The organism is Stenotrophomonas sp. SMYL11 (assembly GCF_036320005.1).
Lineage (GTDB): Bacteria > Pseudomonadota > Gammaproteobacteria > Xanthomonadales > Xanthomonadaceae > Stenotrophomonas > Stenotrophomonas maltophilia_A.
Window position 1 is genome coordinate 1 of record NZ_JAWIRS010000025.1, and the last position, 40561, is coordinate 40561.

Below are 40561 nucleotides of genomic sequence, written 5' to 3' on the forward strand. Positions count from 1 at the left end.
CCCCCCCCCCCCCCCCCCAGCCGCCCCCCCCCCCCCCCCCCCCCCCCCCCCCCCCCCCCCCCCCCCCCCCCCCCCCCCCCCCCCCCCCCCCCCCCGACCCGTTCCATGACACGCTCTACGCTGCCAACCGCAACGCCTTTGCAGACACCCGGACTCCGCGCATGCCGCCCCTGCTGAAGATCCGCTCCGAGCGCGGGCAGATGTCGGCCATCGAACGCCGCATCGCCGACTTCATCCTCGACAACGCCCACCTGCTGCGCGACTACTCGTCGCAGCAGCTGGCCAGCGCGCTGGGGATCAGCCAGTCCAGCGTGGTGAAGTTCAGCCAGAAGCTCGGCTTCAAGGGCTACCCGGACCTGAAGTACTCGATCGGCCAGGATGTGGCTCGCGCCGGTGCCGATCCACAACAGGCGCCCAGCGAACCCGACAGCGGCGACGACTACCTGCGGTTGGGCGACGCCCTGCGCCGCAGCAAGGCCCTGGCCGAGGAGGAAACCCGACAGGCCAACCAGCGCGAGGAGATCGAGCGCATCGTGCAGCTGCTCGACGGGGCACCGAAACTGTTCGTGTACGGCCTGGGGGATGACGGCCTGTACGCGCGGGAGTTCGCCATGCGGCTGTCGCTGCTCGGGCTGCTGGTGGTGCCGCATACCGACCCGATCCTGATGCTGGCCAACCTGTCGGCCGCGCGCCCCGGCGATGCGCTGCTGGTGTTCTCCGAGTTCGGCAACCTGCCGCAGCTTTCGCAGCTGTCGCGCCAGTTCCAGGACATGGGTGGCAAGGTGATTTCCATCACCCGCCACACTGCCAACCCACTGCGCGCGCATGCTGATGCAACACTGGTGGTGTGTGCGCACGACCGCACGCCGCAGGTCGCGCAGCTGCTGTACCGTAGCGCCATGCACGCGCTGCTCGATTTCCTGTTCGTTCTGCTCTGCCACACCAATCCGGATCGCCAGCAGCAGCTCGCGGTGAACCTGGAGCGGATCGACCACCTGCTGGATTCCTGACCGGAGCGCACGTTGATGAAATCGCTGGTCCGCCTCGCTACCGCTGCGCTGCTGCTTGCTGCAGCGCTGTCCGTCCACGCTGCGCCGCTGGATGGTGCGCGCCAGCTGATCGTGGTCACCAGCGAAAGCTGGGACAGCACCGAGGGGCAACTGCAGGCCTATGTGCGCGATGGCAAGGGCTGGCATGCACATGGGCAGGTATTCCCGGTGGCGCTCGGCCGTACCGGCAGTGCCTGGGGCCTGGGCCTGCATCCTGCACAGGGTGATGGCCCGCAGAAACAGGAAGGCGATGGCCGCAGCCCGGCCGGCGTGTTCGCGCTGGGCAGCGCGTTCGGCTATGCCGTTACACGTCCCGGCACCGCCATGCCCTACCAGCCGATGCTGGACAGCAGTTACTGCATGGATGTGCCCGGCTCTCCGTTCTACAACCGCATCGTGGATGAAAAGAAGGTCGGCAGTGCAGCGGTCAAGGGCTCCACCGAGCCGATGCGGCTGGACCTGCACAACAAGGGCGACGTGCGTTACCAGGAAGGCTTTGTGATCGCCCACAACCCGGACAACCAACCCGGCAAGGGCAGCTGCATCTTCGCCCACCTTTGGCGCCAGCCGGGTGAGGCCACCGCAGGCTGCACCGCCATGCCACAGGCGCGCATGCAGGCCCTGCTGGACTGGTTGCGCCCGCAGGACACCCCGCGCTTCGTGCTGCTGCCGCGCACCGAATACAAGCGCCTGCAGGCCCAGTGGCAGCTCCCCGCACTGAGCGGAGACGCCCGTTGAGCGCGCAGGACGAACCGCAGCTGCAGCGCGCGGTCAGCCGCTGGCAGATCGTCGGCCTGTCGATCAACGACGTGATCGGCAGCGGCATCTACCTGCTGCCGGCCGCCACCGTCGCCCTGCTCGGCCCCTTCAGCCTGTGGGGCGTGGTCGCCGCCGGCATCGTCGTTGCCCTGCTGGTGCTCTGCTACGCGCAGGCCGCCAGCTATTTCGATGAACCCGGTGGCAGCTACCTGTATGCCCGTGAGGCGTTCGGGCGATTCGCCGGGTTCGAGATCGGCTGGATGATCTGGCTGACCCGCATCAGCTCGGCGGCCGCACTCAGCAATGCGCTGGCCGATGCGGTCGCGCGCTTCTGGCCGTGGGCCGGCGCCGACATGGGCCGCATCGCGGTGATCGTGGTGTCGCTGGGCTTCCTCACCGGCGTCAACATCATCGGCGTGCGCTCGGCCGCGCGCACCGGCGTGGTGCTGGTGATCGGCAAGATGCTGCCGCTGCTGCTGTTCGTGGCCATCGGTGTGTTCTACATCGATCCGCAGCTGGCGTTCTCCGGCCAGCGTCCGGACCCGCATGACCTGCAGCGCATGGGTGAAGCCGCCTTGCTGCTGCTGTACGCCTACGCCGGCTTCGAGAACATCCCGGCTGCTGCGGGCGAGTACCGCAATCCGCGCCGCGATATTCCGTTCGCCCTGATCACCATGATCATCACCGTCACCGTCATCTACGGCGCGGTGCAGGTGGTGGCGCAGGGCACGCTGGGCGGCCTGGCCAGCTCGGCCACGCCGCTGGCCGATGCCGCCGCCGGCTTCGGTGGCGAGGCACTGGCGCTGATCCTGACCGTCGGCGCGACCATCTCCATCCTCGGCACCAACAGCAACACGATGATGATGGGCCCGCGTTTCCTGTTCGCACTGGCACGCGATGGCTACGGGCCGAAGATCCTGGCGCAGGTGCATCCGCGCTTCCACACCCCGGCGGCATCGATCCTGTGCCAGGGCCTGATCGCACTCGGCCTGGCCCTGTCCGGCTCGTTCGTGCAGCTGGCGCTGCTGTCGATGACCACGCGCCTGTTCGCCTACATCGGTACCGCCGCGGCAGTGCTGGTGCTGGCCAAGCGCTACGCCGATCGCCCCGGTGCATTGAAGCTGCCCGGTGGCCCACTGATTCCAGTATTGGCGCTGCTGCTGTGCGTTGCCCTGTTCGCCAGTGCCAGCTGGCAGAACATCGCCGCGGCGCTGGTGGCGTTTGCCATCGGCGCGGTGATCTACAAGCTGCCGCGCAAGGATGCGGACGCCGGGTAACCGGTAACGCCGGGGCATGCCCGGCGGATTGATCTGGCGATCACGCTGCCGGACCGGGCCGTTAACCGCCACGCAGGCACGATCAGGTTTCGTCCACAACGGAGCCCTTCCATGACCGAGTACCAGATCCCCGGCCGCGTACCGGACGACAGCACGCCGCGCGACGCGGTCAGCAACTACTGGCGCGAGCGCTACACGGCCGAGCCGTACTACGACGACCAGCTGTTCTTCGAGGACTACGAGCCGGCCTATCGCATCGGCCACGCCGCGCGTGCGCAGGACATGATCCGTGCCTACGAGGAAGTGGAGCGCGAGCTCGAATCACGCTGGGCCAGTGAACGCGGCCGCAGCCGCCTGGACTGGGCGCAGGCACGCAGTGCCGTGCGCCGTGGCTGGGAGGAAGCGCAGCAGGTGGAACCGCGCCTGGCACGCGGCCCCTGACGGACCCGATATGCGGCAACGCCGGGCATGGCCCGGCGCTACCGTTGCTGCATCATTCCTGTTCCGGCAGCGGCGGCACGGCCGCGCTGCGCTTGCTCTCGCCGCCACCGGCGGCAATCAGGTCGCGCGTGTTCTTCTGCACCGCCACCGCGCCGAACAGCGACAGCGCGAAGGCCATGCCGTAGAAGCCCTTTTCGCTCAACACCAAGGTGGCGTTCCACAGGCCAACCAGAAGCAGCAGCAGCGCAGACAGCAATGCGAACCAGCACAGGGCGTAGTACAGGCCACTGACCGGAATGCCTTCGACGCGGTCGCGCACGCTTTTCTGCAGCGACACCGCTGCGAACAGGCCAAACAGGAGCAGGGTGAGGTAGTAGCCCTTCTCGTTCAGCGGCATCTCCGCATTGAACAGGCCTACCAGGTAGGCCACCGCGCCGAGCAGCAGGGCCACCCAGGAGGCGGCAATGAAGGCCGGCGAGGGTCGATGGATGATCGGTGCGTTCATTGCGGTTCCTTGCAGTCAGGCGGGCACGCTTTGCCCGGGCGTGCCCACCCTAGACGATCCCACGGCCGCCGCACAGGGGGCGCAGGACCTTCGGGCCACGACCGTCACCGGTCCGGTGGTATACAAGGGAGAGCCCGGCCATCCGCATCCCCACGCTGGAGATACCCATGACCCGCACGCCCCTGTTGCTCGCCCTCGGCCTGTTGCCGATCCTTGCCACCACCGCCTGCAGTGCCGCCGGCCCCGATGCTGGCGGGCAGAAGGCCGCTGCGGCCCCTGCAGCCAGCGCCGGGCAGCGGCCCTTCACCGCCACCGAAGTCAGCCGTTTCGACCAGCCGTGGGCGATGACCTTCCTGCCCGATGGCAGCCTGCTGGTCACCGAAAAGCGCGGCAAGCTGCAGCACCTGGACCTGGCCAGCGGCCAGAAACACGAGATCACCGGCGTTCCGAAGGTTGCCTACGGTGGCCAGGGTGGTTTCGGCGATGTGATCCTGCACCCGCAGTTCGCAAGCAACCACGTGATCTATCTCAGCTATGCCGAGGAAGGCACGCTGGATACCCGCGGTGCCGCCGTGGCCCGTGCCACGCTGGAGCTGGACGCCAACGGTGCCGGCCAGCTCAAGGACCTGAAGGTGATCTGGCGACAGAGCCCCAAGGTCAGCGGTGAGGGCCACTACGGGCATCGCCTCGCCTTCGGGCCGGACGGCAAGCTGTGGATCAGTTCCAGCGAGCGCCAGAAATTCGATCCGGCCCAGGATATGGGTGGCAACCTCGGCAAGATCGTCCGCCTCAACGACGATGGCAGCGTGCCGGCGGACAATCCGTTCGCCTCGCAGGGCGGCGTCGCTGCCCAAGTCTGGTCGCTGGGCCATCGCAACGTGCTGGGCATCGCCTTCGACGCCAACGGCAAGCTGTGGGCGCAGGAAATGGGCCCGGCCGGCGGCGACGAGCTGAACCTGATCCAGCGCGGTGCCAACTATGGCTACCCGATCGTTTCCAACGGCGACCATTACGACGGCCGCCCGATTCCCGACCACGACACCCGTCCGGAGTTCGCCGCACCGAAGGTAACCTGGAACCCGGTGATCTCGCCGGCCGGCCTGATGTTCTACAGCGGCAGCCTGTTCCCGCAGTGGAAGGGCAGCGCCTTCATCGGCGGCCTGTCGTCCACCTCGCTGGTGCGTGTGGCCTTCGACGGTGACAGCGCGCGCGAAGCCGAGCGCTTCAACATGGGCGAGCGCATCCGCGAAGTGGAACAGGGCCCGGATGGCGCGCTGTGGCTGCTGGAAGATGGCAGCAAGGCGCGCCTGCTGAAGCTCACCCCGAAGACCTGACAGGATGGTAGTGCCGGCCGCTGGCCGGCACGTTTGCCTGCAACGGCCCCGCACGCGGGGCCGTCTGCGTTCATTGAATGGTGATGACCTTCACCTCGGTCTTCGAGCAGGCCTGGTCCAGGCACTGCCCGTTCAACCACACCTGTCCATCGCCGATCATCACGCCCTGCTGGTTCACGAACACCTTGCCGAAGTCCTGCCCGGACACCGCCTTGACCACCGCCGGGGTGATGATCTTCTCGTAGTTGCGCTGGAACTCACCGGGACCGGTGATCTTCTTTCCGTTAGCGATATTCAGCGGAAAGCGCACTTCCTCCACCACCGCAGCGCGATCACCGCCGACCACCGCGGCCTTGAACGCGTTGAACACCTTCTCGTACTGCGCGGCATCGCCGAGCAGGCTTTCAATGCGCGCACGCGCGTCTTCCGCGGGCGCATCCGCCGGCGCGGCGCCGGCCGGCTCAGCAGCCTTCGCCGGTTCAGCCGCAGGCGTCGCCGCAGCACTGGCCTCCATCGGTGGCGGCGCATCCACCGCAGGCTCGGCCGGCGGCGCCGGCTGCGAACAGGCCGCCAGCAACAGGACGGGAATCAACACAGCGATCGTGCGCATGCGCGGGCATCCATCGGTTCAAGAACACCGATGGTAGCGCCGTGCCAGTGAGGACAACAAAAAAGGGGACGGAGGGGATTACGTCGTTTGTGCCACTTACGACTTAATCCCCTCCGTCCCCTTTTTTGATCAGGCCTTCAGCAGTTCGAACTGCACGGCCTCACCCGCAGCCGAGGACGCGCAGACCCACAGGTCGAACTGTCCCGGTTCGGCACGCAGCACGCCGTCGCGGCCGGTGAACGCCAACTGCTCGCGGCCCAGGGTGAACACCACCTCAGCCGACTCGCCCGGCTGCAGGGCGACCTTGCGGAAGTCCTTCAGCTCACGCACAGGGCGCACGCGGCTGGCCACGCGGTCGTGGATGTACAGCTGCACCACCTCCTCGCCGGCCACGTCGCCGCTGTTGGCCAGCGTGGTGGTGATGGTCAGGGTGTCGTCCCAGCCAAGCTGCGCCGCACTCAGCTGCGGCACGCCGTAAGCGAACGTGGTGTATCCGATGCCGTGGCCGAACGGGTACAACGGCTCATTCGGGATCTCGCGCCAACGGGCCTTGAACTCCGACATCGTCGGCAGTTCCGGGCGGCCGGTACGCGGGTGGTTGTAGAAGTACGGCTGCTGGCCGGACACCTGCGGGAAGCTGACCGGCAGGCGGCCGGACGGGCTGTAATCGCCGAACAGCACATCAGCCACGGCATGGCCGGTCTGCGTGCCCAGGTACCAGGTCACCGCCACGGCCTGTGCATTGCGCACCGCGCCCTGCAGCGCCAGCGCGCGGCCATTGCGCAGCAGCACCACCAGCGGCTTGCCGGTCATCGCCACGGCCTCGGCCAGCGCCTGCTGGGCCGGCGGCAGGGTGATCTCCACGCGCGACTGCGCTTCACCGCTGTAACGCTGCGGTTCGCCCAGCGCCAGCACTACCACGTCGGCGCGCAGCGCAGCGGCCACGGCCGCTTCGGTGCCACCCGGAATCGCGGCTTCCAGCTCGCAGCCCGGCACGATCTCCAGCAGCGTGTCATCACCGATGGCGGCGCGCACGCCGGTTTCCAGGTCCACGTAGCGCTGCTTGTCGCCGAACAGCGTCCAGCAGCCTTCGATGTTCTCGCGGTCCTGCACGAACGGGCCGATCAGCGCGATCTTCTGCCCGCTCTTCTGCAGCGGCAGCACGTTGTCGCGGTTGTTCAGCAGCACGATCGAACGGCGGGCGGCATCGCGCGACAGTTCGTCATGGGCGGCGATGTGCGAGGTATCGGCTTCGCGCGCCGGGTCCAGCGAACGGTACGGGTCGTCGAACAGGCCGATGGTTTCCTTCAGCCACAGGATGCGGCGCACGCCTTCATCCAGCACGTCCATCGGCACTTCGCCGCTCTCGACCAGGCCCGGCAGGTGCTCGGCATAGAAGCCGCTCTGCATGCTCAGGTCCAGGCCGGCAGTAAACGCCTTGGCGGTGGCATCGCGGTCGTCGGCGGCATAGCCGTGGGCGACCAGCTCCATGTCGGCGGTGTAATCGGAGATCACCACACCCGGGAACTTCCACTCACCGCGCAGGATGTCGGTCAGCAGCTCGGCGTTGGCGCTGGCCGGCACGCCGTTGATGTCGTTGAACGAGGACATCACGGTGATCGCGCCGGCATCGAAGGCGGCCTTGAACGGCGGCAGGTGCACATCGCGCAGGGTCTGCGGCGAGATGTCCACCATGTTGTACTCCATGCCCGCCATCACCGCGCCGTAGGCAGCGAAGTGCTTGGGCGTGGCCAGCAGCGAATCGGCGGCGCGCAGGTCATCGCCTTGGAAGCCACGCACGCGGGCTGCGGCGAAGGCACAGCCCAGCACCACGTCCTCGCCGGCCCCCTCGGCACCGCGGCCCCAGCGCTGGTCGCGGGCGATATCCACGGCCGGTGCGTAGGTCCAGTGCAGGCCGGCGGCGGTGGCCTCGATGGCAGTGGCACGCGCGGTGCGCTCGGCCAGGTCCGGCTCGAAGCTGGCGGCCTCGCCCAGCGGAATCGGGAACACGGTGCGCATGCCGTGGATGACGTCGGCGGCCAGGATCACCGGGATGCCCAGGCGGCTTTCCTCGGTGGCGACCTGCTGGATGCGGCGGCCCAGCTCGGCGCCGACACCATTGAACAGGGACCCGACCTTGCCCTCGCGCACCTGCTGCAGCACCTGGTCGGCATTGCGCACGTTGGCTTCCGGGTTCACGTCCGGGGCGAACGGGCGGACCATGTCTGCGAAGACACCCAGCTGGCCGACCTTTTCCTCGACGGTCATCTGGGCAATGAGGGATTCGATGCGATCGGAGGCCACCGGCAGTCCTTGATGAAAACGTTTACAAGCCCGGCATTCTAGCGATCCCGAGCCGTTTGGCGAGAGGTTTCTTCATTCAGTTTCAGCCACCAGCGGGGACCGTATGGACCCGCCGGGGGCACCGCAGCTTACTCCGAGCCGGCCAACTGGCGCTGCCCGGCCATCAACATGGCGTCGCTGGAGGCCTGGAACACGCGCAGGCCGAAGGCCGGCAGGATCGCCAGCAGGTGGTCGAAGATGTCCGACTGCACCGCCTCGTACTCGCCCCAGGCGGTGCTACGGGTGAAGCAGTACAGCTCCAGCGGCAGGCCTTCGGTGGTCGGCTGCAGCTGCCGCACCAGCAGGGTCATGTCGGTGTGGATGCCCGGATGGCTGCGCAGGTAGCGCTCCACATAGGCACGGAAGGTGCCCAGGTTGGTCACCCGGCGGCTGTTGACCTCGGCCACGCCCTGCTCGCGCAGGCGCCCGTTCCACTGCCCCAGCTCCTGTTCCTTGTCCTGCAGGTAGTCGCGCAGCAGCGCGAACTGGCCGAGGAAGGCCAGGTCGCCCTCGTCCAGGAATCCGACGCTGTGCTGGTCCAGGTACAGCGCGCGCTTGATGCGGCGGCCACCGGCCTCCTGCATGCCGCGCCAGTTCTTGAACGACTCGGTCACCAGCTTCTTGGTCGGAATGGTGGTGATGGTCTTGTCGAAGTTCTGCACGGTGATGGTGTGCAACGCGATATCGATGACGTCACCATCGGCGTTCTGGCTGGGCATCTCGATCCAGTCACCGATGCGCACGCGGCCATCGCCACTGATCTGCACGCTGGCCACCAGCGACAGGATGGTGTCCTGGAAGATCAGCATCAGCACCGCCGTGGCCGCGCCCAGGCCGGTGACCAGCGGGCCCAGCTTCACTCCCAGCAGGGTGGCGACGATCGACAGGCCGGCAGCGACGAACACCACGATCTTGACCACCTGCAGGTAGCCCTTGATCGGCTTGTTGCGCGCATCCGGCTTGCGTTCGTACAGGCTGTTGGCCGCGTCCAGCGCGTGCGAGAACGCCATCGATACCGTCAGCACGGCCCACACGATGCACAGCTTGATGACGATGTTGACCAGGCTGGGCGGCAGGTCGGGGATGAGGGTGATGCCCGAGGCGATCACCTGGCTGGGCACCACGTTGGACAGGCGCGAAATGACCCGCATCAGGTGGCTGCCACGCCCGGACTCGGCACCCGGCAGGCGCTGCAGCAGACGCCGCAGGCCACGCACCAGGATGCGCTTGGTTACCCAGTTGGCCAGGCCGGCTGCGATCAGCAGGGCCGAGATCATCAACGCCAGGTAGGCGCCGGGATAGGGTTCCAGTGTGTTCTGCAGCTTTTCCAGCCACTGTACCGCCACCACCGCGTCCACCATCAGTTGTCTCCTTTCTGCATTGCTGTTGAGGTTGCCGGCCAGCGGCCAGCACTACCTGGGTTGCTGGCAAATGGCCGGCGCGACCGGGTCAGTCCCGCGTGCGTTCGATGATCACGCCCACCGCGCGCGCGCCGCGCACCGCGCCGGGCTTGCTCAGCTTCAGGCGCAGCCACTTCACGTCGAATTCGGTCAGTACGATCTGCGCGCAACGCTCGGCCAGGGTCTCGACCAGACCGAATTCCGATTCGCGCACGAACTGCTCCAGGCGCTTGCTCACCGCCTTGTAGTTCAGGGTGTGGGCGATGTCATCGGTAGCCGCAGGGCGACGGTTGTCGAAGCCCATTTCCAGGTCGAACACCAGGTCCTGGCGGATCCGTCGCTCCCAATCGTAGATACCGATCAGGGCGTCGATCGTCAGCCCCTCGATGAAAACCTTGTCCATTGCGCTTACCCGCCCGAATACAGGGGGCCATGGTAACGGCACGGCGGTGACCCTGCCCGGAACGGGTGATGGGTGGCCGGCACGGGGCGGGCCCGGAAAAGACAAAGGGCCCCGCTAGCAGGGCCCTTTGGTACTACCGTTTGTCCCCAGGGGGAGCTGGAATCCAGCCGCGAGTCCCGGTGGCGCAGGCACGCAGATTAGGCAAGGACCAGATCGCCGGTCAAGGCCAATTCCGACAGGGCAGGTCAGGTATTCGCCCGAGGCGAAACGCAGGAAATCAGCCGCGCGGACAACTACGTTCCCTGATGGTGGTCGCCGCCCACTCTCGCGAACATTGAGCCCTCCTTCACCACCGCACATGACGATGGCTCCATACGATGTACTGCGGCGCGCGTTGTCAGCGGAGCGCCTGTCGACTTACGAGAGAATCGCATCGACCTGCAGCCCTGACGTCACTGCCGATTCCCTGTATCTCTGGAACATGCGGATGTGCGGTGCGCTGATGATGCCGGTCCATCTGTGCGAGGTGGTCATTCGCAACGCCGCTGCAGCTGTGCTTACCCGACAGCACGGCCCGCGTTGGCCGTGGAATGATGCCTTCCGACGCAGACTGCCAACTTCATCCAGTACTTCTCCACGCACGGCACTGGAACAACTTGCCAGCCGCGTAACCGATACACCTGAGATCGTCGCCAACCTGCCAATGGTGTTCTGGCAGCAGCTCTTTACATGTCGCTTCGACTCCACCCTGTGGATACCCGCACTTGGTGGGGTTCTACGTCATGCGCCTTCGGCACATCCCAGTGTCATCAGGAAAGCCATCCACGCAGACATTGGACGCATCCGCCACCTGCGCAACCGGATCGCGCACCACGAACCTATCCTGGAACGCGACCTCGGTGCCGACCTGGCCGCGATCGGGCGGCTGATCCACGCCCGCTGCCCGCACACCCTGGGCTGGCTGCAGCGCCATGAGCGGGCGACGACCGTGTTGGCGGCGTCGCCGTTGGCAGGGCGTCGGTAATACGTCCGCCCGGCGTGGCCCGGCGCTGCCGGATCAGACCGCCGGCAGGGTCGCCATGTCCCAGCGCGGGGTCACGTCCACCTTCGGCGGGCTGTGCTGGCCGGCCTGCAGGCGCAGCGCGCCAGCGAAGGCGATCATCGCGCCATTGTCGGTGCACAGCGCAGGCCGCGGGAAACAGGCGCGGCCGCCCAGGCGCTCGGCCATCTGCTGCAGGCGCGCGCGCAGGCGCTTGTTGGCGCCCACGCCGCCAGCCACCACGATCACGTTGGTCCCGGCCGCTTCCAGCGCGCGCTCGCACTTGATCGACAGGGTCTCGACCACCGCATCTTCAAAGCCACGGGCGATGTCGGCGCGGGTCTGCTCGCTCTGGTCGCTGTCGCGCCAGGCCATCAGGACCTGGGTCTTCAGGCCGGAGAAGCTGAAATCCAGCCCCGGGCGGTCGGTCATCGGCCGCGCGAAGCGGTAGGCCCCCGGCGTGCCCTGCTCGGCCAGCCTGGCCAGCTGCGGGCCGCCCGGGTACGGCAGGCCCATCAGCTTGGCGGTCTTGTCGAAGGCCTCGCCGGCCGCATCGTCCAGGGTCTCGCCCAGCAGGCGGTACTGGCCGATGGCGTCCACCGCCACCAGCTGGGTATGGCCACCGGACACCAGCAACGCCACGAACGGCGCCTGCGGCGGGTCGTCTTCCATCAACGGGGCCAGCAGGTGGCCTTCCATATGGTGTACGCCCACCGCCGGCACCTCCAGCGCCCAGGCCAGCGACCGCGCCACGCCCGCGCCGACCAGCAGGGCGCCGACCAGGCCGGGACCCGCCGTGTAAGCCACGCCGTCGATGTCGTCTACGCCCAGACCGGCGTCGGCCAAGGTCTGGCGTACCAGTGGCAGCAACTTGCGGACGTGGTCGCGACTGGCCAGTTCGGGCACCACACCACCGTATTCGGCGTGCAGGGCGATCTGGCTGTAGACCGCATGGGCGCGCAGGGCCGCGCTGCCGGCCAGGTCGGTGTCATACACCGCCACGCCGGTCTCATCACAGGAAGATTCGATGCCAAGGACTCGCATGCCTGCTATTATGACGCCCCTGCCGCCCCCTCGGGGGACGCGCGGGTCTCACTGCTTTCGAACCTCTGGCCCGTATTCAGGGTTGGCCGCTTGCAGTTTGTCGTTTCGCCGCTATAATGTGCGGCTCGCCGGGCGTGACCCGGTTCTACTGTGTCCCGGAGATTCCATGCCCAGCGTCAAAGTCCGCGAGAACGAGCCCTTCGAGTTTGCTCTTCGCCGCTTCAAGCGCACTTGCGAAAAGGCCGGTGTGCTGGCCGAAACCCGCAAGCGCGAGTTCTACGAAAAGCCGACCCAGGAGCGCAAGCGCAAGGCCGCCGCTGCTGTGAAGCGTCAGCTGCGCCGCTCGTCGCGCGACGTCACCAAGCGTCAGCGCCTGTACTGATCGGACGCATCTTCATTGCGATGGGCTTGCCTGTCGCGATGGAGCCGAAGCCGGCACGCGCGAGCGTCGCCGGCTTTTTGCGTTTCCGGGTTCGGGCATCCGCCCCGCCCCACCTACCACCACGAGGTTCCTCATGAGCATGAAGCAGCAGCTCACCGAAGACATGAAGGCCGCCATGAAGGCGGGCGAGAAGCACAAGCTGGGCGTGATCCGCCTGATCAACGCCGCCATCAAGCAGCGCGAAGTGGACGAGCGCATCGAGCTGGATGACACCGCCGTGATCGCCGTGCTCGACAAGATGGTCAAGCAGCGCAAGGACTCGGTCAGCCAGTACGAAGCGGCCAACCGCGAAGACCTGGCCGAGATCGAGCGCGCCGAGATCGTGGTCATCGAAGCCTACCTGCCGGCCAAGATGGGCGAAGCCGAGATCGTGGCCGCCATCCAGGCTGCCATCGCCGAAACCGGTGCTTCCGGCCCGGCGGACATGGGCAAGCTGATGGGCGCACTGAAGCCCAGGCTCGCCGGCCAGGCCGACATGGGCCTGGTCTCCAAGCTGGTCAAGCAGCTGCTGGCGTAAGCCCGCACGCGGGGTCGGATCCCTTCCGCAGCGCGGGAGGGCTCTGACCCCATTGATGCACCCGCTTCACCGCGTCTTCGTCGGTCGCCTGCTACAACCGCACACATGGTTGAACCCGAGCCCAACGTTCCCGTGTCACTGCACAAGTACATCCAGCGCCTGCAGGACAGCTTCCCGATGGCGGTGGCCAAGCGCTTCATCGACGTCGACGTGCTGACCCAGGCAGCTTCCGTCTCCTTCTACGCCCTGCTGTCGATGGCACCGTTGCTGGTGCTGCTGCTGTGGCTGACCGCCTCGCTGTATCCACCGGCCCAGCAGGCGCTGATCGACCAGATCAGCTCGGTGGCCGGCAGCAGCGCGGCTACCGTGGCCGAAACCGTTCTGAAGAACGCCGACAACCAGCCGGATGTCGGCTCACTGGCGGGTGTGTGGAGCACGCTGCTGCTGTTCGTCGGCGCCACCGCCGTGTTCGCTCAGCTGCAGAACGCACTGAACCTGATCTTCCGCACCAGCGGCGAGCGCCTGGAAGGCCTCAAGGCCTGGCTGCGCAAGCGTGTGTTCTCGTTCGGCGTCGTGCTGGCGCTGGGCTTCCTGCTGATCCTGTCGATGACCGCCACCACGGTGCTGCAGGTGGCCTTCGCGCAACTGCCCTCGATCCTGCCCGCGCTGGGGTACGTCACGAGCCTGCTGCTGTACGCGGTGGGGTTCGCCTTCATGTACCACTACCTGCCCGACCGTCGCGTGGCGTGGCGCCAGGCCTTCATCGGCGGCGTCATCACCTCGGCACTGTTCGCACTGGGCCGCTATGGCATCGGCGTCTACATCGCCACCGTGGCACCCGGCAGTGCCTACGGCTCGATGGGCGCGCTGGTGATCTCGCTGGTCTGGATCTACTACGCCACCGTCGTGTTCTTCGTTGGCGCCCTGATGACCGCAGTGATCGATGAGCGCCTGCGCGCGCGTCATCACCTGGCCGCAGCCGGCATTGATCCGGCAACCGCCAGCCAGGAGCCCGACAAGGGGTAAACTAGGGCGACCGCCCCCGGTTCCGTCGCGTGGTCCTGTACCGCGCCCTGCCCTGTTGCCCATGGCCCGTATCCCCGACGCTTTCATCGACGATCTGCTCGCCCGCTCCGACATCGTCGAGGTGGTGGGCAGCCGCGTGCCGTTGAAGCGACAGGGCAAGGAATACGCAGCGCGTTGCCCGTTCCATGACGAGCGCTCGGCGTCGTTCACGGTCTCGCCCACCAAGCAGTTCTATCACTGCTTCGGCTGTGGCGCGCACGGCACCGCGATCAGCTTCCTGATGAACTACGACCGCCTCGAATTCCTCGACGCGGTGGATGAACTGGCCAAGCGCGCAGGCATGGAAGTGCCGCGCAGCGAGAATCCGCGCAGCCCCCAGCAGCAGGACGACAGCCGCGAGCTGTACTCGGCGCTTGAGGCGGCCACGAAGTTCTTCCAGAGCAACCTGCAGGGCAGCGACAAGGCCCGCAGCTACCTGGATGGCCGTGGCGTGGATGAAGAGAACCGCGCGCGCTTCCAGATCGGCTACGCGCCGGATGGCTACAGTGGCCTGCGCGATGCGCTGGGCAAGGACGAGCGGCGCATGAAGCTGCTCGACCGCGCCGGTCTGTTCTCCAAGAACGACCGCGGCCACGTCTACGACAAGTTCCGCGACCGGGTGATGTTCCCGATCTTCGACCGCCGTGGCCGGGTGATCGCCTTCGGCGGCCGCGTGTTCGAGAAGGATGACGGCCCCAAGTACCTCAATTCGCCGGAAACCGCGCTGTTCCACAAGGGCCGCGAGCTGTACGGCCTGTGGCAGGTGCGCCAGGCCAACCAGAAGATCGAGCGGTTGATCGTGGTCGAGGGCTACATGGACGTGGTCTCGCTGTTCCAGTTCGGCGTCACCCAGGCGGTGGCAACGCTGGGTACCGCAACCACGCCGGACCATGCCGAGCTGCTGTTCCGCAACGCACCAGACGTGTTCTTCTGCTTCGACGGCGACGCCGCCGGCCGCCGCGCCGGCTGGAAGGCGCTGGAGTCGGTGCTGCCGCGCATGAAGGATGGCCGCCAGGCCTTCTTCCTGTTCCTGCCCGATGGCGAGGACCCGGACAGCATCGTGCGCAAGGAAGGCGCCGAGGCCTTCAACGAACGCCTGAAGCAGGCCACGCCGCTGTCGCAGTTCTTCTTCGACGAACTGACCCGCGAAATCAACCTGGGCACGCTCGATGGCAAGGCGCGCCTGGCCGAGCGCGCAAAGCCGATGCTGGCGCAGATTCCCGACGGCGCTTTCGGCGACCTGATGAAGCAGCAGTTGGCGCAGCTGACCGGCTTGGGCGGCAATGCCCAGGCAGCACGCGCACCGCAACTACAACGCCAGCCCTCGCGCACGATCCAGCCGGTGGCCAAGCGCAGCTTGGTGCGCGGCGCGATCGCCGTGCTGCTGCAGCAGCCGTCGCTGGCACTGACGCTGGGGGGCAAGCACCACTTCCAGGGTCTGCGCCTGCCCGGCGTGGAGCTGCTGCTGGAGCTGCTGGACCTGGTCGAGCAGCGTCCGGACATCAGCACCGGCGCACTGCTGGAGCACTTCGACGGGCGTGAGGAACAGGCCTCGCTGCATACACTGGCCGCGCAGACGCTGCCCGGCACCGAGGCCAGCTGGACCCAGGAACTGCACGACGCGGTGGCCCAACTGGAGAAACAGCTGCTGGTGCAACGTCTGGAGGAGTTGTTGGCAAAGCAGCGCCAGCAGGGCCTGGACGATACTGACAAGTACGAACTGCGCGAGCTGCTGAAGGCGCGCGCCGGACTGCGCCTGTAGCGGCAGAACGTTTTCACGGAGAGGACCATGCTGCTGCGCCTGACCTGCCTGCTGTTGTTGTCGCTCTGCCTGCCGCTGACGGCCCTGGCCGAAGATGCGCCCCTCAACGAAGTCCGCCCCGGCCTGTATGCCGGTGGCCAACCCAGCGCTGCGCAACTGCAGTCGCTGGCCGCGCAGGGTGTGCGCACCGTCATCGACCTGCGCCAGCCCGGCGAAGACCGTGGTTTCGACGAGACTGCCCAGGCCGAAGCGCTGGGCCTGCGCTACGTGCGCATCCCGGTGGCCGGTGCCGAGGGACTGGATGCAGCCAACGTGCGCGCCGTGCACCAAGCCCTGCAGCAGAGCCAGGGCCCGGTGCTGCTGCACTGCGCGTCGGGCAACCGTGCCGGTGCCGTGCTCGGCCTGGTCAATGCACGCTACGAACACGCCAGCCCGGAACAGGCCCTTCAGCTGGGCCAGCGTGCCGGCCTGAAGTCGCTGGAAGCCGCCACCCGCCAGCGCCTGGCCACGCCGGTCACCTCGCCCTGAACCCTCCGCACCAAGGACCCTGCCCACCATGACCCGCTGGTGGTCGCGCCTGCGACCGGACAACTTCACCCTCGCCCTGCTGTGCACCGTCGGCCTGGCCTCGCTGCTGCCGATGAAGGGCGCTGCCGCCATCGTGCTCGACGATGTCACCACCGTCGCCATCGCCGCGCTGTTCTTCCTGCATGGTGCGCGCCTGCCGCGCGAGTCGATCATCGGCGGCATGCTGCACTGGCGGCTGCACCTGACCATCCTGGCCTGCACCTTCATCCTGTTCCCGCTGCTGGGGCTGATGTTCAAGCCACTGTCGGGCTGGCTGCTGACACCGGAGCTGTACCTGGGCGTGCTGTTCCTGTGCACCCTGCCCTCCACCGTGCAGTCGTCCATCGCGTTCACCTCGATGGCCCACGGCAACGTGCCCGCAGCGGTGTGCAGTGCCTCGCTGTCGAGCATCCTCGGCGTGTTCCTGACCCCGTTGCTGCTGACCGCGCTGGCCGGCACCTCTGGCGGCATCCACGACCCCCTGCATGCGATCGGCGGCATCATGCTGCAGCTGCTGGTGCCCTTCGTGGCCGGCCATCTGCTGCGGCCGTGGATTGCCGGCTGGGTGGAAAGGCAGCGCGCGCTGCTGCGCTACACCGACCAGGCCACCATCCTGCTGGTGGTGTACTCCGCGTTCGGCGAAGCGGTGACCGAAGGGCTGTGGAGCAAGACACCGCTGCTGTCGCTGCTGGCCGTGGCGGTGGTCGCCGCCGTGCTGCTCGGCATCGCCATGCCGCTGATCACCTTCATCGCCCGCCGCCTGCGCTTCAACCGCGAGGACGAGATCGCCATCGTGTTCTGCGGCTCGAAGAAGAGCCTGGCCACCGGCGTGCCGATCGCCAAGGTGTTGTTTGCGGGTGGCAGCCTGGGCGCGATCGTGCTGCCGGTGATGATCTACCACCAGATCCAGCTGATCGTCTGCGGCGTGATCGCGCAGCGGTATGCGAAGCGCGCGCCCTGATTGGGCGCGCGGGGTTGTTCCGGGTAAACCATCCACGCATGGCGTGGATCTACTCCAAACCACGGATGACGTGAACCAACAGTAGATCCACGCCATGCGTGGATGCTCCCGCCATCAGGCCGGGCCTGAGTCGAGCATGGCTCGACTCTACAAAGGGCAGCCCATTACAACCAGGGCAGGATCCAGTGGTCCACCAGCAGGAAGGCGAACAGCGCCATCAGGTAGACGATGGAGTAATAGAACATCTTCATCGAGAACAGCTCGTCCGGCGGGTCCAGCATGCGCCAGGCGTACCAGAGGAACACGGCATTGAGCACGATCGCGCCGCCCAGGTAGAACGCACCGCTCATGCCCACCAGGTACGGCAGCAGGCAGACCAATGCCAGCACCACCGAATACACCATGATCTGCTTGCGGGTATGCACCACGCCGTGGGTCACCGGCAGCATCGGGATCTCCGCCTTGGCGTAGTCCTCGCGGCGGAAGATCGCCAGCGCCCAGAAGTGCGGCGGCGTCCAGATGAAGATGATCAGCACCAGCAGCGACGAGTACGCCCAGTCCGACGAGCCCTGCATGCCGGTCACCGCAGCCCAGCCCAGCATCGGTGGCATCGCGCCGGCCAGGCCACCGATGACGATGTTCTGCGAGGTCGCGCGCTTGAGGTACACGGTGTAGATCACCGCATAACCGATCAGCGAGGCGAAGGTCAGCACGGCGGTGATCAGGTTCACCCACAGCACCAGGATGGTCATCGACAGCACGATCAGCACGCCGGCGAACACCAGTACCTGCCACGGCTTGACCTTGCCCACCACCAGCGGGCGCCACGAGGTTCGGGCCATCTGCGCATCGATGTGCGCATCCAGCAGCTGGTTGATCGCGGCCGCAGCCGAGGCCGCCAGCCAGATGCCGAGGAAGCCGAGCACGCCGGCACGCACCTGCTCCCAGCTGGGCACGCCGGGGATGGCCAGGACCATGCCGACCAGGGCAGTGAAGACGATCAGGGCGACGACCTTGGGCTTGGTCAGGTCCCAGTACTGGCGGTAATTGGAAAACATGGAATCAGTCCGGCGCACGCAGGCGGGCCAGCAGGCTGACCAGCACGAACAACAGGGCAACGGCCACGCCGTTATGGGCCACCGCCACTTCCAGCGGCAGCGCCAGCTTCACATTGAGGATGCCGAGCGTGACCTGCAGCACCAGCAGCGCGATCAGCGCGCTGGCCCAGCCACGCATGCTCGGCAACCGGAACAGGCGCACGCCCAGCCACAACAGGTAGACGGCCACCACCACCGCGAACAGGCGGTGCGTCATCTGGATGGCGATACGCGAGGCGCCATCCAGCACGCCACCTTCGTAGTCCACGCCGATGCCGCGCCACAGGGTGAAGCCCTCGACGAAGTTGTGCTGCGGCCACCACTGGTTGGCACAGCGCGGGAAGTTGTCCAGCGAGGCGCTGCCGCCGCCACAGGCCAGCGCCGCGTAGTTGGCACTGACCCAGCCCCCCAGCGCGATCTGGGTGACCAGCACCGCCACGCCGATGCGCAGCAGCCACTTCAGCTTCGGCGCTTCGGCCAGGGTGATCGGCATGTGCGTTGCGCGCCAGGCCATCCACACCAGCAGGCCGAACATCAGCATGCCGCCCAGCAGATGACCCATGACCACGATGGGTTTGAGCAGCAGGGTCACCGTCCACATGCCCAGCAGGGCCTGGAAGATCACCACCGCCAGGGTCAGCAGTGCAGCGCGCGCCAGGTCGATGTTGCTCCAGCGCAGCGCGGCGATCAGCAGGATCGCCTCGCCGATCAGCGCCAGCACGCTGGCCGTGCCATGCCAGCCCATCATGTACAGCGGTATGCCGGCGGCCACCAGTACGCAGGCGGTCACTACCGCCGTGCTTCCGAATCGCCGCTTGCGCGTGGCCAGCAGCGCCAGGGTCAGGATCTCGATGCCCAGCGCGCCGGCCAGGAAGCGGTGCACCTGCTCACGCCAGGCCTTGTGAGTCTCCAGCGGGCGGATCTCCGCCGCCGGGTGGCCGATGGTCTCTTCCACGTGTTGCGGCCAGGTGGCCTGGCCATAGCAGGTCGGCCAGTCCGGGCAGCTCAGGCCGGCATCGGACAGGCGCACGAAGGCGCCGAACATGATCGTGCTCGCGGTCATGATCATGGCGAACCACGCCAGGCGGTGGAAATTGCGGTGCAGCGCCGGACGCGCGGAAAGGCTCATCAAACGGGACTCACTTCAGTTTCAGCAACGTGGCCATGTCCTTGCGCAGGCCACCCAGGTCGGTACCCGGGGCATGACGCATGATCACGAAGCCGTTCGGATCGATCACGTAGACCGGCAATCCCGCCGGATCATCGACGCCAGGCAGCGCCGCGCGCAGGGCTGGCGAAGGCGCCAGCGGCCGCAACGCGGGCAGCGAGGCGATCGACGCCGGTGGCGTTCCCAGCCACAGAATCTCGACATTATCGGCGTTATGGCCGAACAGCTGCCACACCTTGCCCAGTCCCTGCGACAAAGTGACGCACTGCGCGTCACAGGCGCCGGACGGGGCCACCAGCAGGCGCCAGGTACGGGCCTCGGGATTCCACGGATAAGGCTGGCCGCTGGCCAGCGTGGGCGCCTGCTGGCGCAGGTCCACCGGCGGCTTCAGCAGCTGGCCGGCATTGCGGTGCCCGGTCGGCTGCCAGCCGGAGAAGCGCAGCACGGCGGCCAGCGCCATCGCCCCGAAGAACACGGCAAACAGCAGTACCAGGGTCCGGCGGCCGGAGCCGCGCGCCTGCGGGGACGTAGCAGTGTTCATGCGTGGCATTTTCTCATGGTTGGGTAAGGGATGCCGGCCGGCGGCCGGCGCTACCGGGCGATGGGGCGCCGCCTGCGCCGCTCCAGCACCAGCGCAACGACGAGCACGGTCAGGGCCAGCCCGAACCACTGCACGGCGTAGCCCAGGTGACGCTGCGGCGGCAGCGTGTTCGGCAGCAGGTCCAGATCGCGTTCGTCGCCGAATGGCAGCGCCGGGTCCAGGCGCAGCACGCGGTCGGGCAATGCAGGCAGGCCAAGCGCCGCCGCCAGACCTTCGGCGGGCAAACGGCTGGCCAGCCAGCGCCCGGACTGATCGGTAGCGGAGAACGCGGGCCCCAGTGCCAGTCCCGCTGACGGCGGAGGCGCCAGCAGCCCACGCACGGCCACCGGCGAAGGCGGCGCCGGCACATCCGGCAACGTGCGATCCGGCGGCAGCGCGCGCCAGCCGAGATCGACCAGCAGCACGCTGCCATCGTCACTGCGGAACGGACGATAGATCTTCACGCCAGCGCGGCCGTGCCGGGTCTGGTTGTCCAGCAACACCACGCCAGCCAGGAAGCGGCCGTGGTCGGCCACGCCGTGCAACGCGCCGGGCGCCGCCAGGGCCTGCGCCAGTGGCAGCGCCTGTGCCACGGCTGGACCTTGTGCATCCAACATTGCCTGTTTGGCATGCATGCGCTGCAGCTGCCACAGCCCCAATGCGCTGAAACCGGCCATCGCCAGCAGCGCCAGCAGCGCCAGCAGCCAGCCGATCAGGCGCGTGTGCTGGCGCATCATGACAAGTCCGCCCAAACGCGGTCAGATAGGCCCATCCACCCTGCCCTCGAGCCGCGCATGAGTGATTCGCTGAAGACCCTGCTGGTAATCGCGTTTCTGATCGTCATCGTCTGGAATCTGGGCGCCGGCCTCTACTACCTGCTGGTCGACCGCGGCCAGACCAAGCGCACGGTCAACGCACTGACACGCCGCATCGGGGTGTCGGTGGCCTTGATCGTACTGGTGATCGTGAGCATCTACATGGGCTGGATCAAACCGCACGGCATCGGCGGCTGAGGCCACCGATACGCGCGCGGTCAAAGCACGTAGACGAACATGAAGAGCATCAGCCACACCACGTCGACGAAGTGCCAGTACCACGCGGCGGCTTCGAAACCGAAATGGTTGTCGCGGGTGAAGTGCCCCTTCGCCGAACGCAGCCACATCACGATCAGCATGATCGTGCCCAGCAGCACGTGCGCGCCGTGGAAGCCGGTCAGCATGAAGAACGTTGAACCGTAGATGCCCGAGCCGAGCGTCAGATTCAGTTCCTTGTAGGCGTGGATGTACTCCTCCGCCTGCAGGGTCAGGAAGCCGAGGCCGAGCACCACGGTCAGGCCCAGCCAGATCAGCAGCTGGCGGCGGTTGCCGGCTTTCAGTGCATGGTGGGCGATGGTCAGGGTCACGCCGGAGGTGAGCAGGATCAACGTGTTGATCAGCGGCAGGCCCCAGGCCGGGATGGTCTGGAACGCGCCACCGATCGCCGCCGGGCCGTTGGTGGGCCAGCCGGCGGAATAGCCCTGCCAGAGCAGTTCGTTGGTCATCACCCCGCGACCTTCGCCACTGAGCCACGACAGGCCCAGGTTGCGGGTGTAGAACAGCGCGCCGAAGAACGCACCGAAGAACATCACTTCGGAGAAGATGAACCAGATCATCCCCATCCGGAACGAACCATCGACCTGGTGGTTGTAGTTGCCGGCCTGCGATTCGCGCACCACGTCGCTGAACCACCAGAACAGGGTCAGTACCAGCATCGCGATGCCGATGTAGAACGTCCAGCGTCCCCAGCTGGCATCGTTGAGCCAGCTGGCCACGCCCACCATGGTCACCATCATCGCGATGGAACCCACGAACGGCCATTTGCTCTGGGCCGGGACGAAGTACACGTTGGCGTCGGTCGGTGTCTGGGCCATGTCGGTATCCGGGTCAGGGTGCGGCGTGCGCGCCTTCCGAGGTGGCGGCCGGGGCCAGCCGATCGGACAGCGCGTCGTTGCGGTAGAAGGTGTAGGACAAGGTGATCGTCCGGATCTCCGGCGGCAGATCCGGATCGACGATGAAACGCACCGGCATGTCGCGCTTCTCGCCAGCCTGCAGCGTCTGCGCGGTGAAACAGAAACATTCGGTCTTGCTGAAGAAGCCCGAGGCACGCGCCGGCGCCACCGAAGGCACCGCACTGCCGACCACCGCCTGCTGGCTGTCGTTGCGTGCGAAGTACAACGCTTCGTTGAGTTCGCCGGGCACCACGTCCATGGTCAGCTGTTCGGGATGGAACGACCACGGCAGGCGCGAGTTGACGCCACCATCGAACTCCACGCGCACAGTGCGCTTGCCGGCCGCCGCACCCGCACTGGCTTCGCCGCCGGGGCCGCGCTCCAGGCGCACACCGAACACCTTCTCGCAGGCGATGCGGTACAGCGGCACCAGCGAGAACGTGAGCAGGAACACCGCCACCGCCACACCGATCAGGCGCGGCAGCCCCGCACTGCGTGACGGTGTGCTGGCCGGTGCCTCGCTCATCGGCCGATCACCCCGCTGAGGATGAAACCGCCGTAGACCAGCACGGCGATGGCGCCGACCCACATCGCCGTGCGCCTGGCGCGCCGGCGTTGCTGTTCGATGCCGTTTTCCGGGGCGTCGCCCGGGCTGTTGTAGAGCCGAGCCATGCTCGGCTGCTTTTCGTCAGCCGAGCATGGCTCGACTCTACAGGTCTGCAGCGGGCTCTCGTTATGCATGCCCCACCTCAGTGCGTGATGTCGTCATGCGCCAGATCCCCCGGGCGGATGGTCGGCGGCGTGGTGAAGGTGTGCGCCGGTGCCGGCGATGGCAGCGTCCACTCCAGCCCACGTGCACCTTCCCAGGAACGCGCCTCGGCCTTCTCGCCATTGCGCAGCGAGGACAGCAGGATCGCGGCCATCATGAACGGGGTGACGAACATGCCGAACGCACCGATCGAGCTGATCAGGTTCCAGTCGGCGAAGGCCACGCTGTAATCGGGAATGCGGCGCGGCATGCCGGCCAGGCCGAGGAAGTGCTGCGGGAAGAACAGCAGGTTGACGAACACGATCGACCACCAGAAGTGCACCTTGGCCCACTTCTCGCTGTACATGCGCCCGGTCCACTTCGGCCACCAGTAGTACACCGCCGCGATCAGCGCGAACACGGCGCCGGTCACCAGCACGTAATGGAAGTGGGCGACCACGAAGTAGGTGTCGTGGTACTGGAAGTCAGCCGCCACGATGGCCAGCATCAGGCCGGAGAAGCCACCGATGGTGAACAAGATGACGAAGGCCACCGACCACAGCATCGGTGCCTCGAACGTCAGCGAGCCACGCCACATGGTGCTGACCCAGTTGAACACCTTCACGCCGGTCGGGATCGAGATCAGCATGGTGGCGAACATGAAGTAGATCTCGCCACCCAGCGGCATGCCCACGGTGAACATGTGGTGGGCCCAGACGATGAACGACAGGAACGCGATCGCGGCGGTGGCGTACACCATCGCCTGGTAGCCGAACAGCGGCTTGCGGCTGAAGGTCGGAATGATTTCGCTGACCACGCCGAAGGCGGGCAGGATCATGATGTAGACCTCGGGATGCCCGAAGAACCAGAAGATGTGCTGGTACATCACCGGGTCACCGCCACCGGCGGCGTTGAAGAAGCTGGTGCCGAAGAACTTGTCGGTCAGCAGCATGGTCACCGCACCGGCCAGCACCGGCATCACCGCGATCAGCAGGAAGGCGGTGATCAGCCAGGCCCAGCAGAAGATCGGCATCTTCAGCAGGTCGATGCCCGGCGCGCGCATGTTGAGCACGGTGGCGATGATGTTGATCGCGCCCATGATCGAACTGATGCCGGCCACGTGGATGGCGAACACGCTGAAGGCGACGTTGTAGCCGCCCTGCAGCGACAGCGGCGGGTACAGCGTCCAGCCACCGGCCGGCGCGCCACCGGGCAGGAACAGGGTCAGCAGCAGCAGGCTGAAGGCCACCGGCAGCAACCAGAACGACCAGTTGTTCATGCGTGGCAGCGCCATGTCCGGCGCGCCGATCTGCAGCGGAATCATCCAGTTGGCCAGGCCGACGAAGGCCGGCATCACGCCGCCGAAGATCATCACCAGCGCATGCACGGTGGTCATCTGGTTGAAGAACTCGGGCTTGACGAACTGCAGGCCCGGCTGGGCCAGCTCGGCGCGGATCACCACGCTCATCGCCGCACCGATGATGAACATGATGAAGCTGAAACCCAGGTACAGCGTGCCGATGTCCTTGTGGTTGGTCGAGAAGAACCAACGCTCGAAGAAACTCTGCTGGTGATGGTGATCGTCGTGCCCAACTGCCGAGTGCGCCATTGCAAAACACCTCTCAGAATCGGTTGTCACCGCAGCCGCGAACGGCCGCGGGCTTTACATCACGCGCCGCTGGCCGCGGTGGCAGGCGCGCTGCCGGCTTCAGCAGCAGCAGGTGCAGCCGGTGCCTCGCCCGTCGGTGCCGTCGGTGCCGTCGGTTCGGCAGGTGCCGCAGGCGTCGCCGGCTCAGCAGGCGGCGCGGGCTTGCGCTGCGCCAGCCACTGCTTGAATTCCTCCTTGGACACCGCCTCGACCACGATCGGCATGAAGCCGTGGTCCTTGCCGCACAGCTCGGCGCACTGGCCGCGGTAGACGCCGGGCTGCTCGATGCTGGTCCAGGCTTCATTGATGAAACCGGGGATGGCGTCCTGCTTCCAGCCCAGCGCCGGCACCCACCATGCGTGGATCACGTCGTCAGAGGTGATGACGAATCGCACCTTGGTATCGACCGGCAGCACCAGGCGGTTGTCGACATCCAGCAGATAGTGCGGATGGCTCTCGCGGGTCGGCACGATGCCACTTTGCCGCACGCGGTCGGACTCGCGGTCCAGGCGGCTGGTGAAGGTGACGTTCTCGCCAAGATATTCGTACTTCCACATCCACTGGTAGCCGGTGACCTTCACCGTCATCTCGGCATCGCGGGTGTCGTACATCTTGATCAGGTTGGCCGTGGCCGGCCATGCCATCACGATCAGGATGATCACCGGGATGACCGTCCAGATGATCTCGGCCTTGGTGTTGTGGCTGAAGGTGGCGGCGACCGCGCCCTTGGATTTGCGGAACTTGAAGATGGCGTAGGCCATCGCGCCGAACACGATGACGCCAATCACCGTGCAGATGATCAACGACAGGTTGTTCGATTCCCAGGCCAGGCGCGAGGTCTGGGTCACCCCCTTGCCCATGTTCAGCTGCCACGGCTTGGGATCGGCCGCCTGGGCCCAGGCCAACGCCGGCATCAGTCCCCCGGCCACCATGGCGGCGACCGCTGCAACGCACTTCGTGCCCCACCTGCTGCTTTGCTTCATTGCCTAGACCCTTAGCGTCGTCGGTTGCCGCCATCGCTGGCGGCGAGCAAGCTTTCAAGTGTCTCTGCAAGCGTCTGACGTTCGGCCGGCGCGAGGAAACTCCCCACCTCCACCTGCCGGCCGCTGGATGCCAGCCGGACCCTCTCGTCGTCGGTGAGCAGGCGCACCCAGTGGGGGTGGGCCCGGAACACCGGCGATCCACCGGGTACGGGGATGACCTCCACGTACGCCGGCACTACCCGGATCTCCTCCTGCCGTTCACCACTGCGCCACAAGGCACGCAGCGCCGCCGCCAGCACCAGGCTGTACAGCAGCGCGAACAGGGGGGCGAACGCATTGCCGGCCAACCACCCGAGGGCGGACACCAGCCACATCGCACCCGACAACACGGTGAACAACAGGACGAACTGCCGGGCATCGAGCGCCCGTGGGGGACGCAGCCGCAGCTGCGTACCTGACCCATCCGGAGCTGGAAGCACCTCGATCATGTCGCAACCGCGTTCCTGCCGCGGGAAACGTCTCGATGGTAGCCCTGCCCTCTCGCCGGTAGCAAGGGTGCATTCACACTTTTTCCCATGCTGCAACACAGCATGGGGTCGGCGGCACCAATGACGAATTCAGCACAAATTATGTCGAGCTTGCTGAACACGCTAAATCCACCGCAGCTAGGGGCTATCAGCACTTCACGAAGGTGGCTGTGGGGCACTTCCGCAACCGGCAAAAATGATTAAAATCGCCAAGTTTTCCACTGGCCGGACCGGCATGAACGCACCTTCCTCCTCCCCTGCCGCCCACGACGCCCTGCGTCCCGGCGCGCTGCTGTCGCCGGAACTGCCGGCGCCCCCCAACCCGTTCCGCCAGGCCATCACCGATGCCTGGTTGAAGGACGAGGCCAGCCACGTGCGAGAGCTGCTGGCGCAGGCCCGCCTGCCCGTCGAGGAGCAGGCCAGGGTGCAGGCGCTGGCCGCCGACCTGGTCGGCCGCGTGCGCGTGCGTGCCAAGGACCAGGGCGCGATCGAAGCCTTCATGCGCCAGTACGACCTGGGCAGCGAGGAAGGCGTGCTGCTGATGTGCGTGGCCGAGGCGCTGCTGCGCATTCCGGACCAGGACACCGCCGACAAGCTGATCCGCGACAAGCTGGCCGATGCCGACTGGGAAAAGCATCTGGGCGGCAGCGACTCGGTGCTGGTCAACGCCTCCACCTGGGGCCTGATGCTGACCGGCAAGCTGGTGCAGATGAACGACGCCACCCGCGCCGATGCGCCCAGCGCGTTCAAGCGCCTGGTCGGCCGCGTCGGTGAGCCGGTGGTGCGCCTGGCCGTGCGCCAGGCGATGAAGATCATGGGCCACCAGTTCGTCATGGGCCGCACCATCAGCGAAGCGCTGTCGCGCTCGCACAAGGGCGACAATGCGAACTACCGCTACTCGTTCGACATGCTGGGCGAAGGCGCGCTGACCATGAAGGACGCGCTGCGCTACCTGGAAGACTACCGTCGTGCGATCCACGCCATCGGCGGCGATCACAAGGCGCGTGGCGGCCGTCCGGACGGCGACGTCAACAACGCCCCGGGCATCTCGATCAAGCTGTCGGCGCTGTACCCGCGCTACGAGCACGCCAAGCGCGAGCGCGTGCTGAAGGACCTGGTGCCGGGCGTGCTGGAACTGGCACAGCTGGCCAAGAGCTACGGCATCGGCTGCACCGTCGACGCCGAAGAGTCCGACCGCCTGGAACTGTCGCTGGACATCATCGAGCAGGTGTTCTCCGACGCCTCGCTGGCCGGCTGGGACGGCTTCGGCGTGGTCGTGCAGGCCTACCAGAAGCGCACGCCGTACACGATCGACCACCTGGCCGACATGGCCCGCCGCGCCGGTCGCCGCCTGCAGGTGCGCCTGGTCAAGGGCGCCTACTGGGATGCCGAGATCAAGCGCGCGCAGATCGAAGGCTATCCGGGCTACCCGGTATTCACCCGCAAGCAGAACACCGACGTGTCCTACCTGGCCTGCGCCAAGCGCCTGTTCACCCATGCCGACGCGATCTACCCGATGTTCGCCACGCACAACGCCCACACCATCGCGGCCGTGCGCAGCATCGCCAATGGCGGCGTGTACGAGCACCAGAAGCTGCACGGCATGGGCGACGACCTGTACGCCGAAGTGGTGCCGGCCGACCGCTTGAACCTGCCCTGCCGCGTGTACGCGCCGGTCGGTTCGCATGAAGACCTGCTGCCGTACCTGGTGCGTCGCCTGCTGGAAAACGGCGCCAACTCCAGCTTCGTCAACCGCATCACCGATGAACGCGTGCCGATCGCCGACCTGATCCGCGATCCGGTCGAGATGGTGTCCTCGTTCGAATCGATTCCGCATCCCAAGATCCCGCTGCCGGTTGACCTGCTGCGCAGCCAGAACCACGACAGGAAGAACTCCATGGGCGCCAACCTCGCCAACGACAACGAACTGCGCGCCCTCGCCGAGCAGATCAACGCTGCTGTGAAGCCCTGGCAGGCCGCCCCGCTGGTGCCGGGTGCGAACCCGGCCGGCGCCGCGCTGCCGGTGACCAACCCAGCCGATACCCGCGAAGTGGTCGGCCAGTGGCTGGCCGCCGATGCCGCCACCGTGCAGAAGGCCCTGGCCAACGCCGTGGCCGCGCAGCCGGCCTGGAACCGCACCCCGGCCGCCAGCCGCGCCGCCATCCTCGAGCACGCCGCCGACCAGCTTGAAGCGCGCATGCCGGAGTTCATGGCGCTGTGCGTGAAGGAAGCCGGCAAGAGCCTGCCCGACAGCATCGCCGAAGTGCGCGAAGCCGTGGATTTCCTGCGCTACTACGCCAAGCAGGCACGCGAGCAGTTCAGCCACGCCGAGAAGCTGCCGAGCCCGACCGGTGAGTCCAACGAGCTGCAGCTGCACGGCCGCGGCGTGTTCGTCTGCATCAGCCCGTGGAACTTCCCGCTGGCGATCTTCCTGGGCCAGGTCGCTGCCGCCCTGGCCGCCGGCAACAGCGTCATCGCCAAGCCGGCCGAGCAGACCAACCTGATCGGCTACTACGCGGTGAAGCTGCTGCACGACGCCGGCGTGCCGGCCGAGGTGGTGCAGTTCCTGCCGGGCGACGGTGCCACCGTCGGTGCCGCGCTGACCGCCGACCCGCGCGTGGCCGGCGTAGCCTTCACCGGCTCCACCGACACCGCCCGTGCGATCAACCGCGCGATGGCTGCACGTGACGCGGCCATCGGTGTGCTGATTGCCGAGACCGGCGGCCAGAATGCCTTCATCGCCGACTCCTCGGCACTGCCGGAACAGCTGGTCAAGGACGCGATCGGTTCGGCCTTCACCTCCGCCGGCCAGCGTTGCTCGGCCGCGCGCGTGCTGTTCGTGCAGGACGACATCGCCGACAAGGTGATGACCATGCTGGCCGGTGCGATGAAGGAACTGAAGGTCGGCAACCCCGGCCTGCTGTCCACCGACGTCGGCCCGGTGATCGATGCCGATGCGCTGAAGATCCTGCAGGATCACGCCGCGCGCATGGACCGCGAAGCGCGCCTGATTGCTGCCGCCGAGCTGTCTGCCGAAGCCGCCAACGGCACCTTCTTCGCACCGCGTGCGTACGAACTGAAGGACCTGGGCCAGCTGCAGAAGGAAGTGTTCGGTCCGGTCCTGCACGTGATCCGCTGGAAGGGCGACCAGCTCGACGCGGTGATCGACCAGATCAACGCCACCGGCTACGGCCTGACCCTGGGCGTGCATTCGCGCATTGACGAGACCGTCGACCGCATCAGCAACGGCGTCCACGTCGGCAACGTCTACGTCAACCGCAACCAGATCGGTGCGGTGGTCGGCGTGCAGCCGTTCGGAGGCCAGGGCCTGTCCGGCACCGGTCCGAAGGCCGGCGGCCCGCACTACCTGCTGCGCTTTGCCACCGAAAAGACGGTGACGGTGAACACCACCGCTGCCGGCGGCAACGCCTCGCTGCTGACCCTGGGCGACTGATCGCAGGCGTCAGGCAGCGAACGAAAAACCCCGCGAAAGCGGGGTTTTTTGTGCTTCTGCTTCCTGTAGAGCCGAGCCCACGCTCGGCTTGCATGGTGCAGCGGGCACTGGATCGGCTCTACAGCGTCGGGGTGACACTGAACCGGTTGTCCGCCCGCTTCGCCAGCTCGCCCTGCACGCGTGCGATGCGCGCCTCCAGATCGCCTTCCAGCAGCACGTACTCGACACCCTCTGCCTGCAGCTGCGCCAGGTACCACGCATGCTGCTGCGACCGGAAGGCTTCGCCCACGCGCGTACCATCCTGGTCGAACGGAATATCCGGCGCGCACAGGAACAGGAGGTCGTAGCGTCGTCGTGCCGCCTGCCGCAGCGGTTCCGGCGCCGTGCCGAACATCCAGCCGCTGTACCCCAGCGTTACCCACGGCGTGGTATCGCAGAACAGCCAGCGATGCGCGCGCCGCGCGGCCTCGTCTTCGTGCTGTGGCTGTGTCATAGCGATGCGAATCAGATCGTCGGGCGTCAGTTCTCCGCCCTGCTGCTCCCACAGGGTGCGGCCATACTCTGGCACCCAGGCGGTCTGCAGGTGCTCGGCCAGCACGCGCGCCAGCGTGGTCTTGCCGCTGGACTCGCCACCGATGAAGGCCACGCGCTGCACATGGTCGGCATACACCTGCGGTGCGAGGCCATGGCGATGCGCATGCGGATCGGTGCGCAGCTGGGTGCCACAGGCCTGCCCGACGTCCAGCGCGCGCTCCAGCCGCTCATGGCGCACCGGTGTGCCGAAGTGCGTGGCCAACGCCTGCGCGAAGCCGTCTCCATAGTCCTCACCGGTGTACACCGCCTGCACCGGCCCACCGAACAGGTTCAGGCACAGCCACGCGGTGAAGTCCCGCTGGACCTGTTCGTCATCACTGTCCTGCGGCAGTGCTCGCACTGGCAAGCCATGCCGCATGCACAATGCCGCCAGTCGCGCGTCGTCCAGCACCGCTACCGTCGCCTGCGGGAAACGCGCACGCAGCCAGCGCTCGCGGCGCTCGGCGCTGTAGCCGGCAAAGCCCGGCTGCGACCAGCCGATCACCAGCAGCTGCTGACAGCGCGTGGCGGCGAAGTCGATCAGTCGTTCATGGCCGAGGTGCAGCGGGCAGAACTTGCCCACCACCAGCCCCCGCGCAGCGCGCTCAGGCAGCGGCATCGGCCGCCCTGGCCTCGTTGCGCATCAGGTGCCGCCAATGACGCAACGCCACCAGCGCGTTGATCCAGAAGCCCACGTACAGGATCGAGGTCAGGTGCAGGCCACGGCTGTAGTACAGCGGCACCGCCACGGTGTTCACCAACAGCCACACCCACCACGATTCCAGCTTGCGCCGCATCATCAGGATCTGCGCGATGACGCTCAACACCAGCACCGCCGAATCGATGTAGGGCGCGTAGGCGTTGGTCAGGCGGGTCAGCATCCAGCCGTAGCCGAACGTGGCCACCACCGCCAGCGGCGCCAGCCAGGCCCATGCACGCGGTCGCAATGCGGTGATCGGCAGCGGCGCGCCGTGATCGCCGCGCAGCCACTGCCACCAGCCCAGCACGCTGATGGCAATGAAGAAGAACTGCAGCACCATGTCCGCGTACAGGTGCGAGCGCTCGAACACCGCGGCAAACAGCGCACAGCCGACGATGCCCAGCCACCAGGTGTGCACGTTGTTGCGGCCGGCCAGCAGGATCGAGCCGGCGACGGCGATGTTGGCAGCCAGCTCCAGCTGGAAGTTCGGATCGGACAGGTTCATGGCGCTATTGTCGTGGATCCACGCCGTGGATGGCTGCGATCTTCAGTAGATCCACGCCACGCGTGGATGGCCCGTGGCCACAGAAAAAGAAAGCCCCGCTTGCGCGGGGCCTTCCGTGTGCTGCGTCAGGCCGAGGCCTGAATCAGAACTTGTACTGGAACGAAGCCGCCAGCACGTCGCCACGGACCTTGTACTTGCCCGACAGCGAGTTGCCCTGGTTGGCAGTGGTCGCACGCACGTTCACGTTCGGATCGCTGGTGAACAGGTGGGTGTAGCCAAAGTTGTACTCGGTGTTCGCCGACGGGGTCCAGCCCACGCCCAGCGACAGCCACTTGCGGCTGGTATCCGGCACGCGCACGTCGCGGTGGGCGTCGGTGGTCGGGGTCTGGTCCAGCGCAACACCACCGCGCAGGGTGACGGTGTCGCTCAGCTTGTAGTCGGCGCCCAGCGACACGAAGGTGGTGTCACGGTAGCCGAACTCCAGGACCGAGTCCGCCTGCGGCGACGCGTAGTCAACGGTCACGCTGTCAAACGCGGTCGACCAGGCGGTACGGGTCACGTCGCCCATCACGGTCCAGCGGTCGTTGACCTTGTGGGTCACGCTCAGGGTGGCCGAAGCCGGCATGGTCACCGTGGCCTTGCCGCTGGTGTCCATGAACCAACCGCGGGTACGCGGCGAGTTGGTCAGCAGGGAACGGGCGCGGTCGGCGCCGCTGAAGGTCGCATCACCACCGGTGATCTTGTGCTCGACCTTCGAACGGTAGCTCAGGCCGATGTGGGTGTTCTCGTCGATCGAGAACAGGCCACCGACGGTCCAGCCCACGGCATTGTTGTCACCCTCGATCTTCAGGGTGCCATCCGCGCTGCCCGGGGCGAAGCCCGGAGCGCCGGCGCCGGCCAGGATGCTGCCGTAGTCGACGGCGTTGCTCAGCTCGATGGTCAGGTGCTCGACGAACACCGACGCGCCGAAGGACACGTACGGGTTGACGTCATACGACGCGGCGAAGCCGAGGTCGATGGCCTTCAGATCGGTCTTCAGGCCGCTGTAACGACCGACCCAACCGTTGTCGTATTCGGTCTTGAAGCCGAACGGTGCGGTCAGCGACACACCGAAGTGAGCCTTCTCGCCGATCGGCATGTGGAAGTACGCAGCCGGGACCGGAGCGATCATGCCGGCGTCGCCGCCGTCACCACCGGTCTGCGGGCGGCCTGCCGCATTGCGGCCCTGGCCCTTGAACTCGGCCTTGAAGCTGATGGCGCTCAGGTCGCCCTGGACCATCGTGCCATCCAGCTGGCGCATGCCGGCCGGGTTGACGGCGATGATGGAGGCGTCGCCTTCGGCGCTGCCGGAACCGGCGAACGCGCGGCCGAGGCCCTTGGCGCTGTTTTCCTTCAGCTGGAAGGCAGCAGCGTTGGCGTCGGCGGCGGCCAGCGCACCGGCAACGCCGACGGCCAGCAGGGTCAGACGGGCAATGGTGGAAGCGGTTTGCATCGTAGTTCTCTCTCCGGTAAGCGGTGATGGTGCTCTGAGTGCGCCTGCGCCCGGCAGGCCTTGGGGCCCTTCGGAGCGCGCCGGATTCCCCTCCCGACATACGACGCCGTATGCGAGTATTACCCAGAGCTGTTAATGAAACAATAACAGCGCAGGCGCTTTTTTCGTCCCAGAAGCTGAACAGGACAATCCCCGCCGTAAGCGCCCGCACGCTAGGCTATTGCCCATGTTCGTCTCACTCCCGTCGCGCAAGAAGGCGGCCCTGCGCTGGGCCACGCCCGTGCTGTTTGCGGCACTGTGGCTGGCGTTCCTGTGGTCGATCTCGCGTCCGGACGACGCCCGCGGCAGCCTCTGGCTGGACTGGGGCGCCCTGTCCACCGGCCTCACCCACCCGCTGGACTGGTGGGCGACCCTGCAGGACGGCAGCGTGCTGCGGCTGTTCACGGCCCTGTTCCTGCACGCGGACTGGTCACACCTGCTGGGCAACCTGGTATTCCTGCTGATCTTCGGCCTGCCCGCCGAGCGGGTGCTGGGGCCGTGGCGGCTGCTGCTGCTGTTCCTGGTCGGCGGCGCGGTGTCCAATCTGGTGGCGATCTACACCATGGGCAGCCCGGACCAGATCATCATCGGCGCCAGCGGCGCCGTGTCCGCACTGATCGGCGCCTATCTGGCCCTGTTCCCGGGCGCCCGGCTGGGCGTGGTCATTCCGCTCGGCCTGTTCCTGGAGTTCGTGCGCGCCCCGGCCTACCTGCTGATCGGCGTATGGGCCGCCCTGCAGGTGGTGTTCGCCCACATCGGCCCGAGCTTCGGCATGGTCGCCTGGTGGGCGCACATCGGCGGCTTCGTGTTCGGCGTGGTGTACGGGGTCTACGTGCGGGCGGCCATCGCCCGCCGCCTGCGCAAGCGCCACGGCTTCTGACCCTGGTAGTGGCGGCCGCAGGCCGGCTCCACGCGCACCCGCTCGTTCGTGGCGTCGAGCGTGCTCGACTCTTTCATCGATATGGATCTGCTCCGTCCGCGATGACGCCGAATGCGTCACTCGCGACTGACCACCAACGTGTTGTGGTGGGTATCGAACAGCAGCGTAGCGCCGTCATCCAGCACCACGAAGTACTCAAAGAACGGCAACTCGCCGAGCAAAGGAATCAGTTCACCTGCCTGCAGAGTCCAGATCGGCCACGGCAATGCGCGCTCATCTGACGCTACCAGGCATATTTCACCGTTCACTTCCGCCAGCAGTTCAGCCAAGCAGGAAAGGCCTTCATCGCTGCTGTCGTATTGGATCGTCTGATCAGACGTCGCTTTGCCTGCCCACCAATAGACAAAGCGCGGATCGATTCCATGGCGGCCCGCCAGGGATTCCAACAGGGTGGCGGCCCGGTCAGGTGGCAGCGGATCACGGCCAAGCAGTTGGCTGATCGTAGTCGCCAGGTTCGAATCGTCCATGGGCCGATTCTATCGGGCAACGCCTCGGCCGCGTCGGTTCTGGATGTGCAGGGTGTCCGCCGGGCACAGCCCGGCGCTACCCTCAGGGCTTGGCCGGGACGGGTGCGGGCTTCGCTTCCGGCTTTGCTTCTGGCTTTGCTTCTGGCTTTGCTTCCGGCTTCGCCGCAGCGGCCTTCGCAGCCTTGGCCGCATCCGCTTTTGCCGCTTCGGCCTTCAAGCGTGCAGCCACCGAACCCGGGTTCTTCAGCTCGGCCAGCGCGTCGTTGATCGGGCCATCGCCCGGCAGTACCGCACCGGCGTGATAGCCCTCGGTGCCTTCGTCGTCACCGCGCAGATGACCCGGCAGGGTCGCTTCGCTGTAATCGCTCAGGCTGGCCGGCAGTGCATCCTCGGCCGGCGTAGCGGCCGGCTTCAGTTCGACCTCCGGCACGATGCCCGTGGCCTGGATCGACTTGCCGCTGGGCGTGTAATAACGCGCGGTGGTCAGCTTCACCGAGTCACCGTTGTCCAGCGGCAGCACGGTCTGCACCGAGCCCTTGCCGAAGGTGCGGCTGCCAACCACGCGGGCGCGCTTGTTGTCGCGCAGTGCGCCGGCCAGCACTTCCGAGGCACTGGCCGAACCGGCGTCAACCAGCACCACCACCGGTGCGCCCTTCAGCAGGTCGCCCGGCGTTGCATCGAAACGTGCATCGCTGATGCTGATGCGGCCGCGGGTGCTGACGATGTTGCCCTTGTCGAGCAGGTCGTCGGCCACCTGCACGGCAGCGGTCAGCAGGCCACCCGGGTTGCTGCGCAGATCCAGCACCAGGCCCTTGAGCTGGCCTCCGGACTGCTTCTGCAGCTGCTGCACGTGCTTCTGGAAGTCCGAACCGGTGTCGGCCTGGAACGTGCTCAGGCGGATGTAGCCATAGCCCGGTTCCAGCAGACGGCTGCGCACGCTGGTCACGCGGATGGTCTGGCGGGTGAGGCTGACATCGAATGGCTTCGGCTTGCCTTCGCGCACGATGGTCAGCACCACCTTGCTGCCGGCCGGGCCGCGCAGCGGTTCGCTGGCATCGATCGCACTGATCGGCTTGCCGTCGATGGCGATGATCAGGTCGCCGGCAAGGATGCCGGCCTTGGCCGCCGGCGTGTCGTCGATCGGCGAGATCACCTTCATGCTGGCGTTGTCCGGCTGCTGCTGCAGCTCCACGCCGATGCCTTCGTAGGCGCCGCTGGCCTGTTCGTCGAAGGCCTGCGCGTCTTCCTTGTTGAAGTAGGTGCTGTGCGGATCGAGGTCGAGCAGCAGGCCACGCACCGCCGCCTGCATCAGCTTCTTGTCATCGACCGGGTCGACATAGGCGGCACGCACCGCGTTGTACACGGCCACGAAGCGGCGGATGTCCTCCAGCGGCACCTTCGAGGTCACCGCCTCCTCGCTGTTCGCTGCCTGCCCGTTGGTTTCCTGGCTCGGGGCGGGCGCGGTCTGCTGCGCCCAGGACAGCGCTGGCAACAGGGCCAGCAAGAGGGTGGCGGTACGGGCTGCGCGCATGGATCACTCCTGTCGACGGTGGCATGGTGCCCAAGGCACATGCACCGATTATGCGCGAAGCACAGCTAAATTCCCGTTGAATCCAGCCCGCACGTGGGGAGCCGGGATTCAGCGCCGCTGCAGCCAGCTGTCCGGATTCACCGGTTGCCCGCCACGACGCAGCTCGAAGTACAGCGCGGTGACTCCTTGGCCCCCCGAGTTGCCGACCTTGGCCACCGCATCGCCACGGCTGACCCGTGCACCGGCGTCCTTGAGCAGGGTGTCGTTGTGGGCGTAGAGGCTCATGTAGCCATTGCCGTGGTCGACGATCAGGATCATGCCGTAGCCGGTCATCCAGTCGGAGAACACCACGGTTCCGTCGGCCACGGCCGTGACGGTGCTGCCGGCCGGCGCGCCGATCAGTACGCCGCTGCTGGTGCGGCCATCGGGCAGCTTGCCGCCGTAGCGGGCCAGCAGGTTGCCGGACAACGGCCAGCCCAGGCCACCGACCTTCGGCGCAGGCGCGGACGCCACCGCCGGCGGAACCTTGGTGGGCGGCGGCGGCCGTCCCTGTGCCGCGGCCTGGCGTGCGGCACGTTCGGCGGCAGCCTTCTCCGCAGCCGCACGGCGCGCAGCCGCGCGACGCTCGGCCTCGGCACGGGCGGCGGCCGCACGCAGATTGGCCAGCAGTGTTTCCAGTGCCTTGGCGTCCTGGCCCAGCGCCTGTTCCTTCTCGCGCTGGTCCTTGAAGCGTTCGTCCAGCGAGGCAACGGTCTTTGCACGATCGCGGCGGTCGGCTTCCAGCGCCGCTGCCTGCTGCTTCTGGTCCTGCTGCGCCCCCTGCAGCTTCTGCTTGCGCTCGGCAATCTGTGCCTGCAGCGCTTCCAGTTCCTTCAGGTCGGCGGTCAGCGTGGTGATGCGCTGGGCCCGCTCGCGCTGCAGGTAGCGGTGGTAGGCCAGGGCTCGACTGGCATCGGCCACCGTGTCCTGCGACAGCAGCAGCTTCAATGGTGCGTGGTTGCCCAGCTGGTAGGCCGCACGCAGCAGGCCGGCCAGCTCGCGATGCTGCTGGGCGAGGTTGGCCTGCAGTGTGCTGCGGCGTTGTTCGGCCTCGGCCAGGGCCCTACCCTGCTCGCGCAGCGCAGCTTCCGTCTGCGCCAATGCACGGCCGGTGCGGGCTACCTTCTCATCTGCCTCGCGCAGCTGCTGCGAGGCCTGGCCGCGCTGGCCCTCGATCTGCCGGCGTTCCTGCGCCACGCCCTTCAGCTCACTGCGCAGTTTCTGCAGCTTGCGCTCGGTCTCGCGCGTGGTCTGCGCGGCACCCGGCATCGGCAATGCCAGTGCCAAGGCCAGCCCCAACAGCAGGCAGCGCCCGCCGCGAGCAGCGGCGATGTGATGTCGGCGTGATGGGAAGGCGTTGTTGCGCAAGGGCTTTCCAGTGACTTCAGGCAGTTGCAGGGGCTACCAGGGAATGGTGACATCTCCGCACGCGGCCTGCCAGCCGCACATCCATCGAGGTCCCCATGAAAGCTCTCTCCATTCCGCTGCTGTTGGGCGTACTGCTGGTCACCGGGCCAGTGGCAGCGCAGGAAAACATCAGCAAGGTCAACGGCAGCATCAGCGCCGAACCCGGCCAGCGCTACGGCAAGCTGGACACCGTCAACGGCGGCATCCGCGTCGGCGAAGGCGTCGAGACCGGTAGCATCGACACCGTCAACGGCGGGGTCAAGGTCGCCGATCGCGCGCGCACCGGCAAGATCGAAACGGTCAACGGCGGCGTACGCCTGGGCCGCGAAGTGATCGCCCAGGGCAGCGTCAGCACCGTCAACGGCAGCATCTTCAGCGATCGCGGCAGCCAGATCGAAGGCGGCGTTGAAACCGTGAACGGTGGCATCGGGCTGGTCGAAAGCCGCGTCGGCAACGACGTGGAAACCGTCAACGGTGACATCACCGTGGGCATCGGTTCGCAGGTCAAGGGCGGTGTGCACGTGCGCAAGCCGAACTTCAGCGTCTCGCTGACCGCCAGCCGCAAGCCACGGGTGATCATCGGTCCAAATGCCGTGGTCGACGGCCCGCTGCAGTTCGAACGCGAGGTGGTGCTGTACGTGCACCGCACGGCCCGCATCGGCCCCGTCAGCGGCGCCGAGCCGATCCCGTTCGACACCGAAACCGCTCCGGCGGACTGAGCACACCGCGCCCATCGGTTCGGTGATACTCGCTGTTACCGGTCGTACACGTGGTGCGGCCGCCCTTTGTTTTCCAGGAATCGACGATGCCCCGCAAACTCCTCCTGTGCCTGGCCGCTGCGGCCGCGCTCAGTGCCTGCAAAGGCGAAGACACTCCGGCGCCCGCGCCGGCCACCGACACCGCCGCTGCCAAGCCCGCGGCCCATGCGTTCTCGCCGGAGATCAACGCCGGCGACTTCGCCGAGATGGTCAAGACGCTGGCTTCGGATGAATTCGAAGGCCGCGCCCCGGGCAGCAAGGGCGAGGAACTGACGGTCAACTACATCCGCGACCAGATGCAGCGCATCGGCCTGCAGCCCGGCAACGGCGACAGCTGGTTCCAGGATGTGCCGATGACCGAGACCACGGCCGACGAATCGACCGTGCTGAAGATCACCCAGGGCGGCAAGACCACCGAGCTGAAGTTCGGTACCGACATGGTGGTGGGTACCCGTACCGGCCAGGCCGAGGTGAAGGTCGATGCCAGCGACCTGGTGTTCGTCGGCTACGGCGTCGACGCGCCGGAGCAGAAGTGGAACGACTACGCCGGCCAGGACTGGAAGGGCAAGACGGTCGTCATGTTCGTCAACGATCCGGGCTTCCATGTTGATGACGCGAAGCTGTTCGACGGCAAGCGCATGACCTATTACGGCCGCTGGACCTACAAGTTCGAGGAGGCCGCGCGCAAGGGTGCCGCTGCCGCGCTGATCGTGCACGACACCGCCGGCGCGTCCTACGGCTGGGATGTGGTGAAGAACTCCTGGGCAGGCCCGCAGTACGACCTGCCGGCGAAGGATGACCCGGAAGCCCGCATTCCGGTGCAGGGCTGGCTGAGTGCCGACGCTGCCAGGGCGCTGTTCGCCGGTGCCGGCCTGGACCTGGCGCAGGCCTACAAAGACGCCAGCAAGCGCGGCTTCAAGCAGGTGCCGCTGAAGGCCACCGCTGCGGTCGATCTGAAGAGCCAGATCGCGCAGAAGCAATCGCGCAACGTGGTGGGCGTGCTGCCGGGCAGCAAGCGTGCCGACGAGGCCGTGCTGTACATGGCGCACTGGGATCACCTGGGCAAGCACGAGGGCGAGACCGGCGACAACATCTACAACGGCGCGGTCGACAACGCGACCGGCGTGGCTGGCATTCTCGAAGTGGCCGAAGCAATGGCCCACCAGGAGCCGAAGCCGGAGCGTTCGGTGGTGTTCCTGGCGGTGACCCTGGAAGAATCCGGCCTGCTGGGCTCGAAGTACTACGTTGCCCATCCGACCTTCCCGCTGGACAAGATCGCCGGTGTGATCAACATCGACGCGATGTCGGTGGCCGGCCGCGCCAAGGACGTGACCGTCACCGGCTTCGGCAGCTCGGAGCTGGAAGACATCCTCAAGCCGCTGGCTGCGGCCCAGGACCGCACCCTGCATGGGGAGACCTCGGTGCAGAGCGGCTTCTACTTCCGTTCGGACCACTTCAACTTCGCCAAGGCAGGCGTGCCGGCCCTGTACGCCGATGGCGGCGAGGACCTGCGCGACGGTGGCGTGGACGCGGGCCGCAAGGCCGCAGCGGACTACGGCGCCAACCGCTATCACGGCCCGAAGGACGAGTTCGACGCGGCCACCTGGAAGCTGGACGGCACCGTCGAAGACCTGCAGCTGATGTACGGCGTCGGCAAGGAACTGGCCGGTGGTGATCGTTGGCCGAACTGGTACGAAGGCAACCCGTTCAAGGCTGCCCGCGACGCGATGATGAAGGACAAGGCAGCGGCTGCGGCGAAGTAGGGTCGAGCTTGCTCGACTGAGTACTGAAGCAAGCCAAGGCGGCGCCCGCAAGGGCGCCGCTTTTTTGTATGTGTGATCGCGCCCTGCAGTTGTAGATGCCAACCTTGGTTGGCGCCGTGGTTCCATGCAGAGAGCATCCACGCATGGCGTGGATCTACCGGGCGATGTAACGCCGTCGGGTTGCCGGCCAGCGGACGGCACTACCCGCACTTTCTGCGCACAAAGAAAAACCCCGCTGCGTGAGCAGCGGGGTTTTGGGTGTAAACCCTGGCGATGACCTACTCTCGCATGGCTTGAGCCACACTACCATCGGCGCAGCTGCGTTTCACTTCCGAGTTCGGGATGGGATCGGGTGGTTCCACAGCGCTAATTTCACCAGGGAGACGGTTGCAGCAGCGCTTGCAGCGCCAGCTTCGCGATCTTGCCCGTGGGGCGGAAGGTACCCGGAAAATGCAGTGCCTTCACTTAATAAGAAAAACCCCGCTGCGTAAGCAGCGGGGTTTTTGGGTATAAACCCTGGCGATGACCTACTCTCGCATGGCTTGAGCCACACTACCATCGGCGCAGCTGCGTTTCACTTCCGAGTTCGGGATGGGATCGGGTGGTTCCACAGCGCTAATTTCACCAGGGAGGCGGT

At 66.8% G+C, this 40561-nt stretch carries 39 protein-coding genes and 2 rRNA genes; 17 read left to right on the plus strand and 24 right to left on the minus strand.

Annotation, left to right across the window (positions count from 1 at the left end; all coding sequences use genetic code 11):
- Nucleotides 1–161: 161 nt before the first annotated feature.
- The 4 genes from V3B46_RS21240 to V3B46_RS21255 all read left to right on the plus strand — a co-directional run bounded on the left by V3B46_RS21240 (nucleotide 162) and on the right by V3B46_RS21255 (nucleotide 3526).
- Entirely contained in the window at nucleotides 162–1010 is an 849-nt protein-coding gene (locus tag V3B46_RS21240) for a MurR/RpiR family transcriptional regulator (RefSeq protein WP_329892839.1), read from the plus strand.
- A 15-nt stretch (nucleotides 1011–1025) separates the two neighbouring features.
- Entirely contained in the window at nucleotides 1026–1787 is a 762-nt protein-coding gene (locus tag V3B46_RS21245) for a L,D-transpeptidase family protein (RefSeq protein ID WP_329892840.1), read from the plus strand.
- Nucleotides 1784–3085 carry an APC family permease gene (locus V3B46_RS21250; protein WP_329892841.1) on the plus strand — a complete coding sequence of 434 codons (1302 nt, stop codon included), beginning with the start codon at nucleotides 1784–1786 and terminating at the stop codon, nucleotides 3083–3085. The genes V3B46_RS21245 and V3B46_RS21250 overlap by 4 nt, the downstream gene beginning before the upstream one ends.
- A 111-nt stretch (nucleotides 3086–3196) precedes the next feature.
- Entirely contained in the window at nucleotides 3197–3526 is a 330-nt protein-coding gene (locus V3B46_RS21255) for a hypothetical protein (RefSeq protein ID WP_032130379.1), read from the plus strand.
- A gap of 52 nt (nucleotides 3527–3578) precedes the next feature.
- Here the strand turns inward: V3B46_RS21255 and yiaA are convergent, their stop codons facing one another.
- Nucleotides 3579–4031, minus strand: a complete 453-nt coding sequence (yiaA, locus tag V3B46_RS21260) for an inner membrane protein YiaA (RefSeq protein WP_329892842.1) — start codon at nucleotides 4029–4031, stop codon at nucleotides 3579–3581.
- Between the two features lie 167 nt (nucleotides 4032–4198).
- Here yiaA and V3B46_RS21265 point away from each other — a divergent pair, with 167 nt between their 5' ends.
- Nucleotides 4199–5365, plus strand: a complete 1167-nt coding sequence (locus tag V3B46_RS21265) for a PQQ-dependent sugar dehydrogenase (RefSeq protein ID WP_329892843.1) — start codon at nucleotides 4199–4201, stop codon at nucleotides 5363–5365.
- A gap of 70 nt (nucleotides 5366–5435) precedes the next feature.
- Here V3B46_RS21265 and V3B46_RS21270 read toward each other — a convergent pair whose 3' ends face one another.
- The 4 genes from V3B46_RS21270 to folB all read right to left on the minus strand — a co-directional run bounded on the left by V3B46_RS21270 (nucleotide 5436) and on the right by folB (nucleotide 10121).
- Nucleotides 5436–5975, minus strand: coding sequence for a hypothetical protein (locus V3B46_RS21270; RefSeq protein ID WP_329892844.1), 540 nt, complete (start codon nucleotides 5973–5975; stop codon nucleotides 5436–5438).
- Nucleotides 5976–6104: 129 nt separating this feature from the next.
- A complete protein-coding gene (locus V3B46_RS21275) occupies nucleotides 6105–8279 on the minus strand; it encodes a glycoside hydrolase family 3 N-terminal domain-containing protein (protein WP_329892845.1) in 2175 nt (724 codons plus the stop codon).
- Nucleotides 8280–8407: 128 nt separating this feature from the next.
- Nucleotides 8408–9679, minus strand: coding sequence for a mechanosensitive ion channel family protein (locus V3B46_RS21280; protein WP_329892846.1), 1272 nt, complete (start codon nucleotides 9677–9679; stop codon nucleotides 8408–8410).
- Between the two features lie 88 nt (nucleotides 9680–9767).
- Nucleotides 9768–10121 (minus strand): dihydroneopterin aldolase, encoded by a 354-nt coding sequence (folB, locus tag V3B46_RS21285; protein ID WP_019336361.1) that lies wholly within the window; start codon nucleotides 10119–10121, stop codon nucleotides 9768–9770.
- A gap of 358 nt (nucleotides 10122–10479) precedes the next feature.
- Between folB and V3B46_RS21290 the strand changes: the two genes are divergently transcribed.
- Complete coding sequence (locus tag V3B46_RS21290) at nucleotides 10480–11145, plus strand: hypothetical protein (RefSeq protein WP_049454524.1); 666 nt, start codon at nucleotides 10480–10482, stop codon at nucleotides 11143–11145.
- Between the two features lie 33 nt (nucleotides 11146–11178).
- On the opposite strand, the gene tsaD is transcribed toward V3B46_RS21290, so the two are convergent.
- Nucleotides 11179–12204, minus strand: a complete 1026-nt coding sequence (gene tsaD, locus V3B46_RS21295; protein ID WP_154262066.1) for a tRNA (adenosine(37)-N6)-threonylcarbamoyltransferase complex transferase subunit TsaD — start codon at nucleotides 12202–12204, stop codon at nucleotides 11179–11181.
- A 166-nt stretch (nucleotides 12205–12370) separates the two neighbouring features.
- On the opposite strand from tsaD, the gene rpsU reads away from it, so the two are divergent.
- The 6 genes from rpsU (at nucleotide 12371) to V3B46_RS21325 (ending at nucleotide 17518) form a co-directional block, all read left to right on the plus strand.
- The gene (gene rpsU / locus V3B46_RS21300; protein ID WP_002808376.1) at nucleotides 12371–12586 is read left to right on the plus strand and encodes a 30S ribosomal protein S21; all 216 of its coding nucleotides are present in this window, start codon (nucleotides 12371–12373) and stop codon (nucleotides 12584–12586) included.
- Nucleotides 12587–12719: 133 nt separating this feature from the next.
- Complete coding sequence (locus V3B46_RS21305) at nucleotides 12720–13163, plus strand: GatB/YqeY domain-containing protein (protein ID WP_154262065.1); 444 nt, start codon at nucleotides 12720–12722, stop codon at nucleotides 13161–13163.
- Nucleotides 13164–13268: 105 nt separating this feature from the next.
- Nucleotides 13269–14189: a YihY/virulence factor BrkB family protein gene (locus tag V3B46_RS21310; RefSeq protein ID WP_329892847.1), complete on the plus strand. Its 921-nt coding sequence runs from the start codon at nucleotides 13269–13271 to the stop codon at nucleotides 14187–14189.
- Nucleotides 14190–14250: 61 nt separating this feature from the next.
- Nucleotides 14251–15990 carry a DNA primase gene (gene dnaG / locus V3B46_RS21315; protein ID WP_106466852.1) on the plus strand — a complete coding sequence of 580 codons (1740 nt, stop codon included), beginning with the start codon at nucleotides 14251–14253 and terminating at the stop codon, nucleotides 15988–15990.
- 27 nt (nucleotides 15991–16017) lie between these two features.
- Nucleotides 16018–16518: a protein tyrosine phosphatase family protein gene (locus tag V3B46_RS21320; RefSeq protein ID WP_106466851.1), complete on the plus strand. Its 501-nt coding sequence runs from the start codon at nucleotides 16018–16020 to the stop codon at nucleotides 16516–16518.
- Between the two features lie 28 nt (nucleotides 16519–16546).
- Entirely contained in the window at nucleotides 16547–17518 is a 972-nt protein-coding gene (locus tag V3B46_RS21325; RefSeq protein ID WP_154262058.1) for a bile acid:sodium symporter family protein, read from the plus strand.
- A gap of 164 nt (nucleotides 17519–17682) precedes the next feature.
- Here V3B46_RS21325 and cyoE read toward each other — a convergent pair whose 3' ends face one another.
- From cyoE to V3B46_RS21345, 4 genes are read right to left on the minus strand one after another with little or no spacing between them, the layout of a single operon-like run.
- Nucleotides 17683–18576 carry a heme o synthase gene (gene cyoE, locus V3B46_RS21330; protein ID WP_014035731.1) on the minus strand — a complete coding sequence of 298 codons (894 nt, stop codon included), beginning with the start codon at nucleotides 18574–18576 and terminating at the stop codon, nucleotides 17683–17685.
- A gap of 4 nt (nucleotides 18577–18580) precedes the next feature.
- Entirely contained in the window at nucleotides 18581–19744 is a 1164-nt protein-coding gene (locus V3B46_RS21335; RefSeq protein ID WP_329892848.1) for a COX15/CtaA family protein, read from the minus strand.
- Between the two features lie 10 nt (nucleotides 19745–19754).
- Nucleotides 19755–20324 (minus strand): hypothetical protein, encoded by a 570-nt coding sequence (locus V3B46_RS21340; protein ID WP_088023629.1) that lies wholly within the window; start codon nucleotides 20322–20324, stop codon nucleotides 19755–19757.
- Between the two features lie 50 nt (nucleotides 20325–20374).
- Entirely contained in the window at nucleotides 20375–21100 is a 726-nt protein-coding gene (locus V3B46_RS21345) for an SURF1 family protein (RefSeq protein ID WP_329892849.1), read from the minus strand.
- Between the two features lie 57 nt (nucleotides 21101–21157).
- Here V3B46_RS21345 and V3B46_RS21350 point away from each other — a divergent pair, with 57 nt between their 5' ends.
- Nucleotides 21158–21376 (plus strand): twin transmembrane helix small protein, encoded by a 219-nt coding sequence (locus tag V3B46_RS21350; RefSeq protein ID WP_010484233.1) that lies wholly within the window; start codon nucleotides 21158–21160, stop codon nucleotides 21374–21376.
- A gap of 20 nt (nucleotides 21377–21396) precedes the next feature.
- On the opposite strand, the gene V3B46_RS21355 is transcribed toward V3B46_RS21350, so the two are convergent.
- Genes V3B46_RS21355 through V3B46_RS21380 form a run of 6 tightly spaced genes read right to left on the minus strand, consistent with a single transcriptional unit; the run spans nucleotide 21397 to nucleotide 26217 of the window.
- Nucleotides 21397–22272 (minus strand): cytochrome c oxidase subunit 3, encoded by an 876-nt coding sequence (locus V3B46_RS21355; protein WP_005412024.1) that lies wholly within the window; start codon nucleotides 22270–22272, stop codon nucleotides 21397–21399.
- A 13-nt stretch (nucleotides 22273–22285) separates the two neighbouring features.
- The gene (locus V3B46_RS21360) at nucleotides 22286–22876 is read right to left on the minus strand and encodes a cytochrome c oxidase assembly protein (RefSeq protein ID WP_099551639.1); all 591 of its coding nucleotides are present in this window, start codon (nucleotides 22874–22876) and stop codon (nucleotides 22286–22288) included.
- On the minus strand, nucleotides 22873–23091 hold the full coding sequence (locus V3B46_RS21365) for a hypothetical protein (protein WP_329892850.1): 219 nt from the start codon (nucleotides 23089–23091) through the stop codon (nucleotides 22873–22875). The genes V3B46_RS21360 and V3B46_RS21365 overlap by 4 nt, the downstream gene beginning before the upstream one ends.
- An 8-nt stretch (nucleotides 23092–23099) precedes the next feature.
- Nucleotides 23100–24707, minus strand: coding sequence for a cytochrome c oxidase subunit I (gene ctaD / locus V3B46_RS21370; protein ID WP_004153896.1), 1608 nt, complete (start codon nucleotides 24705–24707; stop codon nucleotides 23100–23102).
- A 59-nt stretch (nucleotides 24708–24766) separates the two neighbouring features.
- Nucleotides 24767–25729, minus strand: coding sequence for a cytochrome c oxidase subunit II (gene coxB, locus V3B46_RS21375; RefSeq protein WP_329892851.1), 963 nt, complete (start codon nucleotides 25727–25729; stop codon nucleotides 24767–24769).
- An 11-nt stretch (nucleotides 25730–25740) separates the two neighbouring features.
- Entirely contained in the window at nucleotides 25741–26217 is a 477-nt protein-coding gene (locus V3B46_RS21380) for a DUF2244 domain-containing protein (protein ID WP_004153894.1), read from the minus strand.
- Between the two features lie 274 nt (nucleotides 26218–26491).
- Between V3B46_RS21380 and putA the strand changes: the two genes are divergently transcribed.
- On the plus strand, nucleotides 26492–29710 hold the full coding sequence (putA, locus tag V3B46_RS21385; protein WP_329892852.1) for a bifunctional proline dehydrogenase/L-glutamate gamma-semialdehyde dehydrogenase PutA: 3219 nt from the start codon (nucleotides 26492–26494) through the stop codon (nucleotides 29708–29710).
- A gap of 118 nt (nucleotides 29711–29828) precedes the next feature.
- On the opposite strand, the gene V3B46_RS21390 is transcribed toward putA, so the two are convergent.
- The 3 genes from V3B46_RS21390 to V3B46_RS21400 all read right to left on the minus strand — a co-directional run bounded on the left by V3B46_RS21390 (nucleotide 29829) and on the right by V3B46_RS21400 (nucleotide 32980).
- Nucleotides 29829–30902, minus strand: a complete 1074-nt coding sequence (locus tag V3B46_RS21390) for an AAA family ATPase (RefSeq protein WP_329892853.1) — start codon at nucleotides 30900–30902, stop codon at nucleotides 29829–29831.
- Complete coding sequence (pnuC, locus tag V3B46_RS21395; RefSeq protein WP_329892854.1) at nucleotides 30889–31488, minus strand: nicotinamide riboside transporter PnuC; 600 nt, start codon at nucleotides 31486–31488, stop codon at nucleotides 30889–30891. Before pnuC ends, V3B46_RS21390 begins: the two co-directional genes overlap by 14 nt.
- A gap of 142 nt (nucleotides 31489–31630) precedes the next feature.
- On the minus strand, nucleotides 31631–32980 hold the full coding sequence (locus V3B46_RS21400; protein WP_329892855.1) for an outer membrane protein transport protein: 1350 nt from the start codon (nucleotides 32978–32980) through the stop codon (nucleotides 31631–31633).
- Between the two features lie 226 nt (nucleotides 32981–33206).
- Here V3B46_RS21400 and V3B46_RS21405 point away from each other — a divergent pair, with 226 nt between their 5' ends.
- Nucleotides 33207–33899, plus strand: coding sequence for a rhomboid family intramembrane serine protease (locus V3B46_RS21405; protein ID WP_019662230.1), 693 nt, complete (start codon nucleotides 33207–33209; stop codon nucleotides 33897–33899).
- A gap of 116 nt (nucleotides 33900–34015) precedes the next feature.
- Here the strand turns inward: V3B46_RS21405 and V3B46_RS21410 are convergent, their stop codons facing one another.
- The 3 genes from V3B46_RS21410 to V3B46_RS21420 form a co-directional block, all read right to left on the minus strand.
- The gene (locus V3B46_RS21410; protein ID WP_154262044.1) at nucleotides 34016–34426 is read right to left on the minus strand and encodes a hypothetical protein; all 411 of its coding nucleotides are present in this window, start codon (nucleotides 34424–34426) and stop codon (nucleotides 34016–34018) included.
- Between the two features lie 82 nt (nucleotides 34427–34508).
- A complete protein-coding gene (locus V3B46_RS21415; protein ID WP_329892856.1) occupies nucleotides 34509–35957 on the minus strand; it encodes a S41 family peptidase in 1449 nt (482 codons plus the stop codon).
- A gap of 108 nt (nucleotides 35958–36065) precedes the next feature.
- Nucleotides 36066–37265 carry a murein hydrolase activator EnvC family protein gene (locus V3B46_RS21420; protein ID WP_329892858.1) on the minus strand — a complete coding sequence of 400 codons (1200 nt, stop codon included), beginning with the start codon at nucleotides 37263–37265 and terminating at the stop codon, nucleotides 36066–36068.
- Nucleotides 37266–37459: 194 nt separating this feature from the next.
- Here V3B46_RS21420 and V3B46_RS21425 point away from each other — a divergent pair, with 194 nt between their 5' ends.
- Together V3B46_RS21425 and V3B46_RS21430 are read left to right on the plus strand one after the other, a co-directional pair.
- Nucleotides 37460–38122 carry a DUF4097 family beta strand repeat-containing protein gene (locus tag V3B46_RS21425; protein ID WP_154262041.1) on the plus strand — a complete coding sequence of 221 codons (663 nt, stop codon included), beginning with the start codon at nucleotides 37460–37462 and terminating at the stop codon, nucleotides 38120–38122.
- 86 nt (nucleotides 38123–38208) lie between these two features.
- Nucleotides 38209–39924: a M28 family metallopeptidase gene (locus V3B46_RS21430; protein WP_329892857.1), complete on the plus strand. Its 1716-nt coding sequence runs from the start codon at nucleotides 38209–38211 to the stop codon at nucleotides 39922–39924.
- A 265-nt stretch (nucleotides 39925–40189) separates the two neighbouring features.
- On the opposite strand, the gene rrf (V3B46_RS21435) is transcribed toward V3B46_RS21430, so the two are convergent.
- Both rrf (V3B46_RS21435) and rrf (V3B46_RS21440) read right to left on the minus strand, forming a co-directional pair.
- Nucleotides 40190–40304, minus strand: a 5S ribosomal RNA gene (gene rrf, locus V3B46_RS21435).
- 134 nt (nucleotides 40305–40438) lie between these two features.
- Nucleotides 40439–40553: ribosomal RNA gene (gene rrf, locus V3B46_RS21440) — 5S ribosomal RNA — on the minus strand.
- Between the last annotated feature and the right edge of the window lie 8 nt (nucleotides 40554–40561).

Bases quoted from the DNA above. Each gene is read 5' to 3' on its own strand.
- V3B46_RS21240 (WP_329892839.1), top strand. From the start codon at position 162: ATGCCGCCCCTGCTGAAGATCCGCTCCGAGCGCGGGCAGATGTCGGCC.
- V3B46_RS21245 (WP_329892840.1), top strand. From the start codon at position 1,026: ATGAAATCGCTGGTCCGCCTCGCTACCGCTGCGCTGCTGCTTGCTGCA.
- V3B46_RS21255 (WP_032130379.1), top strand. From the start codon at position 3,197: ATGACCGAGTACCAGATCCCCGGCCGCGTACCGGACGACAGCACGCCG.
- yiaA (WP_329892842.1), bottom strand. From the start codon at position 4,031: ATGAACGCACCGATCATCCATCGACCCTCGCCGGCCTTCATTGCCGCC.
- V3B46_RS21265 (WP_329892843.1), top strand. From the start codon at position 4,199: ATGACCCGCACGCCCCTGTTGCTCGCCCTCGGCCTGTTGCCGATCCTT.
- V3B46_RS21270 (WP_329892844.1), bottom strand. From the start codon at position 5,975: ATGCGCACGATCGCTGTGTTGATTCCCGTCCTGTTGCTGGCGGCCTGT.
- V3B46_RS21280 (WP_329892846.1), bottom strand. From the start codon at position 9,679: ATGGTGGACGCGGTGGTGGCGGTACAGTGGCTGGAAAAGCTGCAGAAC.
- folB (WP_019336361.1), bottom strand. From the start codon at position 10,121: ATGGACAAGGTTTTCATCGAGGGGCTGACGATCGACGCCCTGATCGGT.
- V3B46_RS21290 (WP_049454524.1), top strand. From the start codon at position 10,480: ATGACGATGGCTCCATACGATGTACTGCGGCGCGCGTTGTCAGCGGAG.
- tsaD (WP_154262066.1), bottom strand. From the start codon at position 12,204: ATGCGAGTCCTTGGCATCGAATCTTCCTGTGATGAGACCGGCGTGGCG.
- rpsU (WP_002808376.1), top strand. From the start codon at position 12,371: ATGCCCAGCGTCAAAGTCCGCGAGAACGAGCCCTTCGAGTTTGCTCTT.
- V3B46_RS21305 (WP_154262065.1), top strand. From the start codon at position 12,720: ATGAGCATGAAGCAGCAGCTCACCGAAGACATGAAGGCCGCCATGAAG.
- V3B46_RS21310 (WP_329892847.1), top strand. From the start codon at position 13,269: ATGGTTGAACCCGAGCCCAACGTTCCCGTGTCACTGCACAAGTACATC.
- dnaG (WP_106466852.1), top strand. From the start codon at position 14,251: ATGGCCCGTATCCCCGACGCTTTCATCGACGATCTGCTCGCCCGCTCC.
- V3B46_RS21320 (WP_106466851.1), top strand. From the start codon at position 16,018: ATGCTGCTGCGCCTGACCTGCCTGCTGTTGTTGTCGCTCTGCCTGCCG.
- V3B46_RS21325 (WP_154262058.1), top strand. From the start codon at position 16,547: ATGACCCGCTGGTGGTCGCGCCTGCGACCGGACAACTTCACCCTCGCC.
- cyoE (WP_014035731.1), bottom strand. From the start codon at position 18,576: ATGTTTTCCAATTACCGCCAGTACTGGGACCTGACCAAGCCCAAGGTC.
- V3B46_RS21335 (WP_329892848.1), bottom strand. From the start codon at position 19,744: ATGAGCCTTTCCGCGCGTCCGGCGCTGCACCGCAATTTCCACCGCCTG.
- V3B46_RS21340 (WP_088023629.1), bottom strand. From the start codon at position 20,324: ATGAACACTGCTACGTCCCCGCAGGCGCGCGGCTCCGGCCGCCGGACC.
- V3B46_RS21345 (WP_329892849.1), bottom strand. From the start codon at position 21,100: ATGATGCGCCAGCACACGCGCCTGATCGGCTGGCTGCTGGCGCTGCTG.
- V3B46_RS21350 (WP_010484233.1), top strand. From the start codon at position 21,158: ATGAGTGATTCGCTGAAGACCCTGCTGGTAATCGCGTTTCTGATCGTC.
- V3B46_RS21355 (WP_005412024.1), bottom strand. From the start codon at position 22,272: ATGGCCCAGACACCGACCGACGCCAACGTGTACTTCGTCCCGGCCCAG.
- V3B46_RS21360 (WP_099551639.1), bottom strand. From the start codon at position 22,876: ATGAGCGAGGCACCGGCCAGCACACCGTCACGCAGTGCGGGGCTGCCG.
- V3B46_RS21365 (WP_329892850.1), bottom strand. From the start codon at position 23,091: ATGCATAACGAGAGCCCGCTGCAGACCTGTAGAGTCGAGCCATGCTCG.
- ctaD (WP_004153896.1), bottom strand. From the start codon at position 24,707: ATGGCGCACTCGGCAGTTGGGCACGACGATCACCATCACCAGCAGAGT.
- coxB (WP_329892851.1), bottom strand. From the start codon at position 25,729: ATGAAGCAAAGCAGCAGGTGGGGCACGAAGTGCGTTGCAGCGGTCGCC.
- V3B46_RS21380 (WP_004153894.1), bottom strand. From the start codon at position 26,217: ATGATCGAGGTGCTTCCAGCTCCGGATGGGTCAGGTACGCAGCTGCGG.
- putA (WP_329892852.1), top strand. From the start codon at position 26,492: ATGAACGCACCTTCCTCCTCCCCTGCCGCCCACGACGCCCTGCGTCCC.
- V3B46_RS21390 (WP_329892853.1), bottom strand. From the start codon at position 30,902: ATGCCGCTGCCTGAGCGCGCTGCGCGGGGGCTGGTGGTGGGCAAGTTC.
- pnuC (WP_329892854.1), bottom strand. From the start codon at position 31,488: ATGAACCTGTCCGATCCGAACTTCCAGCTGGAGCTGGCTGCCAACATC.
- V3B46_RS21400 (WP_329892855.1), bottom strand. From the start codon at position 32,980: ATGCAAACCGCTTCCACCATTGCCCGTCTGACCCTGCTGGCCGTCGGC.
- V3B46_RS21405 (WP_019662230.1), top strand. From the start codon at position 33,207: ATGTTCGTCTCACTCCCGTCGCGCAAGAAGGCGGCCCTGCGCTGGGCC.
- V3B46_RS21410 (WP_154262044.1), bottom strand. From the start codon at position 34,426: ATGGACGATTCGAACCTGGCGACTACGATCAGCCAACTGCTTGGCCGT.
- V3B46_RS21415 (WP_329892856.1), bottom strand. From the start codon at position 35,957: ATGCGCGCAGCCCGTACCGCCACCCTCTTGCTGGCCCTGTTGCCAGCG.
- V3B46_RS21420 (WP_329892858.1), bottom strand. From the start codon at position 37,265: ATGCCGGGTGCCGCGCAGACCACGCGCGAGACCGAGCGCAAGCTGCAG.
- V3B46_RS21425 (WP_154262041.1), top strand. From the start codon at position 37,460: ATGAAAGCTCTCTCCATTCCGCTGCTGTTGGGCGTACTGCTGGTCACC.
- V3B46_RS21430 (WP_329892857.1), top strand. From the start codon at position 38,209: ATGCCCCGCAAACTCCTCCTGTGCCTGGCCGCTGCGGCCGCGCTCAGT.